Source organism: Micromonospora sp. (genome assembly GCF_048594385.1).
GTDB classification, from domain to species: Bacteria; Actinomycetota; Actinomycetes; order Mycobacteriales; family Micromonosporaceae; genus Micromonospora; species Micromonospora wenchangensis.
In genome coordinates, this window is record NZ_JBMDWU010000372.1 from 1 (window position 1) to 57671 (window position 57671).

The following is a 57671-nucleotide window of genomic DNA, read 5'->3' on the forward strand; positions in this document are numbered from 1 at the left end:
CGGACCGGGGTACGCGGCGTAGTCGGCGTCGGTGGTCAGCCCCACCTCGGCGAGTCGGGCGCGTAGCTGCTCCCGGTTGGCCGGGCGGCCGGCGTCGAGCACCCCGCCGATGCTCCAGGCCGCGTCGTCCCGGTCGGCGTACCAGGGGGTGGGGGCGACCAGCCGGGACACCCCCAGCGGATTGTCCAGGCGCAGCAGCAGCGTGCCGCCGGGGCGCAGGGCGGCGGCCAGCCGGGCCAGCACCCCCGTCCAGCCCAGCCGGGCCCCCTCGACCGACTCGACGGCGTCCAGCCCGGCCCCGGCCACTACCACGTCGAACGTGTCGGTCGGGTCGAGCCCGGTCGGGCCGCCGACGATCACCCGGGCGGCCCGGTCGGCCAGGGCCACCGCGTCCGGGTGGCTGCGCAGCAGGCAGGTCACCTCGGCGTGGGCGAGGCGGTCGAGCAGCGCCGGGTCGTGCGGCCCGGCCAGCAGCACCCGCGCCCCGGCCGGTACGACCCGGGCGGCCAGTGCGCCCAGCGGCCCACCGTCGGCCAGCCGCTGCTCCGGCAGGTCGGACCAGGCCAGCATCTCCCCGCCGGGCAGGACGACGGGGGCGGTGGTTCCAGTGGTCAACTCGTTCCTCCTGCGGGATGCGCCCAGCCGAGCAGTTCACGCAGCTCGGCCGGCGTACAGCGGTGGTCGGTGCCCAGTTCGGCGCGGGCGATCCCGACGGCGGTCGGCAGGTCCACCGACTCGCCGTGCAGCTGCGGCCACTGCCGGCGGATGCGGGCGGTGCCGCCGAAGGTGGGGTCCTCCTTGGCCAGGATCATCGGGTCGCCGTAGACGGCCGGTTCGCATCCGGCGGCGATGCCGTAGAAGATGGCGCTGGTCAGCCGGTTGGACGCCACCCGGGCGTGCCGGCGCAGCTCGGTGAGCTGCTTGTCGAGGAACAGCGGGTCGGTGTCGCGCCACCAGTGGCCCCGGTAGCCGTGGCAGATCACCCGGAAGCCGGCGTTCTCGTAGAGCCGGCGGACCCGGCGCATGCCGTACTCGTGCCAGTAGAGGCAGACGGTGACCGGGCCGGGTTCGGTGTCCCTGATCCGGGCGATCAGCTCCCTGTGGTCGCCCTTGACGTGCTGGCCCTCCCAGCCGTGGAACGGGTACCAGATGGTGCCCTCCCGGGCGGCCGGCGGCGGGTCGTCGCGGCGCAGGTCGAGCAGGTACGCGAAGGGCGCGCCGACGACCACCACGTTGCGCCGCCCCACAGACCAGGCCCGCCGGCGGGTCTGCTCCGACCAGAGCAGGCTCGGGGTGCGCTCGGCGTACGGGTGGCCGGGGGCGAGGCCGTCGCCGATGTTCCAGCCGTGCTGGACGTACCCGTTGATCCGGGGCGGGTGGCCGTCGCCCAGCCCGCAGTAGCGGGCCAGCACGTGGGCGTGGCCGTAGAAGTGGTTCGCGTGGTGCATCGGTTCCCCCGGGTCAGGCGGCGGTGGGCGCGGTGACGCCGCGCAGCGCCGCGCCGAGCGCGTCGATCACCCGGTCCTGGTCGGTGTCGGTGAGTCCCGGGTACAGCGGCAGCGAGAGCTGCTGGGCGTAGAACGACTCGGCCACCGGGCAGGACCCGCGCCGGTAACCCAGGTCGGCGAAGGCCGGGTGCCAGTGCACCGGCAGGTAGTTGACCTGGACGCCGATACCGGCGGCGCGCATCCGGTCGTACACCTCGCGGCGGCGGCCGTCGAGGATCCGGACCGGGTAGAGGTGCCAGGCGGGGGCGGCCCAGGACCGGCGGGTCGGGGTGAGCACCCCGGGCAGGTCGGCAAGCGCCTCGTCGTAGCGGGCCACCAGCCGGGCGCGGGCGGCGAGGAAGTCACCGAGCCGGCGCAGTTGGCTGCGGCCCAGCGCGCAGAGCACGTCCGGCAGCCGGTAGTTCAGCCCGAAGGAGTGCACCTCCTGGTGCCAGCCGCCCTCGTCCGGCTCGCGCAGCTCGGCGCGCTCCCGGACCAGCCCGATGTTGCGGAACCGGCGGGCCCGCGTCAGCAGTTCCGCGTCGGCGGTGGCGACCGCGCCGCCCTCGGCGGTGGTGAGGTTCTTGGTGGGGAAGAACGAGAAGGTGGTCAGGTCGGCGAGCGACCCGACCGGTCGGCCCCGGTAGGTGGCCCCGATGGAGTGCGCCGCGTCGGCCAGCAGCAGCGCGTCGGAGCCGGCCAGGGCGGTGCGCAGGGCGTCGTAGTCGGCCGGGTGGCCGGCGTAGTCGACGGCGGCGACGACCCTCGTCCGGGCGGTGGTCGCGGGGGCGGCCGCCGCCGGGGCCCGGGGGGACGTCCCCGCCGCGACGTCGGCGAAGACGATCCGCGCGCCGAGGGCGACCGCGCGGCTGGCGGGCGCCCCGAACGTCATCGGCGGCACCACCACCTCGTCGCCGGGTCCCACCCCGGCCGCCGCGTAGGCGACGTGCAGGGCGGCGGTGCCGTTGGCGACCGCCGCGCAGCCGGCCCCGCCGGTCCAGCCCGCGAGGTCGGCCTCGAACGCGTCGACCTGCGGGCCGGTGGTGAGCCAGTCGCTGCGCAGGGTGGCGACCACGGCGGCGACGTCGTCGTCGGTCACCGACTGCCGGCCGTACGGGAGCATCGCCGTCACGCCGCGATACCGAGCATGTCGCGCAGCTGCGGGACGCTCAACCACTCGTCGTTGCCGTCGGACTGGTAGGCGAAGCCGTCCGGCACCGGCTCGCAGTCGACGGGCGGCCGGTAACCCCAGGTGGCGATCGTCGGCTGGACGATGAACCGGTCCTTCGCGCGCAGCGTCCGGCGGCTGTCGTCCGGGGCGATCATCTCCTCGTGCAGCTTCTCGCCGGGCCGGATGCCGATCTCGTGGGTGGTGGCGTCCGGGGCGACCGCCTCGACCAGGTCGAGGATGCGCATGCTGGGGATGCGCGGCACGAACAGCTCACCGCCCTGCATCTGGTCGAAGCTGTCCAGAACGAACTGCACGGCCTGGTCCAGGGTGATCCAGAACCTGGTCATCCGCTTGTCGGTGATCGGCAGGCTCTTGCCCTCGGCGGCGAGCCGGCGGAACAGCGGCACCACCGAGCCCCGGCTGCCCACCACGTTGCCGTAGCGGACCACGGCGAACCGGGTGGGGTGCTGGGCGGCGTAGTGGTTGGCCGAGACGAAGAGCTTGTCGCCGACGAGCTTGGTCGCGCCGTACAGGTTGATCGGGCTGGACGCCTTGTCGGTGGAGAGCGCGATGACCTTCCGGACGCCGGCTTCGATGGCCGCGTCGACCACGTGCTGCGAGCCGGTGATGTTGGTGGCGATGAACTCCGACGGGTTGTACTCGGCGGTGTCGACCTGCTTGAGGGCGGCGGCGTGCACCACGTGGTCCACCCCGTGCATGGCCCGGGTGAGCCGGTGCCGGTCCCGGATGTCCCCGATGAACCAGCGCAGCCGGGGGTCGTCGCCGAGTTGCTGGCGCAGCTCGTACTGCTTGAGTTCGTCGCGGGAGAACACCACCACCCGGGCCGGGTCGGCCACGTCGAGGACGTGCCGGAGGAACGTCTTCCCGAAGGACCCCGTCCCGCCGGTGACCAGAATGGAGGACCCATTCAACTCACTCAATTTGGTGCTCCCCAGCTCGTGGTTGCGCCGCAGGCTCCGGGCCAGGCGACCGGACGGACGCTAACCAGGTCGGGTTAACGCACCGACGCCCCCGGGTTAACCGCCCACGCTGGTCGTGTGAATGCCGGCCCCCCGGCGGGCGAACACTTGCCGACCCGGCCGCTGCCGGCTGACCAGCGGGTACGCCGCTGACTACAGTGGCCCGGCGCGGCCGGTGGGCATCCCGCCGCAGGCGCATCCGACACCCACGGCCGGGCACCGCCCTCATCGGCCCGGCCTGCGGGCCGGGGCCGTCGCGCGCCCCGGGCGGGCCGACGGGGGTACCCCGACGAGGCAGGAGACGACGCATGGTGGCCGTCACCGAGGTGGGACCCCGGGTCGCCGACCCGGCCGGGCAGCCGGCTCGCCGACGCCGGCGACTGGTGCCGGCGCTGCTGGTGGTGGGCTGGCTGCTGGGCGTCGGCTGGCGGATGTGGCTGTCCCGGCACGTGCCGCTGCCCATCGCCCACACCGACGAGGACAGCTACCTGCACACCGCCCGCGCGCTGGCCGGCGGGCCGGGCGGCTTCAGCAGCGAGAACGGGCCGTTGCGCCGGGTCGGCTACCCGCTGCTGATCTCCCCGGCGTTCCTCGGGGAGCGGGACTTCGCCGACAGCTACCGACTGGTGCAGTTGATCAATGCGGCGGTGAACGCGACGGTGCTGCCGCTTTCGTACCTGCTGCTGCGTCGGCTGGTGCCGGTGCGCCGCGCGGTCGCCCTGGCCGCCGCGACCGTCGCGGCGACCCTGCCGGCGACGGTGTTCTACGCCGGGGTGGCGATGATCGACGCGGTGCTCGCGCCGCTGGTGCTGGCCTGGCTGCTGGCCGTGCACCACTGGGTGCGCCGGCCCGGCCCGCTGGTCGCCGCCGGGGCCGGCACCCTGGTCGGGACGTTCCACCTGCTGCACTCCCGGGGCCTGGTGATCGTGGGCGTGCACGCCGGCCTGGTGCTGCTGCTGTTCCTGCGGCGACGGATCGGCCCGGCGCAGGTGCTCGCCGTCGTCCTGCCGGTGCTGGCGTTGGCGCTGCTCAACGAGGCCGTCATCCGGTTGCTCGGTGACCGGGTCTATCTGCTGGGCGATCCGCCCGGCGGCGGCACCGTCCGGGCGGTCGCCTCCGGGCCGGGGCTGCTGCGGGTCGGCGCGGCGGTCGCCACCCAGCTCTGGTACCTGGTGGTCATCACCTTCGGGTTGGCCGGTGTCGCCTGGGCCGGGGCCGTCCGACTGCTGCTCCGCCGTCCCGCCCCCACCACGGGCCCGGGGCCCGCCGCCGCGTCCCCGCCGCCCGCCGCCGGCCCGGCGGACGGGGTCGGGGCGACCCGGTGGACGGTCGGGGTGGCGCTGGTGACCAGCGTGGGGGTGGCGGCCGGCGCGTCGGTGATCCTGGCCGGCATCACCGGCAAACCGCTGGACGCCATCTACGGCCGGTACGTGCAGATGCTCGCCCCGTTCTGGCTGCTGCTCGGGGTGGGGATGCTGGTGGCCGCGACGCCCCGGCAGCGGTGGCGGCGGGTGGCGGTCGCGGTGGGCCTGCTGCTGGCCGGCGCGACCCTGATCGCCGCCCGGCTGGCCTGGGTCGCCAGCCGGGGACACGAGCTGCGCTACGGCGGGTTCGGCGCACCGGACCTGATGGCGCTCACCGGCGGCTGGCGGGAGTTCCGGCCGTTCACCGGGGCGGCCGTCGGGATCGCCGGCTGCCTGCTGCTGGTCGCCGCCCTGCGGCTGCCCCGGTGGCGGCTGCCGGTGCTCGCCGCGCTGGTGGCGGTGAACCTCGGCACCATGCAGGTGATCACCGAGCGGCTGGTCCGGCCGGTGGTCGCGGCGACCGCGCCGACCCCCCGGGTGGCCGACCTGGGGGTACGCCCCGGCGACCGGGTCTGGGCGTCGCTCGGCGTGCAGTGGGTGCTCCGGTTCAACCTCAGCCACCAGGTCACCTGGGCCGACGTGCGGTGGTTCGGGGCCGACCCGCCGGCCGACGCCGACGTGGTGTTCGTCAGGTGGGCCCCCGGCGAGCCGGACGACTGGGACGGCACCCGGTACGGCTTCGTCCGCCTCGGCGGCAACCCGGAGCAGCGCTGGGCCGCCTGGCGGCGTGCCTGATTCCATGCCGCGCCGCGGCGTGACCGCCCCCGTCGGGCGCAATTCGGTTAACGCGGGGTGGCGGGCCGGTTAATGGTCGCCGGACAATCGGGGAAATCAGCGACGGCGACGGTTCTCCCGGGCCAGGGAAATAGGGATGACGGTGATTTCCCGGCCGTCGTGCGTCTCGCGTCGACCGGTGCCCTCGACGAACCGGAACCGTCGGTTCATCTGCCGTACGACCGTGTTGTCGGCCAGCACCTCGCCGTCGAGCCGGTCCAGCGCGAGCACGTCGAAGGCGTGGTCCACCGCCGCCCGCATCACGCCCAGCCAGGCGGGCAGCGTCGCCCCCCGCTCGGCCAACCCGTCGGCATCCAGGTAGAAACCCCAGGAAGCGGTGCGTTGCGGCCCGTCCGGGCGCAGGTCGAAGAAGGTCACCACACCGGCCGGCCGATCGTCGTGCAGGTAGATCAGCACCCGCCTGGTCGGGTCGGTGAGCACCCGCGACCACCACGCCGCGTGCTCGGCGGCGGTGATCTCGTGACTGGTCTTGCTGACCTGCCGGTTGGTTTCCTGATTACGCCAGGACAACATCAGGTTAACGTCGTCCGTAGTGGCCTCGCGCAGCACCGGTACCCCTTTGTATTCATCTGGTGGACCCCTGCGGACCCTACCCGGGTAAAGGGGTCGGATAATTGTCGGGCTGTACACTCCGGCGCATGAACGAATTGAGTCGCGCGCAGATTCGCGACCTCATGGCGCAGGTGGTGCGCAACCAGGGCCGGGTGCTGCCCGACGACGACTCCACCGACCTGCGGGAGATCGGCTTCCGGTCGCTGGACTTCTCGGAGCTGGCCCTGCGGGTCGAGGACGCCACCGGCGAGGAGCTGAACTTCGACGCCCCCGGCCTGCGCCGGATCGCCACCGTCGGCGACGTCCTCGACTTCCTCGCCGAACTCCAGCGGCAGTGACCGTCGCGACCTCGCCGGCCGGGCTGGACAACCGGGTCGTCGTCGCCGGGGTGGCCCGGAGCTGGCGGGACCTGCCCGCCCCGGTGCTGCCGTCGCCCGGGGTGGTCCTCGCCGCCGGGGCCGCCGACGCGCTCGCCGTCGCCCGGCGGCACGCCGTCGACGGCACCGAACTGCTGCTCGCCGCCCCCACCCGGGTCGACGCGACGATGCGCGACGAGCTGCGCGCCGCCGGGTTCGCCGTCACCGTGCTCACCGCCGGGGTGCCGCGGACCGTGCCGCCGGCCGCCCCCCGGGCGCCCGAGGCGGGTCGGCTCTGGCTGCTCACCTCCGGGTCGACCGGGCGACCCAAGCGGGTCGGGCACAGCCTCGACTCGTTGACCACCGTACGGTCGGCGCAGCCGGCACGGACCTGGCTGTGCCCGTACGCCCCCGGCAGCTACGCCTGGTGGCAGGTGGTCACCCTGTCGCTGACCCAGCCCGGTCAGCACCTGGTGGTGGTCGACCCCGAGGAGTTGGACGACTGGCCGGCGATCGCCGCCGCGCACGGCGTCGACGCCGTCTCCGGCACCCCCACCTTCTGGCGGCGCACCCTGCACCGCGACCCGCAGGCGCTGGCCCGGGTGCCGCTGCGCCAGCTCACCCTCGGCGGCGAACCGGTCGACCAGGCCGTCCTGGACCGGCTGCGGGAGCTCTTCCCGGCCGCCCGGATCTCCTGGATCTACGCCTCCTCCGAGGTCGGCGCGTCGATCGTGGTGCACGACGGGCGGGCCGGGTTCCCGGTCGGCTGGCTCGACCGGGTCACCCCGGGCCGTCCCACCCTCTCCCTGCGCGACGACGAACTGGTGATCACCTCCCCGCACCACGGGGTCGGCCTCGCCGGGCCGGTCCGCACCGGTGACCGGGCCCAGGTGGTCGACGACCGGGTGGTGATCACCGGCCGGCTGGACTCCGACGAGATCAACGTCGGCGGCAGCAAGGTCTCCGCCGGGCTGGTCCGCGCCGTGCTCACCGCCCACCCCGGGGTCGCCTGGGCGCGGGTCACCGGCCGGCGCGCGCCGGTGCTCGGCCGGATGGTGGTCGCCGAGGTCGTCCCCACCACCGCGTCGGGCGACGCCGGGCAGCCGGACGAGGGCGCGCTGGTGCGCTGGTGCGCCGACCGGCTCCCCGAGTACGCGGTGCCCCGCCGCATCCGCCTGCTGACCGAGATCCCCGTCAAGGAGACCCTGAAGAGCGATGTCTGACTCCCCGCCCGTTCCCGCCAGCACCGTGGTCCTCGTCTCCGGGGGGTCCCGGGGGCTGGGCCTGGCCATCGTCACCGACCTGCTCGACGCCGGGCTCACCGTGGCCGCGTTCGCCCGTACCGTCACCCCCGAGCTGGAGAAGCTGGCCGACGCGCACCCCGACCGGGTGCACGTCGGCGCGGTGGACGTCACCGACCTCGCGGCGGCCCAGCGGTTCCTCCGCGAGGTCGAGGCACGGTTCGGTCCGGTCGACGGCCTGGTCAACAACGCCGCCGTCGGGCAGGACTCGATGCACACGCACACCGCCACCGCCGACATCGCCCGGATCGTCGAGACCAACCTGACCGCGCCGTTGCAGCTCACCCGCCTGGTGGTCCGGCGGATGCTCGGCCAGGGGCGGCGCGGACGCATCGTCAACGTCACCTCGATCTGCGCCCAGCGCGGCTTCCCCGGTCTGGTCGCGTACTCGGCCACCAAGGGCGGCATGGACGCGGCGACCCGCTCGCTGGCCCGCGAGCTGGGCGGGCGGATGCTGGTCAACGCCGTCGCGCCGGGCTTCTTCGCCTCGGAGATGTCCGCCGTGCTGGGCAGCACCCAGCTCGACCAGATCGTCCGTCGCACCCCCACCGGTCACCTGACCGAACCGGCCGAGGTGGTCCCGGTGGTGCGGATGTTGCTGTGCGCGCACACCAACATCAACGGCCAGGTGATCGTGGTCGACGGTGCCGCCTCGATCTGACCTCGCGGCCGGGTCGGGGGGCCTGCGGGTGGCCGGGCCGCCGCTGGCCGACCCGGCACGGCCGGCCGTGGACCCCGGGCTGCGGCCGGTGCCCGCGCTGCTCGGTGCCGCCGAACGGCACCTGCGCGTCGGCACCCCCGACGAGCTGCGGTACGCGGTGACCCGCAGCCACCTCGACGACGGGCGTTGCGTCGGCTGGTACGGGCCGGCCGCCCTCGGCTGGCGGGTGGCGATCGACGCCGAACGGGCCACCGCCGAGGTCCCGCCCGCGTTGGCCGCGCGCTTCGGCCCGGCCGACTTCTGGGCCCGCTGGACCCGGGCGGAGAGCCTGTGCAAGCTGGCCGAGGTGCCGGTGGCCGCCTGGTGGCGGCGGCACGGGCTGGCCGTACCCCCGCACACCCGCGCGGTCTGGCGCACCCTGCGCCTGGCCGACCTGGTGGTCACTGTCGCCTTCGCCCCCTGAACGCGCCCCGCCCCGCCCCGCGCGGTGGTGCGGGGCGGGGCGGCGCGGTGTCAGACGAGGTCCCAGCTCAGCGGGGTGCCCCGGGCAACGTCGGTGGTGAAGGTGCGGCCGAGGACCCGGTCGATCTCCACCGGGGGCAGGCCGCCGGCCGGGCGGATCGAGCGGACGTTCGCGGCGGTCACCTCGTCGCCGGCCCGGACGTCGGCCACCACGAACAGGGAACGGCGGAACCGCAGCCCCTCCCGCTCGGCCGGGGTCGGCCCGACGGCGGTGCCGCCGAGCGCCGCGTGCGCCCGCGCCGACTCCACCACGAGGGCGGCCAGCTCGTCGGGGTGCAGTGAGAAGTCGGAGTCCACCCCGCCGTCGCCCCGGTCGAGGGTGACGTGCTTCTCGATGAAGCAGGCGCCCAGCGCCACCGAGGCGACCGGCACCCCGATGCCGGGGGTGTGGTCGGACAGGCCGACCGGCACCCCGAACGCGTCGGCCAGCACCGGAATCCGGCGCAGGTTGCTGTCGGCCGGCGGGGCCGGGTAGGCGGCGGTGCAGGCCAACAGCACGATGCCGCCGGCCCCGCCGTCGCGGGCGGTGCGCACCGCGGCGTCGATCTCGGCGAGCGTGGCCATGCCGGTGGAGATGACCAGCGGCTTGCCGGTGCCCGCGACCAGCCGGATCAGCGGCAGGTCGACCAGCTCCGACGAGGCGATCTTGTACGCCGGGACGTCCAGCCCCTCCAGCAGCTCCACCGCCGACGGGTCGAACGGGGACGAGAACACGGTCAGCCCCCGCTCCCGGGCCCGTTCGAAGATCGGCCCGTGCCACTCGTACGGGGTGTGGGCCCGCTCGTAGAGCCGGTAGAGGTTCTGCCCGCCCCACAGTTCGTGCCCGCCGGAGATCCGGAACGCCGGGGTGTCCACGTCGATGGTGATCGTGTCCGGCCGGTACGTCTGCAACTTCAGCGCGTGCGCCCCGCTGGCCGCCACCGCGTCCACGATCGCCAGCGCCCGGCCCAGGTCACCGTTGTGGTTGCCGGACATCTCCGCCACCACGAACGGCTGCTCCCCGGCCCCCACCAGGTGCGGCCCGATCTTCACTGTCGTCATCCCCAGACCCCTGTTCCCTGTGCTCGTTGCTCGTACCCCGGCCGCCGCCCCCCGACGGCGGGCCGGCCGGTCACCGGCTGCCGCGGCCCGCCAGCGCGTCGCGGTCGGCGGTGCGGTCGTGGGCCGGTCCGACGGTCGGCGGCACCGGTTGCGGCGCGGCGGCCGGACGGCGCAGCCACCCCGCCAGCCGGTGCGCCTGACGCAGCACCGCGTACGGGAGGTAGGCGTCCCGGCCGACCAGCCGGTGCTTGAGCCCGGCCACCCCGCCCGGCCGGGGGTAACCGCCCGGCGGCAGGTGCCGGCGGTAGTGCGCGGCGACCCGGCGGAAGAACTCCCGGCGCAGGTGCGGGTGCAGCCGGCCGTCGTTGCCGACCACCACCAGCATGTGGTTGACCATCAGGGCGAACAGCTCACCGCGCAGCCGCTCGTCGGGGTACCGGCGGGCGACCCAGTCGAACAGCCTGTCGTACTGGTCGAAGGCGTCGAAGTGCCGACCGCTGCGGGTGGAGGTGATCGCGCCCTGCCGACCCTGCCGGTAGAGGTAGCAGACCCGGTCCAGCACGGAGATCCGCTCCGCGCCGATGAGCAGCGGGTTGCTGAACGGGATGTCCTCGTACCAGCCGGGGTGGAAGCGCAGCTCCAGCGCGTGCAGATAGGCCCGGCGGACCACCTTGTTCCACGCGGTGTGCTGCACCCGCAGCAGCCCGGGACGGTCGGCCAGCCGGACCACCCCGGGGATGCCGCGCAGCAGGTGACTGCTCGCGTCCACCTCACGGTGGCCGTCGTCGCGTACCCGCAGGTGGTCGAGCATCAGCACGTCGGGGCGGTGCGCCCGGAGCCGGTCCAGCACCGCCGCCACCGTGCCCGGGGGCAGCCAGTCGTCGCTGTCGACGAACCAGACGTACGCGCCGGTCGCCACGTCCAGGCCGGCGTTGCGGGCCGGACCCAACCCGACGTTGCGGGTCAGGTGCACCACGCGTACGCCCGGATGCTCGGCCGCGTAGGCGCGCAGCAGCTCCCCGCACCGGTCCGGCGAGGCGTCGTCGACGGCGACGATCTCGACCGCGCCCGCCGCGTCGGCCGGCACGTCCGTGCGCACCGAGTCGAGGCACTGGTGCAGGTACGCCTCCACCCCGTGGACGGGGACGACGACGCTGAGCAGCGGGGTGGGCGCGGGCTGGTTGACCACCCCGCCACCCTGGTGCACGGGTATGGACGGCCACGGAACGTGACGTATCCGGTGGAGATGGAGCTGCTGAACAGCGGCCGAGCGGCAGGTTAACGACCCATGATCCGCCGTACCGGTGCCGGGACCGCGCGTCGCACCCGGGCCCGTAGCCGCTGCTCACGCAGTTCCCGCACGTCGTCGCCGAGCGCCGCGTTGCGGTCGCGCAGCCACTGGATGCGGGCCAGCAGCTCCCCGGGCGAACTGGCCGAGGCGGGCCGGACCGCCGGCGGGAACACCGTCTCGCGGACCTGCGCGTCGAAGCGGGCCGCGCTGTCGCCGTCGTCGAACGCGTTGCCCAGGTCGTGCCGGGCGAGGAAGGCGCGCATCACCTCGTAGCGGGCCCGGTGCCCGGTGTTCAGGCCGGTGTAGTCGGCCTCGGCATAGAGCTGCGCGGCGTCCACGTCGGCCGGCACGTCCGGCATCAGCCGGTACGGGATGTCGAAGTAGCGGGCCAGCTCCAGGGTGCGCGAGTCGTGCGCGAACAGGTAGCCGGGGGTGCCGGCGACCAGCGCGGTGATGGTGCCGTGGATGCGGGTGCCGAAGGCGAAGTCGAAACCGGCGAGGTAGTCCATCCAGGTCCACGGGTCGAGGAACATCCGCACCTTGTCCTGCGTGAACAGCGGGTGCGAGGTGTGGATCGGGATGGCGCTGGTCTTGCCCCGGTCCTGCGGCGCGTCGCCGTAGAGCAGGGTGCCCAACGTCTTGAGGTCCTGCGGGAGGTAGCGCAGGTTGGGGTAGCGGGCCTGGTGCGAGGCGATGATCTTCGCCATCGACTTGACGTACGGGGAGACGGTCAGCGCCACCCGGGCGTCGGTGCTCAGGGCCGGCCCGGACTTCTCCACCCGGAGCTGGTCGCCGTGCAGGAACATCGACGGGCAGCCGATCACGTCGACGGCGGAGAAGCCCAGCGTGTTCAGGTACTGCGCGGTGATCTCCCCGCGTACGCCGATGCTCGGCCCCCGCTCCAGCGCCGCCCGGACGAACCGGCTGACCACGTCGTCGATCGGACGCAGGTACTCCCGGTCGCCGTGGATGTCGGTCTGCACGCCGACCCCGAACACCACCACCGGGATGCGCAGCCGCTCGACCAGCTTCGTCATCAGCTCGATGCGGTGGGCGTAGCTGCGCCGGAAGGCGTTGGCCAGCGGGATGACGTACACGTCGTACTGCTCGTTGATCCGGTCGGCGTCGCGCAGGTCGACCTTGAACTCGGTCGACGTGATCCGCGCGGTGGAGGTGCGCAGCAGCTTGTGGGCGGCGTGACTGAAGACCAGGTTGCCGTTGTTCTCCCCGATCCAGTTCCCCTCGTACGCCTCCTCCGGGCCGCGTACGTCGAACGGGTCCTTCTTCGCCCGCATCAGGATCCGCTGGTGCACCACTTCGCTCCGTTCCTCGTTGCCGGGAGCCTCCGACGGGCTGCCGACCTGACCCACGGGTGCGCCGACACCGACAGGTCCCGCGATGTTAGGGCAGTGGAGGGATTTCGTACACCTTCCGCACATCCGCACCACCCCGGTCCGTCGCCGGGGAGGGGGCCTGCCGGTAGGGTGCCCCGGGTGACCAGCGTGCCCACCACCGCGTCCCCGGCGCTGAACCGGCTCCCGTCGCTGACCGGGCTGCGGTGGATCGCCGCCATGCTGGTCTTCGGCTACCACGTCGGCACCATGCGGATCGTCACCCAGCCCGACGCCAAGGCGGTGGTCGACTGGCTGTTCACCCTGGGCCTGTCCGGGGTGCAGTTCTTCTTCATCCTCAGTGGCTTCGTGCTGGTCTGGTCGGCCCGCGACGGCGACCGGCGGCGGGACTTCTGGCGTCGCCGGCTCGCCAAGATCTATCCCAACCACGTGCTGACCTGGGCGGCGGCGCTGCTGGTGATGTGGTGGTTCGCCGACCCGGTGGTGCCCCGCGCCGCCCTGGAGAACCTCTTCCTCGTCCAGGCGTGGGACCCCACCCCCGGCTACTTCTACAGCATCAACAACGTGAGCTGGTCGCTGTCCTGCGAGCTGTTCTTCTACCTCTGCCTGCCGCTGGTGCTGCCGGCGATCCGGCGGGCCCACTCCGGCGTGCTGTGGGCCGTGGTGGTGGCGGTGCCGCTGGTGATCCTGGCGCTCTGGCCCGGCCAGCAACTGCTGCCCGAGGGCAGCAACTGGTGGTTCACCCAGGTCTTCCCGCTGGTCCGCTCCACCGAGTTCTGGCTGGGCGTCGCCGCCGCCGAACTGCTGCGCCGTGGTCACTGGCGGGGCCCCGGGCTGCCCCTGGCCAGCCTGCTGTTCGTGGCCGTCTGGGTGGTGGCGCACTGGATCCCGGCCGAGATGTGGGCGGCGCTGCTGTCGGTGGGGTACATCCTGGTCATCCCGGCGGCGGCCCGCGCGGACGTGCAGGGCCGCTGGTCACCGTGGCGGCACCGCACCCTGATCTGGCTCGGTGAGGTGTCGTTCGCCTTCTACCTGGTGCACGTGCTGGTGATGATGACCGTGCTGCGGCTCACCGGGCACTGGGGCGTCGGGCTGCCCGGCTGGTCGGGGCCGCTGGCCGTGCTCGGCTTCCTGGTGGCGAACCTGGCGCTGGCCGCCGCGCTGCACCGCTTCGTCGAGACGCCGATGATGCGCCGCCTCGCCCCCCGCCGCCGCAAGCCGGCCACCACCTCCGCTCCCGGCACCGCCGCCGTTGACGGCGTTGCCGCCTCCGACACCCCGGCTGCTCCCGGCGCTGCCCGCGCTTGCGACGACGGCGTCGTGCCGGCGCCGAGAGGGGCCGATGACGGGCCGCGCGACGGCCGTCCCATCGAGTACGCCGGGCCGCGCGACCCGCGCTGACCCGCCGGCCCGGCCCGGTTCCCCTCCGGTCCCGCCGCCGGCGAGGGCGGGCCGCGGTCGGGACACCGCCCTGTTCCGGCACCGCGATGGCGGGGTCGGACCACGTCCTTCCGGTGCCCCCTGCTCCGGCCGGGCGTCGGCGCGGACGTGTTCCGTCGGCCGCGACGCGTCGCCCCATCATGGACACCAACCGGCTCTGCGGGCCCAGGCCCCGGGTGACCTGCTCCTCCGCCTGCTCGGCGCGGCGACACGCCCGGCGGTGCTGCGGGTCGGTGACCCCTTCGGTAGCGTGGCCACGTGTTCCCGGTCGCGCTCACCAGTCCCCTGTGGTGGGTCGCGCGCGGGATGTCCCGGCTGCTCGCCGGCCTCGCCGTCGCACTCGCGTTCGCCGCCGCCGGCCCCGCACCGGCCGGCCCCGCACTGTTCGACCTGGTCCCGGGCACCCTGTCGGCCGACGCGTCGCACTCCTTCCCCGCCGCCGTGGCCCTCGACACCCCGTTCGGTCGGGGCGACGGCCTCCGCTCCGCCGACCGGGCAACCGAGCGGGTCGACGTGCTGGCGTCCGAGCGGGTCGACGCCGGCGTGCACGCCGCGCCGGCCGGTCCGGCACGGGAGCTGCCGGCCGCCACCCTGGTGACACCGGGCGGTCGGGTGCCCGCCGCCGCCGGGCCCCGGGCACCCCCGGCGGGCTGAACCCGCCCCAGCGGGGGCCACCCGCCCGCCACCACCACGACCTCGTCCCCGTACCGCCCCGGGCGGGCGTTGCCCGCAACGGTCCCGCCCCGGTACGGCCCCGATCCGCCACATCCGCCCGCGAGGTGTCGACCCGTGAACACCGTGCTCTCCCAGTTCCTGATCGGGGTGCCGACCGCCACCGCGATCTGGTCCCTGCTGCTCGTCCTCGCGCTGACCGGCCTCGCCGTCCTGGTCGCCCGCCCCGAGCGGGACCAGGCGACCGAGGTGACCCCCGTCGCGCCGCCGCCGGACGCCCCGCCCCCGGTCGCCGACCTGCGCCGCTACGCCGACGAGGTGGCCGTCGCCGCCGCCGGGGCCGCCCAGACCGCCCGCCGTCACCGGGCCGCCTGGCTGGCCGCCCAGGACACCCTGGAACGGGCCTGGCAGGCGTACGACGAGGCCGAGACGACCGCCCGCCGGTTCGTCGGCGCGGGGGCGCTGCCCAGCCCGCGTACCCCCCGGACACCCGCCGAGTACGCGGGCCGGGAGCGGTGGCTGCACCAGGAGGCGGTGGCGGCGCACTGGCGGGGCGAGTTGTCGGTGGAGCGGCTGCGGGACGTCTTCGCGCACCGCGACGGCTGGGACCCGCGCCGGCACCCCGTCGAGCACGAGGTGATGCTGGCCCGGGCGGTCCGGGAGGACCGGCGTGCGGCGTACCGGGCGGCGGCCTGGCGGGAAAGCGTCGCGTGGCGGGACGCCGAGCTGGCCGCCGAGGCCGCCCGCTCCCTGGCCGCCGAGGCGTACGCGGCGACGCAGCGGGTGCGGCCGGGCCGGGTCCCGCTGCCCCGTACCGCGACGTCGGCGGCGACCCGCCCGACGCGTGCCACCCGCTGGCACCCGGCCCGGGTCGGCTGACCACCCCGGGACCGCCGCTCCCGGGCCGGACCAGGCCCGGCCCGGGATGATCGACACAATGACGCGCAGATGGCGGTGTCCGCGCCGCGTTGACCCCGCGACTTCGGCCCCGTTGCGAATGCCGTGCCCCCGCCCCGGCGGTCCCGTTGCGGGCGGTGGTCCTGCCCGGGGCCGCGCGGGCCGGGAGACCGGGGGTCCCGGGGGCCGAATCGTTATCCAGGGCGGTGTGGGTGCGGTCACGGTCCGGCGGAACCGGACAGCCCGTCACACCCGGTCACATCGACTCCGCTGATCATCGGAGGTTGCGGGTCGGCTGTCCGGTCACTGCCCTGCCGAGCCCTGACGGCCATTCGTCCCGGCCCGCACCCCCGCTGCCCGAGTGCCCCGCAAAGAAGCCGACCCGACGATGTTTGCGCAGCTCACAGGGCTTGGCGGGAGCGAAGGGTGACCAGTAGTGTCGCTGCGGTCCGGTGCGGTTTCCGATCGCAGGAGGCGACGCCGTGCCGACCCGCTCAATCGTGCATGTCACGAACCGGGGACCCACACGCACCACCTGGGGTGAATCTCCGGGCCACGGCCCGGGGTAGGGCGATCTTCCCGCCCGAATCCGTCAGCTAACCCGGTCGGCGGCAGCGGAAGGAGTTTCATCCTCGTGCAGCATGACCCCACCCCCTCGGTGGTTCCTCCACCTCGGCACCGGGGTGCCGCCGGACCGTCGCGCCTGACGCGCTGACCCGGCCGTCCACCCCGCCGCCCGACCCCGGTCGGGCGACCCGCCGACCCGTCCGGCTCCCGTCGGGCGGTCCCTGCCGAACGAGCGGCGCAACACCCGATCCGCGCGTGGCGTACCCGCCACGTGCCGGTCCGGCGTGCCCGGCCGCCTCGCCCCGTGGAGGAACACCCCGTGAAGCACCACATGAAGCGTCAGCTCCGCCGACTGGGCGCCCAGCGCCCGTACCGGATGGTCGTCGGCTCGGCGGCGGTCCTCGTCCTGGCCGCCGGTGGCACCGCCCTGGCCGCCGGGGTCGACGACGCCCCGACCGACCAGCAACGCGCCACCGCCGTGGCCGAGACCACCCCCCGCCTCGACGACGTCGCCAGCCGCGCCCAGGCCCGGGTCGCCGTCCCCGCCCCGGCCAGCCCGTCGGCCACCCCCTCGACCAGCCCGTCGGCGAGCCCCACCCCGGCGCCGCGCGTCACCCGGGCGAAGGCCCGCGCCACCGCCGACCCGGACCTGACCCGCAAGGCGACCCCGAAGCCCCCCTCGTCGAAGGTCCTGCGCTACGACTACCAGGCCCAGATCACCTACTACTACTGCGGCCCGGCCGCGGTACGCAACGCGCTCAGCGCGGCCGGCATCGAACGCGGCCAGGACGACCTCGCCGCCCAGCTGGGCACCACCGAGATGGGCACCAACTCGGCCGAGGACACCACCCGGGTGCTCAACGCCGTGGTCAAGGGCGACCCGTACCGGACCCGGATGTTCGCCGGCACCCCGAGCGACGCGCAGATCGAGCGGCTGCGGGCCGACGTGGTCGCGGCGGTCACCGACAAGCGGGCCGTGGTCGCGAACGTGGCCGGGGACGCCACCGACCTCGACGGCGGCTGGCACTCCTTCCCCGGCGGCCACTACGTCGCCGCCGTGGGCTACCGGGACAACGGCCGTACCGTGCGGATCGCCGACTCGGCCGACCCGTCGCTGCCGGCCTACTGGGTCAGCGTGACCACCCTGGCGAACTGGATCGCCACCCGGGGCTACTCCGCCTGACCGAGCCACCCCCCACCCGCCCCGGCCGCCCGCGGCCGGGGCGGTGCTCGTCATGGGGCCGATGTAGCGGTGTCAGCGGATCCGGATACCGCAACATCGGCCCGATGGCGGGCGGCCCCCGGTCAGATCCGGGGGGAGAGGGGAGCGGCGGGGGCACGGGGGGCCGGCGGGGCCCAGCCCGGCTCCAACTCCCGGCGGGCGGCGTCGAGGAAACCGTCGGCGTACGCGTCGGCGGGGAAGTCGCCCAGGTAGCGGCGCCGGGTGTCCCAGCGGGCCGCCGCCAACGGGTCGGTGTCCAGCAGGCCGGTCAGCACCTCGTCGAGGTTGGCCATGTCCCGGCGCAGCACGTAACCGGAGCGGGCCAGCGGGAACCGGTCCAGGAACTCGTCGCCGTCGACGCCCAGGTCGGTCACCGCGTACGGCTTGCCCGAGTAGAGATAGTCGGAGATGACCCCGGAGACGTCGGAGACCAGCGCGTCGGAGCGGTTGACGCAGTCGGTCAGGCTCAGCTCACGGCTGGCCGCCGCTCCCCACAGGTGCTGCCGGCCGGTACGGGTCCGGTCGGCGGCGAGCAGCTCGGTGAGCCGGGCCAGATGCCGGGCCGAGGCCGGGTTCTGCCCGGTGTACGGGTGGGCCCGCAGGATCACCGTGGCGCCCCGGTCGAGCAGCCGGCGCAGCAGCGGCTCGGCCACCGGCAGCGAGCAGTAGTTGGCGTCGGCGTGGTGACCGGTCCAGGTGGGGGTGTAGAGCACCGTCGGGGCGGCCGACGGGCGGGCCTCCCGGCGTACCTCGATGGCTTCGACCTGCGGACGACCGACCACGACGAACTTCTCGGCGGGGATCTCGACGCCGGCCCGCGCGTACCGCTCGATCGCCGCCGGACCGGCCACGAAGATCTTGTCGAAGATGGCCGAGACCGGGTTGGCGCTGGGGGCCTTGTCGCTGTCGCCGTGGTGCAGCTGCACGTGGGTGAGCTGGGTGAACCGGATGCAGTGGCTGTTCTTCGCCCCGTGGTTGACGTAGAACGCCACCCGCAGGCTGGGCACCAGCGCCTCGTCCATGGCCTTGAGGGTGGGGCAGTAGACCACCGGGGCGCTCGTCGCGGCGGCGATCGTGGGCAGGAACTCCGGCTCCCGCAGCAGCACCAGGAACGGCCGGCCGAGCCGCTCCAGGTAGGGCAGCCACATGGTGACCTGGTATTCCGAGCCGGGCGGGGCGGAGAAGTAGAGCAGGAACTCCGGCTGGTGCGCGCGCAGCGCCCGGGTCACCGGGCCGCCCCCGCCCGACGGCCGGAACCGCCGCCGGGCCAGGTCCAGGCCGACCGCACCGCAGCCGGCCGCGACCACCAGCACGACGGCCAGCGCGACCACGGCGGGCAGGGCGAACGCGGCGGCCACCGCCACCACCGCGAGCAGCCCCAGCAGGATGCCGTCGAGGCGGGCGGCGACCAGCGGGGTCCACGCCCGCACCGGCAGGTTCGCCGCGCGGATCTCCAGGTTGCCGGCGTCGCGCAGCGGCCCCACCAGCAGCACCAGGCCCAGCAGCACCAGCGCGGTCAGCACCAGCACCGGGTCGAACCCGTCGTCGAGCCGGCGGGCGTGGCCGACCAGGATGCCGGCGGCCAGCAGCACCGTCTCGGCGACGATGTCGGCGTCGGGGCGCACCCGACGTTCGTAGCCGGCGGCGGCCAGCGCGGCCACCGCCAGGGCCAGGCCCCAACCGGTGGCCCCGGTGAACGCCACCACCAGGAAGGCGACCACGGCCAAGCCGGTGGTCAGGCACCGTGCGATCAGTTTCCTGACCAGGTCACCACGCATGTCGTACCGTCTCCGGGGTCGGGTCAGCCGGCGTCAACGCCGCTGGGCAGCCGGTCCTGCTCGGCCGGGGTCGGCTGGGCCGGCACCGGGGCAGCCTCGCCGGGGGCCCGCCGGACGTCGATCACCTGGCCGGTGAGGTCGGAGATCAGCACGTCGAGCGAGGACTGGGCGACCGTCTCGGCGGCCAGCAGGGTGTGCTCCGGCTCCTCACCGAACGCCTTGGTACGCATCGGGGTGGCGGTGCGCTCCGGGTTGATGCAGTTGACCCGGACGCCGTACTCGGCCCACTCGTCGGACAGCGCCTGGGTCAGGTTGACCAGCGCCGCCTTGGTCGAGGAGTAGAGCGCGTACTGGGCCCGGCCCCGGGTGTACGAGCTGGACGTGTAGAGCAGCAGCTGACCCTTGGTCTGCTGCAGGTACGGCAGGGACTGCCGGGCGGCGATCACCGGCCCGACGAAGTTGACCTGGAGCACCCGGTCCATGGTCTCCTCGTCCATCTCGGCCAGCGCGCCCTTCTCCAGGATGCCGGCGGTGACCACCACGTGGTCGATCCGGCCGGTGGCCTCGAACGCGGTCTTCAGCGCGGCCTCGACGTCGCCGGTCTGCTCGACGTGGGTGCCGGTGCTGGAGCGGCTGAACGGGAAGACCTGCGCGCCGTACCCCCGGGCCAGCTCGGCCAGGTCGTGCCCGATGCCGTAGCTGCCGCCGAAGATGACGATCGTCCGGCCGGCCAGCTCCTCGGTGTAGCTGCGGTGCGACAGCCGGGGGGCCTGGGCGGCGGCGAGCTGGAACAGCTTGTCGGCGAGGTGCACGTCGACCGGGTGGGTGACCTTGATGTTCTCGTCCGACCCGTCGATCACCTTGATCGGGGTGCCGGGCAGGTAGCGCAGCACCACGCCGCAGTCGTCGGTGGCGGCGAAGTCCGGGTCGCCCTCGGCCCGCCGGTACGCCTCGCGGATGGTGCCCGAGCGGAACGCCTGCGGGGTCTGCCCCCGGCGCAGCCGGGACCGGACCGGGATGTCGGTGATGCACTCGTCCTCGTCGACCTGGATGATCGTGTCGGCCGAGGGGATCGCCACGTCGACGGCGGTGTAGCTCCACAGCGCGTTCACGCACTCGCGGACGATCCGGGCGCTGACCAGCGGGCGGACCGCGTCGTGGAAGAGGATGTTGACGTCACCGTCACCGACCGCGTCCAGGGCGATCCGGGTGGTGGCGTTGCGGGTGTCGCCGCCCTCGATGACCTTGCTGACCTTGCGGAAGCCGGCCTTGTCGACGATCTGCTGCGCCTCGGCGACGTGCCCGGTGGCCATCAGCACGATGATCTCGTCGATCTCCGGGGCGGCCTCGAAGACGGCCAGGGTGTGCTCGATGATCGGCTTGCCGGCGATCTTCAGCAACTGCTTCGGGATGCCCAGGCCCAGCCGGGTCCCGGTGCCTCCGGCCAGCACCACCGCCACCGTCCGCGAGGGCCGCCACGGTGCCGGGGTCTCCGGTGTGGCGTCCGGGCCAGTGGTGTGGTCCTGCGTCATTGCCGATCCTCACTCTCGGGGGATGTCTGCACGCGTCCCGGGGGTCACCCTGAACGGAAGATTGCGCCAGCGTGGCGACGGGATGAACCTTAACGCGCGGACCGCGCCGCCCCAACGGGACGACGCGGTCCGCCGGACGTCGGATCGATGTGGCACGCGCGCCCGGAATACTACTTGCCGTTGGCGAATGCCTCGTACGCCCGGATCACCTCGTCGGTGGGCCCGTCCATCCGGATCAGCCCCGACTCCAACCAGATCGTCCGTTCGCAGGTGTCCCGCACCGAGGAGAGCTGGTGGCTGACCAGGAAGACCGTGCCGGCCCCCTCGCGCAGTTCCCGCACCCGCTGCTCGCTGCGCTTGCGGAAGCCCTTGTCGCCGGTGGCGAGCGCCTCGTCGATCAGCAGCACGTCGTGCTTCTTGGCCGCGGCGATGGAGAACCGCAGCCGGGCCGCCATGCCCGAGGAGTACGTCCGCATCGGCAGGCTGGCGAAGTCGCCGCGCTGGTTGATCCCGGAGAACTCGATGATCTCCGGCGTCATCCGGGCCACGTCGTCGGGCTGCATGCCCATCGCCAGGCAGCCCAGCGTGACGTTGCGCTCACCCGACAGGTCGTTGAGCAGGGCGGCGTTCACCCCCAGCAGGGACGGCTGGCCCTGGGTGTAGACCGCGCCCCGGTTGACCGGGAGCAGCCCGGCGATGGTGCGCAGCAGGGTCGACTTGCCGGAGCCGTTGCTGCCGATCAGGCCGATCGCCTCACCCCGGTACGCGGTGAAGGAGACCCCCTTGACCGCGTGCACCTCCTGGATGTTGGGCGCGGAGGAGCGCTTGACCAGCCGGCGCAGCGCGGCCACCGGTGTGCTCCCGCCCCCGGCGCCCTTGTGCACCCGGTAGATCACGTGCGCGTCGTCGACCACCACGGTGGGGATGCGGTCGACGATCCGGGGCAGGGTCACGGTGACGTCGTTGGACGTCTCGTACCGGTCATCCACGGCCGTACTCCTGTTCGCCGCGCCAGAAGTAGACGTACCCGGCGATGCCGCCCAGCACCGCCCAGCCGACCGCCACCAGCCAGAGTTGGGTCACCGACTCGTTGAGCAGCGGCGCCTGCTCCAGCAGGGCGTACCGGGCCAGCTCGATGTAGACCAGGATCGGGTTGAACTGGATGAGCGTCGAGGCCCACTCCGGCAGCCGGTCGAACAGCTTGACGCTGTAGAGCACGCCGGAGCCGTACATCCAGGTGCGCAGGATGAACGGCATGACCTGCTTGAGGTCGCTGGCCTTGGAGCCCATCCGGGCGACCACCATCACGATCCCGGCGTTGAACAGCGCCTGCAGCAGCAGCGCCGGGGGCAGCATCAGCCAGGCCAGGGTGATCGGCTCGCCGGTCACCAGGACGATGCCGACCAGCACGATCATCGAGGCCAGCAGCTGCTGGAACTGGGTGAGCGTGGCGGCCAGCGGCAGGCAGGCCCGGGGGAAGTGCAGCGCCCGGATCAGCCCCAGGTTGCCGCTGATCGACTGGGTGCCGGCCAGCACCGCGCTCTGGGTGAAGTTGAAGATGAACAACCCGGTGGTCAGGTACGCGATGAAGTTCGGGATGGTGTTCTGCCCGAGCACCACGCCGAAGATCAGGTAGTAGACGGCGGCGTTGGTCAGCGGGGTGAGCACCTGCCAGATCTGGCCCAGCTTGGCGTTGCTGTACGAAGCGACCAGTTTGGCGTTGGCGTACGCGGCGGTGAAGTGCCGGTAGGCCCACAGTCTGCGGCTGTACTCGGTCAGGGAGGGGCGCTCGCCGGCGACCCGTAGTCCGTGCCGAGCGGCCAGCTGCGCCTGGGTCAGGCCCGTTTCGGGGTCGACCAGCGCGGTGGTGGCCATGGGAAGGGCGCTCCGATCTTTCGTACCAACGGGATGCGCGCGACGATGGGGATCCCTGGGTCGGCGCGGTGCCGGGGCAGCCTCGTCGCTGCGTGGACGGTAGTCCAAAACACGTCGGGACGCAACCGTACCGTCGTTGCGCTACATTGGCCCCCGTGACAGGTGCGAAGAGTCCCCGATGACCAGCGACAAGAGGCGTCCGCCGGCCGGTGCCGCAGTGCTGCGGGGCGACATCACCAGAGCCATCCGCCGTGCCCTGATGCAGGAACTCGCCGCGGTCGGATACGGGCGGCTCTCCATCGAGGCGGTGGCCCGCCGGGCCGGGGTGAGCAAGACCGCGATCTACCGGCGGTGGAACTCGAAACTCGACCTGGTGATCGAGACCGTGGTGGCCGCCGCCGGCAACAAACTGCCGGCGCTGGACACCGGCAGCCTACGCGGCGACCTGACGCTGCTGTTCCAGGTGATCGCCCACGCGCTCAGCCACCCGCTGGCCTCGCAGATCATCCCCGACCTGCTCGCCGAGGCGGCCCGCAACCCGACCATCGACGCCACCCTCCAGCAGCTCCTGCGGGCCAAGCAGCAGGAGATCGGCGGCCGGTTGATCGGGCTGGCGGTGCAGCGCGGCGAACTGCCCGCCGACACCGACGCCGACGCGGCCGTCGACCTGATCGTCGGCCCGTTGTACTGGCGGCTGGCCATCGCGCGGACCCCGCTCACCCCGAGCTACCTGGATCTGCTGGTGGAGTCGGTGGCGACCGGGCTGACCGCGAACGGCACGGTGCCCCGCCAGCGGGAGCCTTCGGTAGGGTGAGAGACCGTGTTCAGCGGCCGTGCGCCGTCGAAACTGACCTGAGGGAGCGCCGGTCGGGCTCTCCCCGCCCATCCGGGAACCTCCCGTGCCGACACCAGGGTGGCCGCCCGGTCCGAGCACGGAACGACGAGAAGGACGGCTCGTGACGGAAGTCGAAGTCGCTGTCGGGGCACCTGCGCCAGCCGATCGAGGACGGGGGCCCACGTCCGGAACGGGTTTCCTGCGGCGGGTGAACGTCTCGGTGTCGGCCGCCCCCGTCGTCCTCACCGATGCCGCCGTGGTCGGCTTCGCCCTGTGGACGCTGCTCTACCACCTCAACCTCGTGCTGGGTCTCCGCCCCTCCGTCGTGTTCGTCGCCTGGGTGCTCACCCTGCCGGTTGCGGCCTACGTGGGCTGGCGGGTCGGTCGCCGCCGCCGCGACCGGCGGCTCGCGGGTGAGGTGGGGACGGCCGGACCGGCCCCGGCGTCACCTGCGGAAACCGGCCGGGCGGCATCGCTGCGTCGCTATGCGCTGCCGATCGGCGCCGGAATCGGTGCGGCGCTGTTCGCCGCGCTCGGCAGCGGGTCGCTGAGTTGGTGGCTGGCCGTGATCCTCGGATCGGTGGCGGTCATCTCCGCCTGGGTGTCGTCGCGGCGGTCCACCGAGTCCGGCGACCCGGCCCCGACCGGTACGACGCCGGCACAGGCGTACGTGGTGATGCTCGCCGCCCTGGCTGCGGCGGTGTTCTCGACGTTCATCGCCCGGGTCTCCCTCGACGACGTCTTCTACGTCGGCAAGTCGGTCTGGGTGGCCGAACGTGACCAGATCCCCTACCGGGACTTCCTGTTCACCGAAGGTGTCCTCCCGGCGGGCTCGGCGAACCCTCCGGTCCCGTCCTTCGAGGTGTTCATCGGGGCGCTGGCCCGGGTCCTGCACGTGCATGCGGCATCGACCACCTGGTACATCGTGCTTCCGCTGCTGGCGGTCTTCGCGGTCCTGGCCCTGTGGCGGCTGGTGCAGCGCTGGGCGCCGCGCCGGCCGTTGCTGGTCTTCGGCGTGGCGTTGACCTACATCGTGCTGGTGGCCGGATACCCGGACGCGCTGAACACCTATCACCTGCCCCGGTTGACGCAGGGCAAGAGCGTCTTCGTCCATGCGCTCATTCCGCTCGCCTGGGTGTACCTCACCGACTTCCTCGAAACCCGCTCACGGCGGGCGCTGGTGTTGCTGGGCCTGCTGTCGGTCGCCGCCGTCGGGCTGACCACCACGGCGGTCATCCTGTTGCCCCTGCTGGCGGTGGCCGCGGTGTCGATGCTCGTCCTCACGCGGAGGTGGCGTGACGAGGCGCTGTGCTTCGCCGCCGCGTCGACGTACCCCCTCCTGGTGGGCGTCGGTGCGAGATTCGCCAGCGGCGGTCTCGACGAGGCGGTCGCGACCTACATCGAGCTGCGGCCGCTCCGCACGATCTACGAGCTCACCCTGTGGTTGGGGATCCTCGGCGTGATCGCCGGCATCGCCATGTGGTGCGGGCCGGTCCTGCTCCGTCGTGGTGTTCCACGGGTCCTGGTCGCCGGGGCGGCCCTGACCGTGACGCTCCTGCTCATCCCGGGGGTGGCGGCCACAGCAGGCGGCCTGACCGGGCTGACGGCGGTGCTGTGGCGCATCCCGTGGATCGTGCCGGTTCCGGCGCTCGTGGGCATGCTGGCAGTGCTCCGCCCACCCCGGTGGGGCGTGCTGAACCGGGTGCTCGCCGTTGCTCTTCCCGCGGTCCTCGTCCTGGTCTTCGCGGTGTACGGATCACCCATGTGGACGGCGAACGTCGTCCAGGCCGAGCCCAGTTGGCGGATGCCCGAGACCCGCAAGAACGTGGCCTTCTGGATCACCCGGCTCGACCGACCCCCGGGTCTGGTGCTCGCCCCCACGCCGGTCATGCGTGCGCTGCCGCAGGTCACCACGCGGGTTCGGGTGGTGATGGCGCGTGACCTCTACCTCACCGACTACGACATGGAGAGCCAGTTCTCGCAGGACCGGCTGCTGCTCGGCAGGTTCGCCGACGGCACCGAGGCGGTGCCGGTGTCCGATGTGAAGGCGGCGATGGGCCGGGTCGGTGTCAGCGTGGTGTGTGTGTGGAAGAACAACCGGGCGGTCGCCGATGCGGCACCGGCGCTGGGCTTCGAGCGGTTCGCCTCCAGGAAATCCCCCGGCGGCATGTACTGCTACCGCAGCAAGGAGCCGGTCACACCGGTCAGCGGTCCCTGATTCCCCGGCACGAGGACCGACACCGGAGCGTCGCCGCCGGGCGATTTGGTCGGAATGCCAAGGGATACCCGGGCGGTACCCACTCGTTCCTTCGCGTTAAGGTCGCAGTCACGTCGGCGCGGCGGGGCCGTCAAGGTGGCTGTCTGCGCCGACCCGGTGCGAGCACCCTGGGCGACGTGTCCGCCTCGACGTCCAGGACCCGGCCCCCGCCCCCGCCCGTCATCGATCTCGTAGGGAGCGTCCCCCTTGTTCGGCTCGTTACTGGAACGCACCGGCACCGCCGCCCGAGGCGCGCTGCTGGTGCTGTCCTACCTGGTCATGCTCGTCGCGGGCGGCTTCGGATGGGTGGCCCTGTTCGCCGTGGCCGGGCTGGCGGCAGTCGTCGGCGAGTTCGCCGTCACCCGGTGGTCGCCCCCCTCGGAGGTGCTGCTGGAGAAGGTCGGCCTCAACCGGGGCTACCGGCAGCTCAGCCGCGACCTGGCCAGCGTGCTGCTGGTCGCCGCCACGGTCCCGCTCACCGGGGTCGAGCTGACCTGGCTGCTGGTGCTGCCGGCGGCGGTCTGGGTGACCGCCGTCTTCTCGGGCGCCCTCAACACCATGATCGACCGGCGGAACCCGGTCTCCGCACTGGTCCGCAACATCGAGCTGGGGCCGATCCGGTCGGCCCCCCGCCCGCCCGGGTGGGTCGCCGCCCTGGCCGGCGTCCCGCTCGCGGTGCTCAACGTGCTGCTGATCCCGGCCGCCGTGGTCGCGGCGGTGCGTACCGACGTCACCGTCATGCTGGCGGTCGCCGCGTTGGCCGCCGGGCTCGCCGCCCTGGTCGGCGCGGTCGTCGCGGTGACCTGGCTGCGGGGGAGGGGCACCGGCAAGAGCCCGGTGCTGCCGGTGCTCCAGCGCTGGATCGACGGCTACCGCCCCGAGGTCGCGCTCTACTTCGCCGGCCCCGCCAAGGACGTCTACCAGGCGAACATGTGGCTGGCCCCGACCGAGGCGCTGCACCAGCGGGCGGTCGTGCTGATGCGCAGCAAGGAGGCGTTCTTCGAGCTGGCCGACACCCGGCTGCCGGTGATCTGCGTGCCGACCGGCCCGGACTTCATGAACCTCGAACTGGGCACGGTGCGGGCCGCCCTCTACGCGGCCAACGTCGGCGCGAACATCCACATGCTGCGCGAGCCGGGCATGAAGCACGTGTTCGTCGGCCACGGCGACAGCGACAAGCAGGCCAGCGTCAACCCGTACAGCAAGGTGTACGACGAGGTGTGGGTCGCCGGCCTGGCCGGCCGGGAGCGGTACGCGCGGGCCGCGGTCGGCGTCCGCGACGAGGACATCGTGGAGATCGGCCGGCCGCAGCTCGCCGGGGTGCACACCTTCGGCGGGACCGCCCCGGACCGGCCGTTCACCGTCCTGTACGCCCCCACCTGGGAGGGCTGGCTCGACGACGACCCCTACCACACCTCGCTGGTGCTGATGGGGGAGCGGATCGTCCGGGGGGTGCTCGCCTCGCCGCAGGTGCGCCTGGTCTACAAGCCGCACCCGCTGACCGGCTCCCGTTCCAAGGAGGCCCGGGCGGTGCACGAGCGGCTGGTGTCGTTGATCCGGGCCGCCGGCGGTGACCCCGACTCCGGTTCGCTCGACGGCCCCGGGCACCGGGTGGTCACCGGTCGGGTTCCCGCCCTGTTCGACTGCTTCAACCAGACCGACCTGCTGATCAGCGACATCTCCAGCGTGGTCTCCGACTTCGTGCAGAGCCAGCGGCCGTACGTGGTGGCCAACCCGAGCGGGCTGCCGGAGGACGAGTTCCGGCGCGAGTTCCCCACCTCCCGGGCGGCGTACCTGCTCTCCCGGGACTGCGGCGAGCTGGAGAAGATCGTCGCGGTGACCCGGGCCGGCGACGATCCGATGACCGACGCCCGGCGGGAGCTGAAGACGTACCTGCTGGGCCCGGCCGAGGCCAACCCGATGGACCGGTTCCAGGAGGAGATCGGCCGGCTCTGCGGCTCACCGCCCCTGCTGCGGGACCCGGGGCGGCGGACCCCGCCCCCGGGTCCCGCAGCGTTTCCCCGGGCGGTGGCGGCGGCATGCCGGTGACCGGCGCGGGGCCGCCCACCGTTTCCCCCACACCGGCGCTTCTGCCACCATTCGCTCGACATCCGTACGACGAATGGGGGCCACCGGTGCGCATCCTGCTGGTCGAGGACGACCGACGGGTGGCCGCCGCCCTCGCCTCGGCGCTGACCCGACGCGGCTACGAGGTCGAGCACGCCGCCACGGTCGCCGCCGCGCTCTCCGCCGCCCCCTGCGACCTGGTCCTGCTCGACCTCACCCTGCCCGACGGGGACGGCACGGAGGTGTGCCGGGAGTTGCGGCGGCGCAGCAGCCAGCTCGGCATCATCGCGGTCACCGCCCGGGGCGAGGAACGCGACCGGGTGCTCGGCCTGCGGCTCGGCGCCGACGACTACGTGGTGAAGCCGTTCTCGATGGTGGAGCTACAGGCCCGGATCGAGGCGGTGCTGCGGCGGGCGGCGCACGCCGCGCCGGCCCGGGACCTGATCGAGGTCGGGTCGGTCCGTATCGACGTGGCCGCCCGGACGGTCGCCGTCGCCGGTCAGCCGGTGGCGCTGACCCGCAAGGAGTTCGACATCCTGCTCTCGCTGGCCCGTCAGCCCGGCACGGCGGTGCCCCGCGACCGCATCCTGCTCGACGTCTGGGGCACCACCTGGGCCGACCGGCACACCGTCGAGGTGCACGTCGGTTCGCTACGCGGCAAGCTCGGCGACCCCCGGCTGGTGGAGACCGTACGCGGGGTCGGCTACCGGCTCCGGGGCGAGTGAGGGGCAGCCGGTGCGGCGTCGACTGGTGATCAGCTACCTGCTGCTGATGGTGCTGGTGCTCCTGGCGTTGGAGACGCCGCTCGCGGCGACCCTGGCGTCCCGGGAGACCGACCGGGTCCGCGCCGACCGGCTCGCCGACGCCACCCGGTTCGCCTCGCTGGCCGGGCCGGCGCTGCGCGGCGGCGGGGCCGGACCGCTGACCGGTGAACTCGTCAGCTACGACCAGCTCTACGGCATCGGGGCCGCCGTCGTCGACCGGGACGGCCGGGCGCTGGTGGTGTCGACGAGTTGGCGCACCGGCCGGGACACCCGGGCGGCCCTGGACACCGCCCTGGCCGGGCAGCAGTTCAACGGGCCGGACTCGGTGTGGCCATGGGTGGACGGTCCGCTGGTGGTGGCGGTGCCGATCAACGACGGCGGTGAGGTGCTCGGCGCGGTGGTCACCGCCACGCCGGTGGCGAAGGTCCGCCGCACGGTCACCGCGTGGTGGCTGCTGCTCGCCGGGATCGGACTGCTCGCCGTGCTGGCCTGCGTCTCCACCGCGTTCGGGCTGGCCGGTTGGGTGTTGCGTCCGGTGACCGAGCTGGACGCGGTGACCCATGAGATCGCCGAGGGGGACCGGGGCGCCCGGGTGCAGGACCGGTGGGGGCCGCCGGAGCTGCGCCGGCTGGCGGCCAACTTCAACCACATGGCGGCGGTGGTCGCCGACGTGATGGACCGGCAGCGGGCCTTCGTCGCGCACGCCAGTCACCAGTTGCGCAATCCGCTGACCGCGTTGCGCCTGCGGGTGGAGGAGCTGGGGCCGAGCGTGGTCGACCAGGACGGCCGGGCCGAGCACCGGCTCGCCCTGGAGGAGACCGACCGGTTGGCGCTGGTTCTCGACGGGCTGCTCACCCTGGCCCGCGCCGAGCGGGAGCAGAACGAGCGGGTCACCGTGGACGCGGCGGCGGTGGCCGCGTCCCGGGTCGCCGCGTGGGAGCCGTTGGCCCGGCACCGGTCGGTCACGTTGCGCCTGGTGGCGTCCGGTCCGGCCTTCGCCCGGACCGTGCCGACCGCGGTCGACCAGGCGTTGGACGCGCTGATCGACAACGCGATCAAGTTCAGCGGCGACGGCGGTGAGGTGACCGTCGCGGTCCGGCACGTCGACGGGGGCACCGCGCTGGAGGTGCGCGACACCGGCCCGGGGATGACCTCGGGCCAGCTCGACCAGGCCACCGAGCGGTTCTGGCGGGCCCCGGACGCGCAGAACATCGAGGGCGCCGGGCTCGGCCTGACCATCGTGGCGGTGCTGGTGGACGCCTCCGACGGCCGGCTCACCATGCACCCCGGGCAGCCGCGGGGTCTGGTCGCCGAGCTGTGGTTCCCCGGCCCGTCCGACGCCGACCCTCCTTTGGACGCCGGTGCCCCCGCCCTGCCCGCCGGGGCGGGCTGAGCGGTCAGGGTTTGGCGGACCGGTACCAGTCGGCCGCGCCCGGGTGCAGCGGTAACGGCGTGGTGGCGATCGCCGAGCGGGGACTCATCCGGCCGGCCGCCGGGTGGGCGGCGGCCAGCTCCGAGCGGCGTTCCATCAGCAGCCGGGTCACCTCGCGCACCAGGGGCTCGGGCAGGTCCGCCCGGACGATCAGGTAGTTGGGGTTGGCGACGGTGGTGACCGGGTCCACCCCGTACACCGAGCGGGGGACGTCCCGGGAGACGTACACCTCCCGGTAGGCGCGGCGCAGCGGCTCGGTCCACTCGCCGAGATTCACCAGCCGGATCGAGGTGGCGTCGGCCAGCGCCTTCACCCCGCGTACCGGCAGGCCACCGGAGAAGAAGAAGGCGTCGATCCGGCCGGCGCGTAACGCCGCCACCGAGTCGTCCAGCCCGAGGTGTTCCTGCCGGACCTGGTCCCCGCCGAGCCGGGCCACCTCCAGTAGCCGGGTCACGGTGACCTCGGTGCCGGAGCCGGCCGCCCCCACCGAGACCCGTCGCCCGCGCAGGTCCGCGAGGTCGCGGATCGGTCCACCGGCCGTGGTGACCAGGTGCAGCAGGTCGTCGTAGACGCGGGCCACGGCGAGCACCCTCGGCGGGGTGGTCGGGCTGGTGTCGAGCACGTCGGCCTGGGTGAAGCCCAGTTCGGCGGCGCCGGAGCCGACCAGCCGGACGTTCTCGGCGGAGGCGGCGGTGACCACCACGCTGGCCCGGACGCCGGGCAGCTCGCGGTTGAGGACGGTGGCCAGCGACTGGCCGAAGGCGTGGTAGACGGCGGTCGGGCTACCGGTGGCGATCCGGATCGGGATCGGCTCGTCGGGGGATTCCTGGCAGGCGGCCAGCCCACCGAGCACCACGACCAGCAGCATCAGCAGCGCCCCGCCGGCGGAGGCGGACCGCCGGCCGCGCCCGGTCCGGCTACGGCTCACGCGGTGCACTCTGCGCCGTCACCGGCTCCGGCGCAAGCTCGGGCCGCCGGTGACCGGCCCGGGCCCCGGGTCGGTGCGCGCTGTGGTGGCCGGTATCAGACCAGGGTGGGGGTCCGGGCGGGCGCCAACGCGGCCCGTTCCATGATCCGCAGCCGGTCCGGTCCGTCCGCGACACTCACCACCAGGCAGCCGGCCCCCGGGCGCAGCAGCGCCGGCACCTCCAGCAGCGCCGCCGACCGGATCAGCACGGCGGCGAGTTCCCGGTCGGCCAGCCGGATGCCGAGGATGTGCCGCCGGACGTGCCGGCCGCCGGCCAGCAGGGCCGAACGCCAGGCGGCCGAGGCGAGCCGGGTCCGCCAGGCGGCCCGGGGGGTGGAGGACCCGACGGCGGGCCCGAGCAGTTCCCGACGTCCCTGCCGCCAGCCCGCCTCCCGGAGCTGCGTGAACCCGGCGCGGTGACCCGCCGGCACGTGCAGCCGGTGCAGCTCGTACCGACGGCGCAGGCCGCCGGTGACCACCTCGTGCTCGACGGGCACGTCGAGCCGGGCGAGCAGTTGCCGCATCCGCAGCGCCGCGTCCTCCCGGTTGAACTCCACGGCCCCCCGCTCCGGCGGCGTGGGGACGTGCGGGCGGGCCGTCGGTGCCGGGGTGCAGCGCACCAGGCAGGCCACCTCGAACGCGTCGGCCAGGGTCAGCCAGTCCAGCGGGGGCGGGGACGACGGGAGGCGTGGCCGGTCGAGCAGGCGGGGTTCGGAGGCCATCGGACCGCTCCTTCTCGACGGGGGATTCCCCTAACGGTCGCCTGCCGGTCGGCCCGCCTCCAGCCATCGGCACCGGATTTGAGGAAATCTTGCGTTCCTAGAGTTCGGTCACCACCACGTCGATCTGCCGGGGCCGCCCCGCCCTCACCGGCTGCTCCTCGACCGGATACTTCAGGTCACGCAACGCGCCGATCAACGCGGTCGCGGTCCGCGGCCGGGCCCCGGCCAGCAGCAGGTCACGGACCAACCGCCCCTTGGTGGCCTTGTTGAAGTGACTGACCACCGTGCGTTCGCCCGGCCGGCGCTCGTGCAGCACCCGCACGGTGACCGTCCGACCGGCCAGCTCCGCCGGCGGCGTCCAGGTCGCCGCGTAGGCGGCGGAGCGCAGGTCCAGCACCGGGCCGCCGCCGGCCGCCGCCGTCAGCACCGGTGACAGCACCCGCCGCCAGTACGCCGACAGCGCCCCCACCCCCGGCAACCGCGCCCCGATCGGGCACCGGTACGGCGGAATCCGGTCGGCGAGCCGGACCGCGCCCCACAGCCCCGAGCTGACCAGCACGGTGCGGCGGGCCGTCCGCAGCGCCCCGGGCGGCAGGGTGGCCAGGCCGAGCGCCTCGTAGAGCACCCCGGTGTAGACCTGCCCGGCGGGTGCGGTGGCGGCCCGGTCCAGCCGGACGTTGCGGGTCAGCTCGCCCCGCTGCCCGGCGGTCAACCCGAGGGCGGCCAGGGCGGCGTCCGCGGCGGCGTCGGACCCGCCGGTGGCGCAGAGCGTCATCAGCGCGCCCAGCACCTCCTCGCGGGCCGGGGTCAGCTCGGGCAGGCAGAGCCGGGCCAGGTCGAGCCGACGACCGGTGCCGGCGTCAGCCTTGCCCTCGGAGGGCGGCAGCAGGATGAGCACCGGCACAGCGTACGGGCCGGGGTCGGCGTCACGGCCGGACGGCGCTCGGGCCGTTCCCGCTCCCACCCGGGTCGTCGGCCCGGCGTGTTGCCGGTGTCGCCGGCCGACTACCGGGGCACTCGCCTGGCCGCTCCCGGACACCTGTGGCAGGGTTGCACCGTGCCCTCCACCACCGCGAGCCAGCTGGCCGTACCCACCCTGCACCGGGCCGCGCGGATCGAGGACGCCCTGCACCAGCTCGTGGAGCGCCGGCTGCGGCGCACCGGGTGGCAGCCCAACATCGTCGCGTACGCCGGTTACGGCGCCCCCGGCTGGGCCCGGGTGCTCTGCCGGGTGCTGCTCAGCCGCCCCGACCGGCGGCAGGGCCGGCTGGAGAAGGTCCGTGGCTGGCGCAGCTTCGCCACCCTGCCCGCCAAGCACGTCGAGGTCACCATCGAGGCAGGTGGCAGCGTGCACACCGCCCAGGCCGACCGCAGCGGCTTCGTCGACACCGTGGTCAAGGCCGACTTCACCCCCGGCTGGGCGTCGGTGCGGCTGCGGGTCGCCGACGCCGAACCGGTCGAGGCGCTGGTCCGGGTGATCGACCCGGAGGTGCGCCTCGGCATCCTCTCCGACATCGACGACACGGTGATGGTGACCGCGCTGCCCCGGCCCATGCTGGCCGCCTGGAACACCTTCGTCCTCGACGAGCACGCCCGTACGGCGGTGCCCGGCATGGCGGTGCTCTACGAACGCCTGGTCACCGCCCACCCGGGCAGCCCGGTGTTCTACCTGTCGACCGGCGCGTGGACCGTCGCGCCGACGCTGACCCGGTTCCTGTCCCGGCACCTCTACCCGGCCGGCCCGCTGCTGCTCACCGACTGGGGGCCGACGGCCGACCGCTGGTTCCGCAGCGGCCGGGAACACAAGCGGGCCACCCTGGCCCGGCTGGCCACCGAGTTCCCCGACGTGCGCTGGCTGCTGATCGGCGACGACGGGCAGCACGACCAGGAGATCTACCGGGAGTTCGCCGCCGCCCACCCGGAGAACGTCGCCGGGGTGGCGATCCGCCGGCTCTCCCCGACCCAGTCGGTGCTCGCCGGTAGCCTGCCCGTGCCGAACGACCGGCCGTCCTCGGCTGGGCCGGTGGGGCAGAAGTGGCTCTCCGCCCCCGACGGGGCCGGCCTGTGGAAGCTGCTCCGCGACGCCGGCCTGGTCTGATCCCCGGCCCGACGGTCAGGTGGTCGGGGCGGCTGCGGGGGTGACAGTCGTCCGGATTCCGAGCGCGGCGAGCCGGTCCCGTGCGGCCGGCACGGTGGCGGGGTCGGCCGACAGGTCCACCAGTTCGCCGAGCGGCAGCGGTTCGCCGGCGGTGGTGGACAGCTCGGGCGGGCCAGACCAGGAATGCCGCCACGAGGCGGCGGCGGAGTCGACCGCCGCAGCCTCCAGCGCCCCCTCGTAGGCCACCGTCAGGGACCGGAGGGCGTCCTCCTCGGCGGCATCCGGGGCCAGCTCACGGGCGAGGTCGAGGCACCGGTCCTCGGCGAGGAGGTCCAGCAGCAGGCCGAGATCGGCGTCGGGTCGCCCGGTCAGCCGCGCCGCCGCCCGGTACAGCGGGTCGGCCTGCTCCCGGGCGGACCGGTGCGCGAGGGTCGGGGTGAGCCGGTCCCAGGGCAGCAGCCGGGTTCCGGGCCGGTCGAACCGGCTCTCCCGGAGCCGGCGACCCGAGGTGTCGAGGTCGGGAATCAGCACGGTGGTGGGGCGGCGGTCCGGGATGACGGGTACGTCCGGCACGAAACGCAGCGCGGCGATCCGCTCCCTGAGCGGCGGGTGCGACTCCCACCAGGCGGGCTCGGCGGGGGCCACCTCGACACTGCGCTCGCGGATCTCCTCGCGGCACTCGGCCAGGTAGGCGGCGAACCCCTCGAACAGGTCCTCCGGGAGGTGCCCCCGGTCGTACGCCGGCAGCACGTGGTCGGCGAGGTACCCGTCCCAACCGGTGCCCACCAACCGGATCTCGCGTAGGGCGTTCACCATGGCGTCCCGCCCGGCGGCGGCCACCGCGTAGCGGTCCGCCTCGTACTCCATCTGCCGGCTGATGCCCTGCTCGACGGCGACGAACAGGCGGGCGTACGCGGAGAGGACCGCGCGCAGCACGCCGTCCACGGTGTTCTGGGCGGTCCCGACGATGATCATCCGGGCCCGCAGGGCGATGCGCACGCTGCGGGTGTGCCGGCCGGAGAAGTGCCCCATCTCGTGGGCGAGGACCGCCCGGATCTGGTCGACGGTGTACGCCGGCAGCAGGGGCAGTCCGAGGATCACCGTACGGCGGCCGGGGAGCAGGCCGAGCAGCCGCACCTCCTCGGTCACCGCGGCGTTGGCCTCGGCGACCAGGCGGACGTCGTCCGGCTCCCGGGTGCCCACCCGGGCCGCGAGGTCCCGGACGATGCGCCACAGCTCGGGTGCCTGTTCCGGGCTGAGCAGGATGCCGGTCAGCGGGGCCGGGCGTCGGGTCAGCACCCGGCCGAGGGTGAAGACCAATGCGAACAACACGGTGCCGGCGGCACCGACGATGAGCGGCCGGAACCCGCGGGTGCCGGAGCCGTCCCCGTCGGTGCCGTAGCCCAGGCCGAACGCCCCGACCGCCACCACCAGCGCGACGGCCAGGACGAGGAAACCGACGAGCAGCACGACGGACAGCACGGCCTGCAACCACGTCTTCACGCGTGTTCCTCCCCCGGTGCGGCGTGCACAGTATCGACCGGAGGAGATGCGCCACAAGGCCCTTTCGGACGGTCAGTCGCGGCGCAGCCAGAGCACGCCGAGCGGGGGCACCCGCAGTGACACCGAGGCGGGCAGGCCGTGCCAGGGGACGTCCTGGGCGTGCACCGCGCCGAGGTTACCCACCCCGGAACCGCCGTAGTGGTGGGCGTCGGTGTTGATCACCTCGGTCCAGGTGCCGGCGGCCGGCAGGCCGACCCGGTAGTCCTCCAGCGGGCTCGCGGAGAAGTTCGCCACGCAGACCAGGGTCGCGCCGTCCGGGGCGATCCGGACGAAGGAGACCGTGTTGTTGGCGACGTCGTCCCCGGCGATCCAGCGGAACCCGGCCGGGTCGGTGTCCTGCGCCCACAGCGCCGGGGTGTTCCGGTAGGCGGCGTTGAGGTCGGCGACCAACCGCTGCACCCCGGCCCGCGCCGGATCGTGCAGGAGATACCAGTCGAGGCCGCGTTCCTCGCTCCACTCCCGGTCGTCGCCCAGCTCGCAGCCCATGAAGAGCAGCTGCTTGCCCGGGTGCGCCCACATGTACGCCAGCAGCGCCCGCACGTTGGCCAGCCGCTGCCAGGTGTCGCCGGGCATCTTGCCGGCCAGCGACCCCTTGCCGTGCACCACCTCGTCGTGGCTGATCGGCAGCACGTAGTTCTCGCTCCAGGCGTACGCCAGGGAGAAGGTGAGCTGGTGGTGGTGGTGCTGCCGGTAGATCGGGTCCTTGGCGGTGTAGAGCAGGGTGTCGTGCATCCAGCCCATGTTCCACTTGAAACCGAAGCCGAGCCCGCCGTCGGCGGTGGGCCGGGTCACCCCGGGCCAGGCGGTGGACTCCTCGGCGATCATCACCACCCCGGCGTGGTGTTTGTAGACGGTGGCGTTGACCTCCTGCATGAAGGCGATCGCCTCCAGGTTCTCCCGGCCGCCGTGCTGGTTGGGCAGCCACTGCCCCTCGGGGCGGGAGTAGTCCAGGTAGAGCATCGAGGCGACCGCGTCCACCCGCAGGCCGTCGACGTGGAACTCGTCGCACCAGTAGAGCGCGTTGGCGACCAGGAAGTTGCGGACCTCGCGGCGGCCGAAGTCGAAGACGTACGTGCCCCAGTCGGGGTGCTCGCCGCGGCGCGGGTCGGGGTGCTCGTAGAGTGGGGTGCCGTCGAAGCGGGCGAGCGCCCACTCGTCCTTGGGGAAGTGCGCGGGCACCCAGTCCAGCAGCACCCCGATGCCGGCGGCGTGCAGGCGGTCGACCAGGTACCGGAAGTCGTCCGGGTCACCGAACCGGGAGGTGGGCGCGAAGTAGCCGGTGACCTGGTAGCCCCAGGAACCGCCGAACGGGTGCTCCATCACCGGCAGGAACTCCACGTGCGTAAAGCCCATCTCGGTGACGTACGTGGTGAGCTGGTCGGCCAGCTCCCGGTAGCCGAGGCCGGGTCGCCACGAGCCGAGGTGCACCTCGTAGACGCTCATCGGTTCCCGGTGCGGCTGCCGGCGGGCCCGCCGCTGCAGCCACTGCGCGTCGGTCCACACGTAGCGGGACCGGTGCACCACCGAGGCGGTGGCCGGCGGCACCTCCGCGTACGCGGCCATCGGGTCGGCCTTGTCCCGCCACCGCCCGTCGGCACCGAGGACGCGGTACTTGTAGCGGGCCCCCTCCGGCGCGCCGGGCACGAAGATCTCCCAGACGCCGCTGGAGCCGAGGCTGCGCATCGGCCAGCCGTCGTCGGGACCCCAGCCGGTGAAGTCGCCGACCACGCGCACCCCACCGGCGTTCGGGGCCCATACCGCGAAGGCGACGCCGCCGTCGCGGACCTGCGCGCCGAGTGCCTCCCAGAGCCGCTCGTGCCGGCCCTCGCCGATCAGGTGCAGGTCCAGCTCGCCGAGGGTCGGCGGGTGGCGGTACGGGTCGTCGGTGACCCACCCGTCGACGTCGACCCGGTAGTCGAGCACGCTGCCCTCGACGCGGGCCTCGAAGACGCCGACGTCGTGCACCCGCTTCATCGGGTGCCGGTCGTCGCCGACGAGCAGCGCCACGTCACCGGCGCCCCGCCGCAGGGTGCGGATCGTGGTCCACCCGTCGGCGGGGTGCGCGCCGAGCAGGGCGTGCGGGTCGTGCGTCGCGCCGGCGATCAGCTGGTCCATCGGTCGTCCTTCGAGGCGGGGTCGGTCGGGGTGCTGCCGTGCGGGGCACGGCCGGTCCTGGTGCCGCCGGCCCTGGCGCGGCGGGCCCTGGCGGGGCCGGGCGCGGGCAGGTCGGCCGCGGCGGGGCCGGCCGGCTGGTCGGTCTCCGGGGCGGGGGTGGTCGGCGCGGTGCCGCCGGAGAGTTCCGTGGGCACCTCCGTCACGGTCAACTCGGCCGGTTGCGCACCGGCCGGAATCTCGGCCGGCGGCGTCGGCGGGCGGCGGACCGTCAGCACGTGCGCGGGTTGCAGGTACGGGTCGAGCCGGACCGCGTTGCGCTGGCCCCACTCGTAGCCGGCCCCGGTCAGCTCGTCGTGCACGGTGAACCGTTCGTGCCAGTCGAAGCCGAGCGCCGGCATGTCCAGCGTCGTGTTGCCCCACTGCACGGTGTGCGAGTCGAACGAGCAGACCACGATGACCGTGTCGCCGGTGTCCGGGTCGTGCTTGGACCAGCAGAGCAGTGCCGGGTTGTCGATGTCGTGGAAGACCAGGTTGCGCAGTTGGTGCAGGGCCGGGTGCTCGCGGCGCACCCGGTTGAGGGTGGCGACGAACGGGGCGAGCGAACGGCCGTGTGCCTGCGCGCCGGCCCAGTCGCGGGGGCGCAGCTCGTACTTCTCGTTGTCGAGGTATTCCTCTGCCCCGGGCCGGGCGACGTGCTCGAACAGCTCGAAACCGGCGTAGATGCCCCAGGACGGGCTGAGCAGCGCGGCCAGCACCGCCCGGATCTTGAACATCGGCGGTCCGCCGTGCTGCAACGACTCGTGCAGGATGTCCGGGGTGTTGGGCCAGAAGTTGGGCCGCATCCAGTCGACCGAGGCGACCAGTTCCTCGCAGTACTCCCGCATCTCGGCGGCCGTCGTGCGCCAGGTGAAGTAGGTGTACGACTGGGTGAAGCCGATCTTACCGAGGCCGTGCATGATCGCCGGCCGGGTGAACGCCTCGGCCAGGAACAGCACGTCCGGGTCGGTGCGTTTGACCTCGGCGATCAGCCAGTGCCAGAAGTCGAATGGCTTGGTGTGCGGGTTGTCCACCCGGAAGATCCGGACGCCCTCGCCGATCCAGTGCCGCACCACCCGCAGCACCTCGGCCCGGATGCCCTCGGGGTCGTTGTCGAAGTTGACCGGGTAGATGTCCTGGTACTTCTTCGGCGGATTCTCCGCGTACGCGATGCTGCCGTCGGCGCGGGTGGTGAACCACTGCGGGTGCTCGGTGACCCACGGGTGGTCGGGGGCGCACTGCAACGCCAGGTCCATCGCCACCTCCAGCCCCTGCTCGGCGGCGGCGGCGACGAAGTCGCGGAAGTCCTCAGGCGTACCCAGGTCGGGGTGGATGGCGTCGTGGCCGCCCTCGGCCGCGCCGATCGCCCACGGCGAGCCGACGTCGTCGGGGCCGGCGGTCAGCGCGTTGTTGCGGCCCTTGCGGTTGACCCGGCCGATCGGGTGGATCGGCGGCAGGTAGAGCACGTCGAAGCCCATCGCCGCGACCCCGGGCAGCCGGTCCAGCGCGGTGACGAAGGTGCCCGAGCGGGCCGGGGCGTCGACGGTGGCCGGGATCGCGCCCTCGGAGCGGGGGAAGAACTCGTACCAGGCGGAGAAGAGCGCCCGGGGGCGGTCCACCCACAGCAGGTGCGGGGTGCCGGTGGTGACCAGTTCCCGCACCGGGTGGGCCCAGAGCAGGTCGGCCAGGTCGAGGGCCGGGGCGACCCGGCGGGCCAGCTCGGCCTGCTGGTCGCCCAGCGCCTCCACCGCGGCTGTGACCCGCCCGGCCGCGTCGGCCGGCACGAGGTCCAGGGCGGCGGTCAGCACCCGCACGCCCTCGGCCAGGTCGTTGGCCAGCTCGGCCGCGCCCTGCCCGGCGGCGACCTTCTTGGTCACCGCGTTGTGCCAGGTCAGGTACGGGTCCTGGAACGCCTCGACGGTGAACGACCACTCGCCGACGGCGTCCGGCCGGATGGTGGCGTGCCAGCGGTCCTGCCCCGGCTCGCCGGGCCGCATCCGGGTGAACGGGCGGGTCACGCCGTCGGGGCCGTGCCAGACCACGTTGCAGCCGAGCGCGTCGTGCCCCTCCCGGTAGGCGCGGGCCGACACCGGCACCAGCTCGTCGACCACCGCCTTGGCCGGGTAGCGACCGCAGGCGACGACAGGGGAGACGTCTTCGATCGGGAACCGTCCGCTCACCCGCTCAACCTACTGTGCGAGATCCCCTCGCGCTCAACCAAGCGTCCCCTTCGCCCCGCCCTGGCGTCCCCGCCCAGGTCCGGACACATGGCGTTGCTGTGAGATCACCATGTGTGTATGGTCGGCCGGGTCAATCGACAGGTCGCGATCTGGAGGTAGGATGAATCGGCTCAAATCACGCACGGCGACCCTCGTGGCAGGCACCGCGATCGCCGGCCTCGTCGCGGCCGTGGTGCCCGGCACCGCCGCCCAGGCCGGCTACTACCAGTACCGCAAGTGCTCCACCGCGGTCTCGCTCTCCTTCTTCGTCGACAGCACCTCGTCGACCACGCGGTGGCCGCACTCGATCGGCTGGAACAACGTCATGTACGCGGCGCAGGAGGCCAACGGCCGCTACCACGTCTCGCTCTGGGACACCTCGGGTGACACCAACGGCTGGGTCAGCACCGCCTGGGTCCGCGCCTGCTGAGCGACCCGACGCCGACGCTGACGACGGCGCGGCCCGGACCCACCCACCCGACGACCCGGAGGTATCCATGAGCACGATCGGCAAGCGCGCGGCAGCCCTGGTGACGGCGACCGCCCTGACCAGCCTCGGCGCGGCCGTGGCGACCGGCGGTGCCGCCCAGGCCGCCTACTACCAGTACAGCAAGTGCTCCACCGCCGTCAGCCTGTCCGTGTTCGTGGACAGCACCTCGTCGACCACGAAGTGGCCGCACTCGGTCGGCTACAACACCCGCATGTTCGCGGCGCAGGAGGCCAACGGCCGCTACCACGTCTCGCTCTGGGACGCCTCGGGTGACACCAACGGCTGGGTCAGCACCGCCTGGGTCCGGCCCTGCTCGTAGCCCCGCCCGCTGCAGGCGTTTGTCCTGGCCGTAGTTCTCCGGCGGTGCTGCCGCGTGGCCCAGTCGTGCGGTAGGTCCCTGCCCCCTCTCAGGCTTCTGCCCCGCGTCGGATCCCCTCCCCGCGTCACCTGTCCGGAGACACGTGTGCCCGGCTGGCATCTTTCTGCCAGCCGGGCACGTCGTATCGGCGAGCGGAGGGCGCGGGGTGCTGTCTCCCGCCCTGCTGGATACGGCATGCAGGTCGGCGGCGATCTTCCGATAGCCCATCGGGATGCTCATGGAGCCTGCCTCCGTCCGGCGGTACGTTCGTCGGAGACCCGTATGACTGTCAGGCATAAAGATGCCTGACAGTCATACGACCTTCTGGAGAGTGGCACCCCCGTCGGGGTTGCGCATTGTGCGGGCGGGCAATCCAAAATGCGAAGCGCCAGCCGGCTCGGTGTCGCGCTGTCCTTGTACTGCTCGCGGAGTTCCGCGATCGACGGCAGCTTCGCCCCTGGTCGTGGCGCGCCGAACCGGATCGAGCGGGTCACACCGTCCAGGAGCAGTTCGCCGACCACGGAGGCGGAGCGCACCGCCCGCAGCGAGGTGCACGACCGCCCGGCGGTGCGCCCCCTGGTCGCCGCGGTGGCCCGTTGCGCCGCCGCCCCGCCGCCCCGCCGGCCCTGGTCCACCTCGCCGCCATCCTTCACGTCACCTGAGAGCAGCGGGGCAGAGACCTGCGACACGTATCATGTGTATTACGTATCTAGGGGGCCTGCCATGAGGTTGAACAGCAAGGGTCAGGTGACGATCCCGGCGGAACTGCGGGTCCGGTACAACCTGCACGAGGGCGATGAGGTAGACGTGATCGAGGAGGGCGGCGCGCTGCGCATCGTGCGCGTCAGTGAAGCCGACACCCGTGGCCAGCGTCTGGTCCGACACATGCGCGGCAGGGGCAGCGCCCAGGAGGTGCGGGGCATGTCGACCGAGGATCTGATGGACCTTCTCCGTGGGGAGTGAACGGATCCGGGCTGTCGCCGGTCGGGTGCCGGACACGGGTGCCACGCTGGTAGACACCAACGTCCTGTTGGACGTCTTCACCGAGGACCCGCAATGGGCCGACTGGTCGGGTGAGGCCCTGGCCAGCGCCCGCGACGAGGGCGTTCTGGTGATCAATCCGATCGTGTACGCCGAGGTATCCGTGCGGTTCGACGGTGTCGAGGAACTCGACGATGCACTGCCCGCCACGGATTTTCTCCGCGAGGAACTGCCGTACCCGGCGGGCTTCCTGGCCGGCAAGGCTAACGCGCGATACCGCCGGCAGGGCGGCGCCAAGCGTTCGCCGATCGCCGACTTCTACATCGGCGCGCACGCGGCGGTCTGCCGCTACCGCCTGCTCACCCGCGACAGCAGCCGCTACCGCTCGTACTTCCCGACGCTGAAGTTGATCGCGCCCGGCGAGTAACCGGCCCCTGCTCCGCCCAGCCTGCGTGGCAGCGGCGGGAGGACGGGGAGAAGAACCCGCCCTATGCGAGCAGTGAGCGGTACAGCTCCAGGGTCTGGACGGCGATGGCGTCCCAGGAGAAGTGCTCCACGGCCCGCCGCCGGCCGGCGAGACCGAACGCCTCGGTGCGCTTCGGGTCGGCCAGCAACCCGTTGATCGTCCTGCCGAGGTCGGCGACGAAGCGGTCCGGGTCCAGCGGGTTGCCGGAACCGTCGCCGGCCTGCTCGATCGGCACCAGCAGCCCGGTCTCGCCGTCGGCGACCACCTCGGGGATGCCGCCGGTGGCGGTCGCCACCACCGCCGTCTCGCAGGCCATCGCCTCCAGGTTGACGATGCCCATCGGCTCGTAGACCGAGGGGCAGACGAAGATCGTGGCGTGGGTGAGCACCTGGATCACCTCGGGCTTGGGCAGCATCTCGGCCACCCAGACCACCCCGGACCGGTTGGCCCGCAACTCGGTGACCAGACCCTCCACCTCGGCGGCGATCTCCGGGGTGTCCGGTGCGCCGGCGAGCAGCACGAGCTGGGTGTCGGCGGGCAGCTCCCGGGCCGCCCGCAGCAGGTAGGGCAGGCCCTTCTGCCTGGTGATCCGCCCGACGTACACCACGCTGGGGCGGGCGGGGTCGATGCCCAGCCGGTCCAGCACGTCGGTGCCGTGGTCGGGGGAGTACTGGGCGGTGTCGATGCCGTTGTAGACCACCCGCACCCGGTCGGGGTTCACCGCCGGGTAGGCGGTCAGCACGTCCCGGCGCATCCCCGCGCTGACCGCGACGATCGCGTCGGCGGACTCCATCGCCGTCCGCTCGCACCACGAGGAGAGCGCGTAGCCGCCGCCGAGCTGCTCGGCCTTCCACGGGCGCAGCGGCTCCAGGCTGTGCGCGGTCACCACGTGCGGCACCCCGTACAGCAGCTTGGCGGTGTGCCCGGCCAGGTTGGCATACCAGGTGTGGCTGTGCACCACGTCGGTGCCGGCGCAGCCGGCGGCCATCGCCAGGTCGACGCCCATGGTGCGCAGAGCCGCGTTCGCGCCGTCCAGGGCGGCCGGCTCGGGGTACGCGGTGACGCCCGGTTCGTCGCGGGCCGCGCCGAAGCAGTGCACCCGGACGTCGGCGAGCCGGCGCAGTTCCCGGGCCAGGTACTCGACGTGCACCCCGGCCCCGCCGTACACCTCCGGCGGATACTCGCGGGTCAGCAGGTCCACGCGCAGCGGGGCGGAGTCGGTCATGCCCGGCACCCTAGTGCAGAATCCGGCCGCGCACCGGTCGCGGAACTGTGCCCGTACGAGTGGTGAAGTCGCAGCGGTATGGATAGCGTCTGGTCATGGCTGCCAAGGTGCTCGCGATCGTCCTGGCCGGTGGAGAGGGCAAGCGCCTGATGCCGCTCACCGCGGACCGGGCCAAGCCGGCCGTCCCGTTCGGCGGGATGTACCGCATGGTCGATTTCGTCCTGTCCAATCTGGCGAACGCCGGCTTTCTCAAGATCGTCGTGCTGACCCAGTACAAGTCCCACTCGTTGGACCGGCACATCACCAAGACGTGGCGGATGTCGACGCTGCTCGGCAACTACGTCACGCCGGTGCCGGCCCAGCAGCGTCGGGGCCCGTGGTGGTTCGCCGGCTCCGCCGACGCGATCTACCAGAGCTTCAACCTGATCAACGACGAGCAGCCGGACTACGTGATCGTCTTCGGCGCCGACCACATCTACCGGATGGACCCCCGGCAGATGGTCGACGACCACATCGCCTCCGGCGCGGCGGTCACCGTCGCCGGCATCCGCCAACCGCTGTCGATGGCCGACCAGTTCGGCGTGATCGAGGTCGGCGAGGACGGCAAGCGGATCCGGGCGTTCCGGGAGAAGCCCACCGACGCGGTCGGCCTGCCCGACGCCCCCGACCAGATCTACGCCTCGATGGGCAACTACGTCTTCTCCACCCGGGCGCTCTGCGAGGTCGTGGAACGCGACGCGGCCGACAAGACCAGCAAGCACGACATGGGCGGCAGCATCATTCCGATGCTTGTCGAGCGGGGCGAGGCCAACGTCTACGACTTCAAGGACAACGAGGTGCCCGGCAGCACCGACCGGGACCGGGGCTACTGGCGGGACGTGGGGACGCTCGACTCGTTCTACGACGCGCACATGGATCTGATCAACGTGCACCCGGTGTTCAACCTCTACAACTTCGACTGGCCCATCTACACCGACCAGCCGCCGTACCCGCCGGCGAAGTTCGTCCACCAGTGGGGCGAGCGGGTGGGCCGGGCCGTCGGCTCGATGATCTCGCCCGGCGCGGTGATCTCCGGCTCGCTGGTGGAGAACTCGGTCGTCTCGCCCAAGGTCAAGGTGCACTCCTGGGCGCAGGTCGACGGCGCGGTGCTGATGGAGGGCGTCGAGGTGGGCCGGCACGCCGTGATCCGCCGGGCCATCCTCGACAAGAACGTCTTCGTGCCCGAGGGCGCCGAGATCGGGGTCGACCTGGAGAAGGACCGGCAGCGCTACACGGTCTCCGACAACGGCGTCGTCGTCATCGGCAAGGGGCAGCGCGTCGAGCCCTGAGCCCGGGTGTGTGACCCGGCCGCTGCCGGGAAGACACCGCACCCGCCCCGTACCACCCGAGGAGGTTTCCGCAGTGGCCCACCCCCGTGCCGGACAGCCCGCCGAGCCCGCCGACCTGGTCGACGTGCCCCGGCTGGTGACCGCCTACTACGCCGAGCACCCGGACCCGGACGACCCGGCGCAGCAGGTCTCCTTCGGCACCTCCGGCCACCGGGGGTCCAGCCTGCGCAACGCGTTCAACTCCGACCACATCCTCGCCGTCACCCAGGCGCTGTGCGACTACCGCCGCGAACAGGGCCTGACCGGGCCGCTGTTCCTGGCCCGGGACACCCACGCGCTCTCCGCCCCCGCCGAGGCCGACGCGCTGGAGGTGCTCGCCGGCAACGGGGTGACCGTGCTGCGGGACAGCCGCGACGGCTACACCCCCACCCCGGCGCTGTCGCACGCCGTGCTCACCCACAACCGGGGGCGCACCGACGGGCTCGCCGACGGCATCGTGATCACCCCCGCGCACAACCCGCCCGACGACGGCGGCTTCAAGTACACCCCGACCACCGGCGGGCCCGCCGACACCGACGTCACGAGGTGGATCCAGGACCGGGCGAACGCGATCCTGGCCGCCGGGCTCAAGGAGGTCAGACGCATCCCGTACGCGCGGGCGCGCGCCGCCGACACCACCGGCACGTACGACTTCCTCGCCGGCTACGTCGACGACCTGCCGTCGGTGCTCGACATCGACGCGATCCGCGACGCCGGGGTGCGGATCGGGGCCGACCCGCTCGGCGGGGCCAGCGTCGCCTACTGGGGTGAGATCGCGCAGCGGCACCGCCTCGACCTCACCGTGATCAACCCGTTGGTCGACCCGACCTGGCGGTTCATGACCCTCGACGGCGACGGCAAGATCCGGATGGACTGCTCGTCGCCCAACGCGATGGCGTCGCTGATCGCCGCCCGGGACCGCTTCCAGGTCTCCACCGGCAACGACGCCGACGCCGACCGGCACGGCATCGTCACCCCCGACGGGGGCCTGATGAACCCCAACCACTACCGGGCGGTGGCGATCGGGCACCTGTTCCGTACCCGGTCGCAGTGGGGTCCGGCGGCGGCCGTCGGCAAGACCCTGGTCTCCTCCTCGATGATCGACCGGATCGCCGCCGACCTGGGCCGGCCGCTGCTGGAGGTGCCTGTCGGCTTCAAGTGGTTCGTCCCCGGGCTGCTCGACGGCACGGTCGGCTTCGGCGGCGAGGAGAGCGCCGGGGCGTCGTTCCTACGCCGCGACGGCAGCACGTGGACCACCGACAAGGACGGCATCCTGCTCTGCCTGCTGGCCGCCGAGATCATCGCCACCACCGGCCGGACCCCGAGCGAGCACTACGCCGCACTGACCGAGCGCTTCGGCGCACCCGCGTACGCCCGGATCGACGCCCCGGCCAGCCGGGAGCAGAAGGCGGTGCTGGGCCGGCTGTCCCCGGAGCAGGTCACCGCCACCGAGTTGGCCGGCGAGCCGATCACCGCCACCCTGACCAGCGCCCCGGGCAACGGCGCGTCCATCGGTGGGCTCAAGGTGACCACCGAGTCGGGCTGGTTCGCCGCCCGCCCCTCGGGCACCGAGGACGTCTACAAGATCTATGCCGAGTCGTTCCAGGGCCCGGAGCACCTGGCCCGCATCCAGGACGAGGCGAAGTCCCTGGTCGACGAGGTGCTGGGCTAGCAGCCGGACGAGGTCGTCGCGCCCCGGCGGTCACCGCACGGTGACCGGCGGGGCGTAGTCGTCCACGCCCGTTTCCCGGGGTTTTCTCCCGGTGAGCGTGTCGCCGCTCCCGCTGCCTCGTTGCGCATGAGGCGACCGAAAACAGCGAGGGGAACATCTGATGGTCTGGTCCAGGGTGGTCACCGACCCTGGACCGCAGATCGACGCCATCGCCCCCCGGGCGGTCCGCCCGTCCCGAGGCGCCCGGTCGAGACGACAGCGGGAGCTGGTCGGTGGGCTGTTGCGCTGCTATCCGGTCAGCTTCTTGGTGCTCGCCCCGTACGCGTTGCTGATCTTTCCGATGGCGGTGTTCTACGACAACCCGCAGACCGGCTTCATCGTGCTCCTGGTGGGGTTGGCCCTGCTGGGTAGCGTCTCGGTGGAGACGCTGGGTCTGCTCTTCGGGCGTCCCGATCCGCAGTGGCGGCAGGGGATGCGACAGGCGACCGCCCGCTATCCCCGGATCTATCCGGTGGCCCGGCTGGTGACGCTGACCAGCATCGCGGCCGATCTGCTGGGCACCTACCTCGGGCGGGGGAGTATCGTCGCGCAGATCTCCGGGGAGTTGTCCGACGCGCCGATGGTGGCGCTGACCAAGCTCTTCTCCGGCTGGGGCGCGCTCGGCTTCGCGTTGCTGGTCGCCAGCCACCTGGGCGGCCGACTGTCCCGGGGCAAGCTGTACGGCTGGCTCGCCGCGCTCGTCACCACCCAGGCGGTCGTCACCATGCTGACCGCCCTCACCGCCCCCCTGGTCGCCTTCCTCTTCTTCGTGGTCTCCGCCGGGGTGGTCTGTGGCGTGTTCCGGCTGCGGTACCTGCTGCTCGGCACGGTGGTGATGGTCCTGCTGTGGCCGGCCATCTTCGAATACCGCAACGAGATCCGCCAGGACCAGGGCATCGAGGTGAGCGATGCCGTGACGGCAGTGGACCGGATCCGCCTGGACCGGCAGTTGACCCTCGTCGCGGGCATCGAGGTCCCCGTCGACCTCGGTCAACCCGGCCTCGTCGACCACCTCCGGTACGGGCTGGTGCCCCGGATCGTCGATCCCGACCGGCCGGCGCTGTCCACCGGGCAGCAGATCAACCAGTTCCTCGGCGGCGGCCCGACGTCCGCCTCCAACTTCCTGCTGCTGGGCAACATCTGGTTCTTCGACGGGCCCGTCGGGGTGCTGGGTGTGCACGCCTTCTGGGCGGGCTTCGTGGCCTTGTTGCTGCGGTGGCGGGCCCGGCCCGGCCCGGCCCGGTTGAGCCTGTTCTGCCTCGTCTGCTCGGACGTGCTGCTGTGGTCCGGCACCTACCCCGAGTCGACGATCGCCTTCCTGCAACACGTGGTGTCGGCCATGACGGTCTTCTTCCTGCTGTGGCTGACCCGCAGGATCCCCCTCGGGGCAGGTGACCGTCTGGCGCCGCCTGCCGGCGGGCGTACGCGTTCGGGAGCGTTGCGTGGCCCCGGTCGGCATGGCGTTCACCGCGAGGGGGACGCCTGATGATCGGGCCCAGGGCGGCCGGAGGGCAGCTGGTCGTCGACTGTGGAACCGGGCTCGGGGTGAGCGGCGCGGGGTCGGCCGGGCCGGGCCACGGCGGCTGGTCCCGACGGCAGCGGGAGCTGGTCGGCGGGCTGCTGCGGTGCTATCCGGTCAGCTTCCTGGTGCTCGCCCCGTACGCGGTGTTCATCCTCCCGATGGCGGTGCTCAACGACAACCCGCAGACCGGCTTCATCGTGCTCCTGGTGGGGCTGGCCCTGGTGGGCAGCGTCAGCGTGGAGACGATGGGCCTGTTCCTCGGGCGTCCCGATCCCCGGTGGCGGCAGGGGATGCGACAGGCGACCGCCCGCTATCCCCGGATCTACCCGGTGGCCCGGCTGGTGACCCTGACCGGGATGGTGGCGAGCATCACCGGGGCCCACCTCGGGCGGGGGACCGTCGTCGCCCAGGTGTCCGGCGACCTGTCCGACAACCCTCTCGCGATGGTGTGCGCCCTCTTCTCCGGTTGGGGCACCCTGGGCTTCGCCCTGTTGGTGGGCAGCCACCTCAGCGGTCGGCTGTCGTCGCAGCGGTTGTACTGCTGGGTGGCCGTGCTCGTCGGGGTGGAGGCGTACGTCGCGGCGCTGACGGCCCGGTCCGCGCCGCTGGTCGCCCTGGTGTTCTTCGTCGCCGCCGCCGGGGCGGTCTGCGGGGTCTTCCGGCTGCGTCACCTCCTGCTCTGGGCGGTGGTGCTCCTGCTCGCCTGGCCCGCCATGTTCGCCCAGCGCAACGCCATCCGGGAGGAGCGGGGGGTGGCGGTGGACACCCAGGTCACCGCTGCCGACCGGCTCCGGCTGGACAGCCAGCTCACCGCCGTGGCGGCGTTCGAGGTGCCGGTCGAGATCGGCCAGCCCGGTGTCGCCGACTACTTCAGGTACGGGCTGGTGCCCCGGGTGCTCGATCCGGACCGGCCGGCGCTGTCCACCGGGCAGCAGATCAACCAGTTCCTCGGCGGGGGGCCGACGTCGGCGTACACCTTCCTGCTGTTGGGCAACATCTGGTTCTTCGACGGGCCCGCCGGCATGGTGGCCGTGCACGCCTTCTGGGCGGGCTTCGTGGCGTTGCTGCTGCGCTGGCGGAGCCGGCCCGGCCCGGTCCGGCTGACGCTGTTCTGCCTGGTCTTCTCCGACGTGCTGCTCTGGTCGGGGACCTATCCCGACTGCACCATCGGGTTCCTGCAACACGTGGTGTCGGCCGCACCGGTCTTCCTGCTGCTGTGGCTGACCCGCAGCGGCCCCGCCGGTCGCGACGACGAGGTGAGGCTGCCGGTGGGTGCCGTCCGGTGACCGTTCCGGTCCGCTCCCGGGCTGGCCGCGCCGGTCCCCCGGATGCCCCCCGACGCGGTCGCCGGGCCCTGCTCGCGCTGGTCGTCGGGGGGCTGTCCAGCGGGGGCAACCTGCTGGTGGCGGTCACCGTCACCCGGCTGGAGTCGATCGGCGGGGTGGGCGAGTTCGCGTTGGCCTTCTCGTGTTACGTGCTCGGCTCCGGGCTGGTGCGCAGCATGGTGACCGAGGCGACGCTGGCGGCGGGGACGGGCGTCGCCACGGCCACCCGACGGGTCGTCCTGCTCGGCGTGCTCTGCGGTGGCCCGGTCGGTGCCGCCGGGGTGGCCTACGGGTCGCCCTATCTGGTCGGGGTGGGCCTCGCCCTGCCGGGCCTGGTGCTCTACGACCACGCGAAGGCGGTCGCCGTCGGGCTCGGCGTCCCGTCGGGCGCGCTGTGGCAGGAGGCGACCTGGGCGGCGGTCACCTGCTGCGCCGCGCTGGCCGGCCTGCTCGGCCTGGTCGACGCGCCGTGGGTGGTGGCCGGCTGGGCGGTCGGCGGCGGCGGCGTGGGCGTGGTCGTCGCGGTCCGGCGCGGCTACGCCCTGCGGCCCGGCTGGTACGTCGACCGGACGCAGCGCCGGGTCGCGCTGGGATTCGGTACGCAGTTCCTGCTCACCACCGGGTCGGCGCAGGTGTCGCTGAGCGCGGTGGCCGCCTTCGCGGGCACCCCGGTGGTCGGCGCGTTGAGCGCCGGGCGGACCCTGCTGGGGCCGGTGAATCTGCTTCTGTCCACCGCGGCCACGCTGACCCTGCCCTACCTGGCCCGCACCCGTACCGCGTCCCGGTCGGTCCGGTCCCGGGCGGCCGTGCGGGTCTCGCTGCTGGTGGCCGTCGGTGTCCTGCCGATGACGGCGGCGGTCGCCCTGCTGCCCGACCCGCTGGGCAGGATGCTGCTCGGCGGCAACTGGGAACTGGCCCGTAGCCTGCTGGTGCTGCTGGCGCTGGAGAGCCTGTTCGCGGTGCCGGCCGCCGTCGGCTTCGCCGGGCTGCGGGTGGAGCAGGCGAGTCGCCGGGCGATCCTGCTCGGCGTCCTGCTGGGCGGGCTGCGGGTGCCGGTGGTCGTCGGTGCGGCGGTCCTGGGCGGGGCGGTCGGCGCGGCGGGCGCTCTCGCGGCGCTGGCCCTGGTCAGCGCGGTCGCCTGGGCGGGCAGCTACCTGCTGCTGCTGCGGCGGGTGGCCGGCCACCCGCCGGCCCACCGGGGGGATGGCCGGTCCCACCCACCGGCTCACCGTCGACACCACCCGGTCCCACCCATGGGCTGATCGGGAGCGGAACCGGGTGGCGTCGGCCGGGACGACGGCTCAGCCGACGGCCGCCAGGGCGGCGCGGACGCGTTCCACCACCGTCTTGACCCCCGGCTCGGTCAGCTCCGGATACGTGGGCAGGTTGATGCCCCGCCGGCTCAGGTCGACGGTCACCGGGCAGTGCGCCGTCGGATCGTGGTGGGCGGGCAGCTCGGGGATCGGCACGAAGAAGGGCCGGGTCTCCACGCCGAGCCGGTCCAGCGCCAGCGCCAGCGCGTCCCGGGAGGTGGCGTCCCCGGCGGGTCCGACCAGGAAGCAGGCCATCCACGGCGCGCGGCGGACGCCGGCGAGCACCGGCTGGGCCGACAGCGACGGCTCGTCGGCGAGCTGCGCCTCGTAGCCGGCGATCACCGCGTCCCGCCGGGCGATGATCTCGTCGGCCCGGTCGAGCTGGGCGCAGAGCAGCGCGGCGGACAGGTTCGTCATCCGGTAGTTGTAGCCCAGCACCGGGAAGTAGTACCGCCGCCGCGGGTCCATGCCCTGGTTGCGCAGCAGCCGCATCCGCTCGGCCAGCGCGGTGTCGGAGGTGGTCACGCAGCCGCCCTCGCCGGCGGTGATCACCTTGTTGCCGAAGAACGAGAAGGTCGTGGCGTCGGCCAGGGAACCGGTCGGCTCCCCGTCGAGGGTGGCCCCGAAGGACTCCGCGGCGTCGGCCACCAGGAGCAGGCCGTGCCGGTGGCACAGCGCACGCAGGGCCGGGTAGTCGGCGGGGTGGCCGTACAGGTCGACGGCGACGACCGCCCGGGTGCGTGGCCCGATCGCCGCGGCGACCGCGGCCGGGTCGACGCACCAGCTCTGCGGCAGGACATCCACGCAGACCGCCCGCGCCCCGCAGTACGCGACGGCGTTCGCGGTCGCCACGTAGGTCAGCGCGGGCACGATGACCTCGTCGCCCGGACCGATGCCGGCGGCGGCGAGGACCAGGTGCAGGGCGACCGTGCCGTTGGCGGTGGCGACCGCCGTACCGGCGGCGCACCGGCGGGCGAAGCGGTCCTCGAAGTCGGTGAGGAAGGGGCCCTGGGAGGAGACCCAGCCGCTGCGCACGGCCTCGACGACGTACCGTTCCTCCAGGTCGGACAGGCTCGGACGGGCCACCGGATAGCGGTCGTCGGTCAGGCTCACGAGGGTTCCTCCCCGGTCAGTTCGGCGGCGAACGCCGAGCGCGGCATCGGTCCGGGCCGGCCGTCGGCCACCCAGCGCAGCACGTCGAGGTAGTCGCCGCCGGTCGCCGTCCAGGTGCGGGTGGCCAGCCGGCCGTCGGCGTGCCGGGCGGCGGCGGCGTAGTGCGCCCGGTCGGCCAGCAGCCGGTAGACCGCCTCGGCCAGCGAGGCGGGGTCGGTGGCCCGGAAGACGGCCGCCTCGGCCCCGGTGAACTCCAACTGCGCCAGCAGCGGCTCGGCGTCCGCGCAGGCGACGGGCAGGCCCCAGCTGAACGCCTCCAGCATGGCACCGCTCGCCGCCTCCCACAGCGACGGGATCACCACCGCGTCGGCGCGGGCGTAGAGGGCGTTCAGCTCGTCGAGGGTGACGAAACCGGGAAAGGAGACCCGGCCGCGCAGGTCGGGCTGCGCGGCGCGGGCGAGCAGCCGGCTGGCGTCCGGCTCGACCAGCGGCCCGGGGCAGACCAGCCGGCACTGCGGCAGCAGCGCCATCGCCTCCAGCAGCGTCGCGTGGTTCTTGTGGCTCGCGGTGGACGACGGGTAGAGCAGCAGGCCCGGTTCGGGGCGCGCGGCGGCGCGGGCGGGCGCGGGTTGGAACGTCGGGGTCGGGATGAGCGCGGTCCGCTCCGCCGCCTCGGGGAACAGCCGCAACATCTCCCGGTACGGGTGCGGCCAGGTGACCACCACGGCGTCGGCGCGGGCCACGTTCTCCCGGACCACCGCGGCGAAACCGGGGGCGTGGAAGGCGGCCAGCAGGTGCCGCAGGTCGTGCACGACGACGACGGACGGGCCGGGACCGATCGGGGCACTGTGGAACGGGTGGAGCGTGACGTCCGCGCCGCGCTGCCGGGGCACCGAACGCTGCCGGACCGCGTTGACCGCCCGGCGTACGGCGAGGGAGTCGCGGACCCGGGTCGGTGTCCACCGGCGCAGCAGTTGCCCGCCGGCGGTGTCCGAGCGCAGCGGCTGGGTGACCTCGGCCCAGCCGAGCCGGTCGGCGGGCACCTGCTCGCGCCACCGGTCCAGGGTGCCCCGCAGGATGTTCACCCGCAGCTCGCATGAGGTGTCGGCGGCCATGCCGGTGAGCAGGCCGTAGGTGAACGCCTCGACGCCGGCGGCGTGGCCCGGCCGGATGGGGGTGGCCTCGACGGTGATCCTCATCGGTCCACCCGCACCAGGCGTCCCATCCGCTCGTCCTCCAGCAGTTGCCGGTCGGCGTCCACCATGATCCGTACCAGGTCGCCGAAGAGGGTCTTGGGCGCCCAGCCCAGCCGCCGCCGGGCCTTGGTGTAGTCGCCGATGAGCGCGTCGACCTCGGCCGGGCGGAAGTAACGGGGGTCGATCTCGACGTACCGTTGCCAGTCGAGCCCGACCCGGTCGAAGGCGGCCTCGACGAACTCCCGCACCGAGTGCCCCTCGCCGGTGGCCACCACGTAGTCGTCGGGGGTGTCCTGTTGCAGGGACAGCCACATCGCCTCGACGTACTCCGGGGCGTAGCCCCAGTCCCGGACGGCGTCGAGGTTGCCCAGGTAGAGCTTGTCCTGGATGCCGGCCTCGATCCGGGCGACCGCACGGGTGATCTTGCGGGTGACGAAGTTCTCGCCCCGCCGGGGGCTCTCGTGGTTGAACAGGATGCCGTTGACGCAGAACATGTCCCACGACTCACGGTAGTTGACCGCCGTCCAGTAGGCGTAGACCTTGGCGCACGCGTACGGGCTGCGGGGGTGGAACGGGGTCTGCTCGCGTTGCGGGGGCGGGGCGGAACCGAACATCTCCGACGAGGACGCCTGGTAGAAGCGGCAGTCGACGCCGGCCGCCCGGGCCGCCTCCAGCATCCGCAGGGCACCGAGCCCGGTGACGTCGGCGGTGTAGCCGGGGATGTCGAAGGAGACGCGGACGTGGCTCTGCGCGCCGAGGTTGTAGATCTCGTCCGGCCGGATGTCGCGGATCAGCGCGGTCAACGACGCCGGGTCGGACAGGTCGCTGTAGTGGAGGAACAGCCGGGCCTCGCCGTCGCGGGGATGGACGTCGACCCGGTCGATCCGTTCGGTGTTGAACGAGGACGACCTTCGCTTTATCCCGTGCACCGTGTAGCCCTTGTCGAGTAGGAACTCGGACAGATAACTACCGTCCTGACCGGTGGTGCCGGATATGAGTGCCACTCGCGACATGGGGGTCCTCTCGGGCCGGGTCAGATGTGTGTTCGCCGACTTCCTTATACCGGCTTACACCCTGCTTGCTGCGGGTTTTGCGGCTAATGTTCGACAGCTTCGCGATAATTGCGGAACGCAGTCACGAAAAGCGTCTCCGCTCGTTGAGCCACTCAGTTTCGTGTCTTCAGCGAGGAGCGAGGATGGCCGGCGACACCAGCCCCGCGACGGAAGTCGACGAACGGTTGGCCGAAGCCGACGGGAAGAGTTTCCGGGTCCTCGTCACGGCCGGCTACTTCAGCCCCGGCTGGCGCGCCGGAGGACCCGTGCGATCCCTGTCCGACGTGCTCGACACGGCGAGCGCCGGTGTCGCCACCGTCCTGCTGACCCGCGACCGCGACCTCGGTTGCCCCGCCGCCTATCCCGGCCTGTCCGGCACCTGGGTACGCCGGGGCCGCACCGACATCTTCTATCTCGGCCCACGGCACCCGGCGCACTGGCGGACGCTCTGGCGCTCGCTGCGCTCGGCCCGGTTCGACCTGCTCTACGTCAACAGCGTCTGGTCGGTCTTCTCGATCATGCCCATCGTCGCGGCCCGGCTCGGCCTGCTGCGGGCGGAACGCATCCTGGTGGCCCCCCGGGGCGAGTTCGGCGCGGCCGCCCTCGGCCTGCACCGGCTGCGCAAGCGGGTGTTCCTGGCCGGCTGGCGGTGGATGCTGCGGGGCCCCCGGGTGCTGTGGCACGCCACCGGCCCGCAGGAGGCCGCCGACATCCGCCGGGTGCTGCCCCGGGCCCGCATCGGGGTGGTGGCGATCGCCCCCGGCCCCGAGCCGCACCCCGCCCCGGCCGAGCTGCCGCCCGCCGACCACATGCGGCTGGTCTTCATCAGCCGGATCTCCCCGATGAAGAACCTCGACCTGCTGCTCGCCGCGCTCGCCCACGTCCGGGCCCCGGTCCGGCTGGACGTCTACGGCCCGGTCGAGGACCCGAGGTACTGGCAACGCTGCCGGGAACTGTGGGCGGCCCTGCCGGACCCGTCGGTGGTCAGCTACCGGGGTGAGCTTCCCCCCGGGCAGGTCGGCCCGACGTTCGCCAGGTACGACGCGTCCGTCCTGCCGACCCGGGGCGAGAACTTCGGCAACGCCATCGCGGAGAGCCTCGCGGCGTACTGCCCGGTGATCTGTTCGGACCGGACGCCGTGGACGTCCGTGCTGCACGACGGCGGTGGGCAGGTGCTCACCGAGCTGACCCCGGCGGCGCTGGGCGCGCTGCTCACCCGGAGCGCCACCGCCCCGCCCGCCCAGCGACGCGCGGCGCGGCTCAGCGCGGGGGAGGCCTACCGCCGGTGGCGGCTCAGCCGGCCCCGGGTCAGCGTGCTCGACCAGGCGTGGCGGGCGGTCGACGAACCGCCGCACCGGGTGCCCCCGCAGGGCCGGATGTCGTGACCACCGCCGACCCGTCCGGCCGGCGGTGCCCGCAACCACCGAGACCAACCACGAGGAGACGTCCGTGACCCGGGTGATGACCGTCGTCGGGACCAGACCGGAGATCATCCGCCTGGCCCGGGTGATCGACACGCTGGACCGCACCGTGGAGCACACGTTGGTGCACACGGGACAGAACTGGGACCCGGCGCTGTCCGACATCTTCTTCACCGAGCTGGGCGTACGCCCGCCCGACCGCTTCCTGCGGGCCGACACCCGGTCGCTCGGCAGCCTGCTCGGCGCGGTGCTGGTCGGCACCGAGAAGGCGATCGGCGAGCTGCGACCGGACGCGCTGCTGGTGCTCGGTGACACCAACAGCGCCATCGCGGCGCTGATGGCCCGGCGGATGAAGGTGCCCGTCTACCACATGGAGGCGGGCAACCGCTGCTTCGACCTCAACGTGCCGGAGGAGACCAACCGGCGGCTGGTCGACCACGTCGCCGACTTCAACCTGGTCTACTCCGAGCACGCCCGGCGCAACCTGCTCGCCGAGGGCCTGCACCCCCGCCGCATCCTGCACACCGGCTCACCCATGCGGGAGGTGCTCGACCACTACCGGCCACAGATCGAACGGTCCACCATCCTGGCGCAGCTCGCCCTCGAACCGGGCGGCTACTTCGTCGTCAGCGCCCACCGCGAGGAGAACGTCGACCACCCGGACCGGCTCCGGCGGCTGCTCGACTGCCTGTGCGCGGTACGCGACGAGTGGCGGCTGCCGCTGCTGGTCTCCACCCACCCGCGTACCCGCAAGCGGCTGGAGGTGCTCGCCGTCGACGGCACGCTCCTGGACGGCATCACCTTCCACGAGCCGTTCGGCTTCTTCGACTACGTGACCCTGCAACGGCACGCCCGGTGCACGCTGTCCGACAGCGGCACCGTCAGCGAGGAGGCGGCGATCCTCGGCTTCCCGGCGGTGACCCTGCGGGAGTCCATCGAACGCCCCGAGGCGCTGGACGCCGGGGCGATCGTGATGACCGGCCTCGACCCGGCCGGCGTGGTGGAGGGCGTACGGGTCGTGGTGGACCAGGTGGCGACCGGTCCGGTCGACTGCCCGCCGGACTACCGGGTCCCGGACACCTCACGCCGGGTGGTCGACTTCATCCTGTCGACCGTGCGCCGGCACCACGACTGGGCGGGCATCCGCCGCTGACCCGGGCGTCACCGGCCGGGCGGGCACCCCGGTGACCACCGTGCCCGCCGGGACGTCCCGGGTCACGCACGCGCCCGCGCCCACCACGGCGTCCCGACCGACCCGCAGTCCCGGCAGGACGGCGGCGGTGGTGCCCACCATGACGCCGTCGTCCAGCCGGCAGTAGCCGGAGACCGCGGCGAGCGGATTGACCGAGACGTGGTCGCCGAGCACACTGTCGTGCCCCACGGTGCAGTTCTGGTTGAGGTGCACCTGACGGCCCAGCACCACGTTCGTCGTCACCCGGGCCCCGCCGGCCGCGAACAGCCCCTCCCCGAAGACGCAGTCCGGCCCGATCTCGGCAGCCGGGTGCACCACCGTGGCGGCGGGTAGGCCGTACCGGGCGAGGGCCCGGTCGGTCTCGCGGCGCAACCGGGGATGCCCGACGCCCAGCGCCACCGTCAGGCCCGCCGGGCCACCGGCGAGCCAGCGGGTGGGGCCGAGGAAGGGGACACCGAGCCGCCGCACCCGGGCCACGTTCTCCTCGGTCGGGTAGTCGTCGACGAAGCCGAGGACCCGCCACGGCCGCGTACCTGCCGCGCGGGCGTTGAGCAGCCGAATTACCCCGAACATCTCCCTGCCCATCCCGCCCGCGCCTACGATCACTACGTCGGTCGTCAACCGTTGCCCCCTCGGCCACGGGGAGCGCCGGTCGCGCTCCGCCCGCCACGCCCGCAACGCACCGCCGGTGCCTGCCCGGCGTGGACGGCGGTACGGGTCGAGTCCACGGCCTGTGGACGCACCCCTCCCCTCGACTGCGACCTCCCGCCCGGGTCGGGCCCTGCGGCCACGGCCCGCGCGGTGTCGACATCCCTACGGGACGCCGCTTCTCGGGCGGCACGGTGAAGGTGGACCGATGGTGAACAAGTTGACAAGGCTGCCCTCCCTGGACGTCGCCGGCACGCCACGACGGTCCGTGGGCACCTACCGGGTGGTCGCGACCGCAGGGGTGTTCGAGCCGGGCTTCCGGGGCGGCGGCCCGATCCGCTCGCTGCGGTTCATCCTGGA

49 protein-coding genes, 1 pseudogene and 1 riboswitch (1 of these 51 running past the window's edge) are annotated in these 57671 nt (G+C 73.3%); of the genes and pseudogenes, 27 read left to right on the top strand and 23 right to left on the bottom strand.

Features of this window, described 5'->3' with window-relative positions; translation table 11 throughout:
* From ACOJTC_RS19785 to pseB, 4 genes and pseudogenes are all read right to left on the bottom strand, one after another.
* Window positions 1-615 (bottom strand): annotated as a pseudogene (locus tag ACOJTC_RS19785) (class I SAM-dependent methyltransferase); the annotation flags it as partial.
* Complete coding sequence (locus ACOJTC_RS19790) at window positions 612-1448, bottom strand: hypothetical protein (protein WP_204927995.1); 837 nt, start codon at window positions 1446-1448, stop codon at window positions 612-614. The gene ACOJTC_RS19790 and the pseudogene ACOJTC_RS19785, both read right to left, overlap by 4 nt.
* A 13-nt stretch (window positions 1449-1461) precedes the next feature.
* Complete coding sequence (locus ACOJTC_RS19795) at window positions 1462-2619, bottom strand: DegT/DnrJ/EryC1/StrS family aminotransferase (protein WP_420117986.1); 1158 nt, start codon at window positions 2617-2619, stop codon at window positions 1462-1464.
* Window positions 2616-3599: a UDP-N-acetylglucosamine 4,6-dehydratase (inverting) gene (gene pseB / locus ACOJTC_RS19800; RefSeq protein ID WP_088645426.1), complete on the bottom strand. Its 984-nt coding sequence runs from the start codon at window positions 3597-3599 to the stop codon at window positions 2616-2618. The genes ACOJTC_RS19795 and pseB overlap by 4 nt, the downstream gene beginning before the upstream one ends.
* A 347-nt stretch (window positions 3600-3946) precedes the next feature.
* Between pseB and ACOJTC_RS19805 the strand changes: the two genes are divergently transcribed.
* Complete coding sequence (locus ACOJTC_RS19805) at window positions 3947-5737, top strand: hypothetical protein (protein ID WP_420117987.1); 1791 nt, start codon at window positions 3947-3949, stop codon at window positions 5735-5737.
* 96 nt (window positions 5738-5833) lie between these two features.
* Here the strand turns inward: ACOJTC_RS19805 and ACOJTC_RS19810 are convergent, their stop codons facing one another.
* Entirely contained in the window at window positions 5834-6346 is a 513-nt protein-coding gene (locus ACOJTC_RS19810; RefSeq protein WP_420117988.1) for a GNAT family N-acetyltransferase, read from the bottom strand.
* Between the two features lie 89 nt (window positions 6347-6435).
* Here ACOJTC_RS19810 and ACOJTC_RS19815 point away from each other — a divergent pair, with 89 nt between their 5' ends.
* From ACOJTC_RS19815 to ACOJTC_RS19830, 4 genes are read left to right on the top strand one after another with little or no spacing between them, the layout of a single operon-like run.
* Window positions 6436-6687, top strand: coding sequence for an acyl carrier protein (locus tag ACOJTC_RS19815; RefSeq protein ID WP_169733084.1), 252 nt, complete (start codon window positions 6436-6438; stop codon window positions 6685-6687).
* Window positions 6684-7928: an AMP-binding protein gene (locus ACOJTC_RS19820; RefSeq protein WP_420117989.1), complete on the top strand. Its 1245-nt coding sequence runs from the start codon at window positions 6684-6686 to the stop codon at window positions 7926-7928. The genes ACOJTC_RS19815 and ACOJTC_RS19820 overlap by 4 nt, the downstream gene beginning before the upstream one ends.
* A complete protein-coding gene (locus ACOJTC_RS19825) occupies window positions 7921-8667 on the top strand; it encodes an SDR family NAD(P)-dependent oxidoreductase (RefSeq protein ID WP_420117990.1) in 747 nt (248 codons plus the stop codon). The genes ACOJTC_RS19820 and ACOJTC_RS19825 overlap by 8 nt, the downstream gene beginning before the upstream one ends.
* Window positions 8651-9130, top strand: coding sequence for a hypothetical protein (locus ACOJTC_RS19830; protein WP_420117991.1), 480 nt, complete (start codon window positions 8651-8653; stop codon window positions 9128-9130). Before ACOJTC_RS19825 ends, ACOJTC_RS19830 begins: the two co-directional genes overlap by 17 nt.
* A gap of 50 nt (window positions 9131-9180) precedes the next feature.
* Here the strand turns inward: ACOJTC_RS19830 and pseI are convergent, their stop codons facing one another.
* The 3 genes from pseI to ACOJTC_RS19845 form a co-directional block, all read right to left on the bottom strand.
* Window positions 9181-10230 carry a pseudaminic acid synthase gene (pseI, locus tag ACOJTC_RS19835; RefSeq protein WP_420117992.1) on the bottom strand — a complete coding sequence of 350 codons (1050 nt, stop codon included), beginning with the start codon at window positions 10228-10230 and terminating at the stop codon, window positions 9181-9183.
* A gap of 70 nt (window positions 10231-10300) precedes the next feature.
* Window positions 10301-11419, bottom strand: a complete 1119-nt coding sequence (locus ACOJTC_RS19840; protein WP_420117993.1) for a glycosyltransferase family 2 protein — start codon at window positions 11417-11419, stop codon at window positions 10301-10303.
* A gap of 89 nt (window positions 11420-11508) precedes the next feature.
* The gene (locus ACOJTC_RS19845; protein WP_420117994.1) at window positions 11509-12834 is read right to left on the bottom strand and encodes a polysaccharide pyruvyl transferase family protein; all 1326 of its coding nucleotides are present in this window, start codon (window positions 12832-12834) and stop codon (window positions 11509-11511) included.
* A 180-nt stretch (window positions 12835-13014) separates the two neighbouring features.
* On the opposite strand from ACOJTC_RS19845, the gene ACOJTC_RS19850 reads away from it, so the two are divergent.
* From ACOJTC_RS19850 to ACOJTC_RS19865, 4 genes are all read left to right on the top strand, one after another.
* The gene (locus tag ACOJTC_RS19850; RefSeq protein WP_420117995.1) at window positions 13015-14274 is read left to right on the top strand and encodes an acyltransferase family protein; all 1260 of its coding nucleotides are present in this window, start codon (window positions 13015-13017) and stop codon (window positions 14272-14274) included.
* A gap of 297 nt (window positions 14275-14571) precedes the next feature.
* On the top strand, window positions 14572-14967 hold the full coding sequence (locus ACOJTC_RS19855) for a hypothetical protein (protein WP_420117996.1): 396 nt from the start codon (window positions 14572-14574) through the stop codon (window positions 14965-14967).
* Window positions 14968-15102: 135 nt separating this feature from the next.
* Window positions 15103-15864, top strand: a complete 762-nt coding sequence (locus ACOJTC_RS19860; protein WP_420117997.1) for a hypothetical protein — start codon at window positions 15103-15105, stop codon at window positions 15862-15864.
* A 499-nt stretch (window positions 15865-16363) separates the two neighbouring features.
* A riboswitch (cyclic di-AMP (ydaO/yuaA leader) is annotated at window positions 16364-16508 on the top strand.
* Window positions 16509-16780: 272 nt separating this feature from the next.
* Window positions 16781-17632 (top strand): C39 family peptidase, encoded by an 852-nt coding sequence (locus tag ACOJTC_RS19865; RefSeq protein WP_420118028.1) that lies wholly within the window; start codon window positions 16781-16783, stop codon window positions 17630-17632.
* Window positions 17633-17754: 122 nt separating this feature from the next.
* Here ACOJTC_RS19865 and ACOJTC_RS19870 read toward each other — a convergent pair whose 3' ends face one another.
* From ACOJTC_RS19870 to ACOJTC_RS19885, 4 genes are all read right to left on the bottom strand, one after another.
* Window positions 17755-19449 carry a CDP-glycerol glycerophosphotransferase family protein gene (locus ACOJTC_RS19870; protein ID WP_420117998.1) on the bottom strand — a complete coding sequence of 565 codons (1695 nt, stop codon included), beginning with the start codon at window positions 19447-19449 and terminating at the stop codon, window positions 17755-17757.
* Between the two features lie 23 nt (window positions 19450-19472).
* The gene (locus tag ACOJTC_RS19875; RefSeq protein ID WP_420117999.1) at window positions 19473-20981 is read right to left on the bottom strand and encodes a D-ribitol-5-phosphate cytidylyltransferase; all 1509 of its coding nucleotides are present in this window, start codon (window positions 20979-20981) and stop codon (window positions 19473-19475) included.
* A 170-nt stretch (window positions 20982-21151) separates the two neighbouring features.
* Window positions 21152-21970, bottom strand: coding sequence for an ABC transporter ATP-binding protein (locus tag ACOJTC_RS19880; protein WP_204927981.1), 819 nt, complete (start codon window positions 21968-21970; stop codon window positions 21152-21154).
* Entirely contained in the window at window positions 21963-22856 is an 894-nt protein-coding gene (locus ACOJTC_RS19885; protein WP_420118000.1) for an ABC transporter permease, read from the bottom strand. The genes ACOJTC_RS19880 and ACOJTC_RS19885 overlap by 8 nt, the downstream gene beginning before the upstream one ends.
* Window positions 22857-23034: 178 nt before the next feature.
* On the opposite strand from ACOJTC_RS19885, the gene ACOJTC_RS19890 reads away from it, so the two are divergent.
* From ACOJTC_RS19890 to ACOJTC_RS19910, 5 genes are all read left to right on the top strand, one after another.
* The gene (locus ACOJTC_RS19890) at window positions 23035-23670 is read left to right on the top strand and encodes a TetR/AcrR family transcriptional regulator (protein ID WP_420118001.1); all 636 of its coding nucleotides are present in this window, start codon (window positions 23035-23037) and stop codon (window positions 23668-23670) included.
* A 229-nt stretch (window positions 23671-23899) separates the two neighbouring features.
* Complete coding sequence (locus ACOJTC_RS19895; protein ID WP_420118002.1) at window positions 23900-25909, top strand: DUF6077 domain-containing protein; 2010 nt, start codon at window positions 23900-23902, stop codon at window positions 25907-25909.
* A 246-nt stretch (window positions 25910-26155) separates the two neighbouring features.
* Window positions 26156-27997: a CDP-glycerol glycerophosphotransferase family protein gene (locus ACOJTC_RS19900; protein WP_420118003.1), complete on the top strand. Its 1842-nt coding sequence runs from the start codon at window positions 26156-26158 to the stop codon at window positions 27995-27997.
* Between the two features lie 86 nt (window positions 27998-28083).
* Window positions 28084-28740: a response regulator transcription factor gene (locus ACOJTC_RS19905; protein ID WP_204927976.1), complete on the top strand. Its 657-nt coding sequence runs from the start codon at window positions 28084-28086 to the stop codon at window positions 28738-28740.
* Window positions 28741-28750: 10 nt separating this feature from the next.
* A complete protein-coding gene (locus tag ACOJTC_RS19910; protein WP_420118004.1) occupies window positions 28751-30172 on the top strand; it encodes an ATP-binding protein in 1422 nt (473 codons plus the stop codon).
* 4 nt (window positions 30173-30176) lie between these two features.
* On the opposite strand, the gene ACOJTC_RS19915 is transcribed toward ACOJTC_RS19910, so the two are convergent.
* The 3 genes from ACOJTC_RS19915 to yaaA all read right to left on the bottom strand — a co-directional run bounded on the left by ACOJTC_RS19915 (window position 30177) and on the right by yaaA (window position 32798).
* Entirely contained in the window at window positions 30177-31139 is a 963-nt protein-coding gene (locus ACOJTC_RS19915) for a TAXI family TRAP transporter solute-binding subunit (protein ID WP_372444645.1), read from the bottom strand.
* Window positions 31140-31234: 95 nt separating this feature from the next.
* Window positions 31235-31900: a hypothetical protein gene (locus tag ACOJTC_RS19920; RefSeq protein ID WP_204927974.1), complete on the bottom strand. Its 666-nt coding sequence runs from the start codon at window positions 31898-31900 to the stop codon at window positions 31235-31237.
* 97 nt (window positions 31901-31997) lie between these two features.
* On the bottom strand, window positions 31998-32798 hold the full coding sequence (gene yaaA / locus ACOJTC_RS19925; RefSeq protein WP_420118005.1) for a peroxide stress protein YaaA: 801 nt from the start codon (window positions 32796-32798) through the stop codon (window positions 31998-32000).
* Between the two features lie 216 nt (window positions 32799-33014).
* Between yaaA and ACOJTC_RS19930 the strand changes: the two genes are divergently transcribed.
* Window positions 33015-33998, top strand: a complete 984-nt coding sequence (locus ACOJTC_RS19930) for an App1 family protein (RefSeq protein ID WP_420118029.1) — start codon at window positions 33015-33017, stop codon at window positions 33996-33998.
* Between the two features lie 15 nt (window positions 33999-34013).
* Here the strand turns inward: ACOJTC_RS19930 and ACOJTC_RS19935 are convergent, their stop codons facing one another.
* The 3 genes from ACOJTC_RS19935 to ACOJTC_RS19945 form a co-directional block, all read right to left on the bottom strand.
* Window positions 34014-35501, bottom strand: a complete 1488-nt coding sequence (locus ACOJTC_RS19935) for a M48 family metallopeptidase (RefSeq protein ID WP_420118006.1) — start codon at window positions 35499-35501, stop codon at window positions 34014-34016.
* 72 nt (window positions 35502-35573) lie between these two features.
* Window positions 35574-37676 carry a 1,4-alpha-glucan branching protein GlgB gene (gene glgB, locus ACOJTC_RS19940; RefSeq protein WP_420118007.1) on the bottom strand — a complete coding sequence of 701 codons (2103 nt, stop codon included), beginning with the start codon at window positions 37674-37676 and terminating at the stop codon, window positions 35574-35576.
* Window positions 37664-39892 carry a maltotransferase domain-containing protein gene (locus ACOJTC_RS19945; RefSeq protein WP_420118008.1) on the bottom strand — a complete coding sequence of 743 codons (2229 nt, stop codon included), beginning with the start codon at window positions 39890-39892 and terminating at the stop codon, window positions 37664-37666. Before ACOJTC_RS19945 ends, glgB begins: the two co-directional genes overlap by 13 nt.
* A gap of 193 nt (window positions 39893-40085) precedes the next feature.
* Between ACOJTC_RS19945 and ACOJTC_RS19950 the strand changes: the two genes are divergently transcribed.
* From ACOJTC_RS19950 to ACOJTC_RS19965, 4 genes are all read left to right on the top strand, one after another.
* Window positions 40086-40361, top strand: a complete 276-nt coding sequence (locus tag ACOJTC_RS19950; protein WP_420118009.1) for a hypothetical protein — start codon at window positions 40086-40088, stop codon at window positions 40359-40361.
* A 67-nt stretch (window positions 40362-40428) separates the two neighbouring features.
* The gene (locus ACOJTC_RS19955) at window positions 40429-40740 is read left to right on the top strand and encodes a hypothetical protein (protein ID WP_204927968.1); all 312 of its coding nucleotides are present in this window, start codon (window positions 40429-40431) and stop codon (window positions 40738-40740) included.
* 762 nt (window positions 40741-41502) lie between these two features.
* Window positions 41503-41742 (top strand): AbrB/MazE/SpoVT family DNA-binding domain-containing protein, encoded by a 240-nt coding sequence (locus ACOJTC_RS19960; RefSeq protein ID WP_088645399.1) that lies wholly within the window; start codon window positions 41503-41505, stop codon window positions 41740-41742.
* Window positions 41743-41767: 25 nt separating this feature from the next.
* Window positions 41768-42187 carry a type II toxin-antitoxin system VapC family toxin gene (locus ACOJTC_RS19965; protein WP_420118010.1) on the top strand — a complete coding sequence of 140 codons (420 nt, stop codon included), beginning with the start codon at window positions 41768-41770 and terminating at the stop codon, window positions 42185-42187.
* A gap of 61 nt (window positions 42188-42248) precedes the next feature.
* On the opposite strand, the gene glgA is transcribed toward ACOJTC_RS19965, so the two are convergent.
* On the bottom strand, window positions 42249-43451 hold the full coding sequence (gene glgA / locus ACOJTC_RS19970) for a glycogen synthase (RefSeq protein WP_377683455.1): 1203 nt from the start codon (window positions 43449-43451) through the stop codon (window positions 42249-42251).
* 95 nt (window positions 43452-43546) lie between these two features.
* Here glgA and glgC point away from each other — a divergent pair, with 95 nt between their 5' ends.
* From glgC to ACOJTC_RS19995, 5 genes are all read left to right on the top strand, one after another.
* Window positions 43547-44779, top strand: a complete 1233-nt coding sequence (gene glgC, locus ACOJTC_RS19975) for a glucose-1-phosphate adenylyltransferase (protein ID WP_357932874.1) — start codon at window positions 43547-43549, stop codon at window positions 44777-44779.
* Window positions 44780-44852: 73 nt separating this feature from the next.
* Entirely contained in the window at window positions 44853-46490 is a 1638-nt protein-coding gene (gene pgm, locus ACOJTC_RS19980) for a phosphoglucomutase (alpha-D-glucose-1,6-bisphosphate-dependent) (protein WP_420118011.1), read from the top strand.
* 160 nt (window positions 46491-46650) lie between these two features.
* Window positions 46651-48015 carry a hypothetical protein gene (locus ACOJTC_RS19985; RefSeq protein WP_420118012.1) on the top strand — a complete coding sequence of 455 codons (1365 nt, stop codon included), beginning with the start codon at window positions 46651-46653 and terminating at the stop codon, window positions 48013-48015.
* Window positions 48015-49337 (top strand): hypothetical protein, encoded by a 1323-nt coding sequence (locus ACOJTC_RS19990; RefSeq protein WP_420118013.1) that lies wholly within the window; start codon window positions 48015-48017, stop codon window positions 49335-49337. The genes ACOJTC_RS19985 and ACOJTC_RS19990 overlap by 1 nt, the downstream gene beginning before the upstream one ends.
* A complete protein-coding gene (locus tag ACOJTC_RS19995; RefSeq protein ID WP_420118014.1) occupies window positions 49334-50638 on the top strand; it encodes a hypothetical protein in 1305 nt (434 codons plus the stop codon). Before ACOJTC_RS19990 ends, ACOJTC_RS19995 begins: the two co-directional genes overlap by 4 nt.
* Before the next feature lie 39 nt (window positions 50639-50677).
* Here ACOJTC_RS19995 and ACOJTC_RS20000 read toward each other — a convergent pair whose 3' ends face one another.
* From ACOJTC_RS20000 to gmd, 3 genes are read right to left on the bottom strand one after another with little or no spacing between them, the layout of a single operon-like run.
* Window positions 50678-51802, bottom strand: a complete 1125-nt coding sequence (locus ACOJTC_RS20000) for a DegT/DnrJ/EryC1/StrS family aminotransferase (RefSeq protein WP_420118015.1) — start codon at window positions 51800-51802, stop codon at window positions 50678-50680.
* Window positions 51799-53001: a glycosyltransferase gene (locus tag ACOJTC_RS20005; protein WP_420118016.1), complete on the bottom strand. Its 1203-nt coding sequence runs from the start codon at window positions 52999-53001 to the stop codon at window positions 51799-51801. Before ACOJTC_RS20005 ends, ACOJTC_RS20000 begins: the two co-directional genes overlap by 4 nt.
* Window positions 52998-54011, bottom strand: a complete 1014-nt coding sequence (gmd, locus tag ACOJTC_RS20010) for a GDP-mannose 4,6-dehydratase (RefSeq protein WP_420118017.1) — start codon at window positions 54009-54011, stop codon at window positions 52998-53000. The genes ACOJTC_RS20005 and gmd overlap by 4 nt, the downstream gene beginning before the upstream one ends.
* Window positions 54012-54193: 182 nt before the next feature.
* Here gmd and ACOJTC_RS20015 point away from each other — a divergent pair, with 182 nt between their 5' ends.
* Both ACOJTC_RS20015 and wecB read left to right on the top strand, forming a co-directional pair.
* Window positions 54194-55435, top strand: coding sequence for a glycosyltransferase (locus ACOJTC_RS20015; RefSeq protein ID WP_420118018.1), 1242 nt, complete (start codon window positions 54194-54196; stop codon window positions 55433-55435).
* 64 nt (window positions 55436-55499) lie between these two features.
* Window positions 55500-56624 (top strand): non-hydrolyzing UDP-N-acetylglucosamine 2-epimerase, encoded by a 1125-nt coding sequence (gene wecB / locus ACOJTC_RS20020; protein WP_420118019.1) that lies wholly within the window; start codon window positions 55500-55502, stop codon window positions 56622-56624.
* On the opposite strand, the gene ACOJTC_RS20025 is transcribed toward wecB, so the two are convergent.
* On the bottom strand, window positions 56553-57269 hold the full coding sequence (locus ACOJTC_RS20025) for a NeuD/PglB/VioB family sugar acetyltransferase (RefSeq protein WP_420118030.1): 717 nt from the start codon (window positions 57267-57269) through the stop codon (window positions 56553-56555). The genes wecB and ACOJTC_RS20025 overlap by 72 nt on opposite strands.
* A gap of 250 nt (window positions 57270-57519) precedes the next feature.
* Between ACOJTC_RS20025 and ACOJTC_RS20030 the strand changes: the two genes are divergently transcribed.
* Window positions 57520-57671: the beginning of a glycosyltransferase family 4 protein gene (locus ACOJTC_RS20030; RefSeq protein WP_420118020.1), read on the top strand. It continues 1057 nt past the right edge of the window; only the first 152 of its 1209 coding nucleotides appear in the window; it begins with the start codon at window positions 57520-57522; its stop codon lies off the right edge, out of view.

Coding starts and splice junctions, on each gene's coding strand:
- ACOJTC_RS19790 (WP_204927995.1), bottom strand. CDS start 1,448: ATGCACCACGCGAACCACTTCTACGGCCACGCCCACGTGCTGGCCCGC.
- ACOJTC_RS19805 (WP_420117987.1), top strand. CDS start 3,947: ATGGTGGCCGTCACCGAGGTGGGACCCCGGGTCGCCGACCCGGCCGGG.
- ACOJTC_RS19815 (WP_169733084.1), top strand. CDS start 6,436: ATGAACGAATTGAGTCGCGCGCAGATTCGCGACCTCATGGCGCAGGTG.
- ACOJTC_RS19825 (WP_420117990.1), top strand. CDS start 7,921: ATGTCTGACTCCCCGCCCGTTCCCGCCAGCACCGTGGTCCTCGTCTCC.
- pseI (WP_420117992.1), bottom strand. CDS start 10,230: ATGACGACAGTGAAGATCGGGCCGCACCTGGTGGGGGCCGGGGAGCAG.
- ACOJTC_RS19865 (WP_420118028.1), top strand. CDS start 16,781: ATGAAGCGTCAGCTCCGCCGACTGGGCGCCCAGCGCCCGTACCGGATG.
- ACOJTC_RS19870 (WP_420117998.1), bottom strand. CDS start 19,449: ATGCGTGGTGACCTGGTCAGGAAACTGATCGCACGGTGCCTGACCACC.
- ACOJTC_RS19875 (WP_420117999.1), bottom strand. CDS start 20,981: ATGACGCAGGACCACACCACTGGCCCGGACGCCACACCGGAGACCCCG.
- ACOJTC_RS19885 (WP_420118000.1), bottom strand. CDS start 22,856: ATGGCCACCACCGCGCTGGTCGACCCCGAAACGGGCCTGACCCAGGCG.
- ACOJTC_RS19890 (WP_420118001.1), top strand. CDS start 23,035: ATGACCAGCGACAAGAGGCGTCCGCCGGCCGGTGCCGCAGTGCTGCGG.
- ACOJTC_RS19920 (WP_204927974.1), bottom strand. CDS start 31,900: ATGGCCTCCGAACCCCGCCTGCTCGACCGGCCACGCCTCCCGTCGTCC.
- glgB (WP_420118007.1), bottom strand. CDS start 37,676: ATGGACCAGCTGATCGCCGGCGCGACGCACGACCCGCACGCCCTGCTC.
- ACOJTC_RS19955 (WP_204927968.1), top strand. CDS start 40,429: ATGAGCACGATCGGCAAGCGCGCGGCAGCCCTGGTGACGGCGACCGCC.
- ACOJTC_RS19960 (WP_088645399.1), top strand. CDS start 41,503: ATGAGGTTGAACAGCAAGGGTCAGGTGACGATCCCGGCGGAACTGCGG.
- glgA (WP_377683455.1), bottom strand. CDS start 43,451: ATGACCGACTCCGCCCCGCTGCGCGTGGACCTGCTGACCCGCGAGTAT.
- glgC (WP_357932874.1), top strand. CDS start 43,547: ATGGCTGCCAAGGTGCTCGCGATCGTCCTGGCCGGTGGAGAGGGCAAG.
- ACOJTC_RS19985 (WP_420118012.1), top strand. CDS start 46,651: ATGGTCTGGTCCAGGGTGGTCACCGACCCTGGACCGCAGATCGACGCC.
- ACOJTC_RS19990 (WP_420118013.1), top strand. CDS start 48,015: ATGATCGGGCCCAGGGCGGCCGGAGGGCAGCTGGTCGTCGACTGTGGA.
- ACOJTC_RS20005 (WP_420118016.1), bottom strand. CDS start 53,001: ATGAGGATCACCGTCGAGGCCACCCCCATCCGGCCGGGCCACGCCGCC.
- gmd (WP_420118017.1), bottom strand. CDS start 54,011: ATGTCGCGAGTGGCACTCATATCCGGCACCACCGGTCAGGACGGTAGT.
- ACOJTC_RS20015 (WP_420118018.1), top strand. CDS start 54,194: ATGGCCGGCGACACCAGCCCCGCGACGGAAGTCGACGAACGGTTGGCC.